41 protein-coding genes, 4 tRNA genes, 1 pseudogene and 1 riboswitch (1 of these 47 running past the window's edge) are annotated in these 57,671 nt (G+C 62.9%); of the genes and pseudogenes, 33 read left to right on the forward strand and 13 right to left on the reverse strand.

The features are described 5' to 3' along the window. Positions 1 to 95: 95 nt before the first annotated feature. The 3 genes from KIH75_RS04460 to KIH75_RS04470 all read right to left on the reverse strand — a co-directional run bounded on the left by KIH75_RS04460 (position 96) and on the right by KIH75_RS04470 (position 394). Positions 96 to 171 (reverse strand) — tRNA-Gly (locus KIH75_RS04460). Positions 172 to 204: 33 nt separating this feature from the next. After that, positions 205 to 277, reverse strand: a tRNA-Val gene (locus tag KIH75_RS04465). 45 nt (positions 278 to 322) lie between these two features. Continuing rightward, positions 323 to 394: transfer RNA gene (locus tag KIH75_RS04470), tRNA-Val, on the reverse strand. Between the two features lie 776 nt (positions 395 to 1,170). Here KIH75_RS04470 and KIH75_RS04475 point away from each other — a divergent pair. From KIH75_RS04475 to fmt, 9 genes are all read left to right on the forward strand, one after another. After that, entirely contained in the window at positions 1,171 to 2,673 is a 1,503-nt protein-coding gene (locus KIH75_RS04475; RefSeq protein WP_219055587.1) for a DUF3375 domain-containing protein, read from the forward strand. A gap of 146 nt (positions 2,674 to 2,819) precedes the next feature. Next, a complete protein-coding gene (locus tag KIH75_RS04480; RefSeq protein WP_236028048.1) occupies positions 2,820 to 3,869 on the forward strand; it encodes a DUF4194 domain-containing protein in 1,050 nt (349 codons plus the stop codon). Then, positions 3,869 to 7,387 carry an ATP-binding protein gene (locus tag KIH75_RS04485; RefSeq protein ID WP_219055588.1) on the forward strand — a complete coding sequence of 1,173 codons (3,519 nt, stop codon included), beginning with the start codon at positions 3,869 to 3,871 and terminating at the stop codon, positions 7,385 to 7,387. Before KIH75_RS04480 ends, KIH75_RS04485 begins: the two co-directional genes overlap by 1 nt. A 380-nt stretch (positions 7,388 to 7,767) precedes the next feature. Next, a complete protein-coding gene (locus KIH75_RS04490; protein WP_219055589.1) occupies positions 7,768 to 7,989 on the forward strand; it encodes a hypothetical protein in 222 nt (73 codons plus the stop codon). Between the two features lie 136 nt (positions 7,990 to 8,125). Continuing rightward, positions 8,126 to 8,410: a DNA-directed RNA polymerase subunit omega gene (rpoZ, locus tag KIH75_RS04495; protein ID WP_219055590.1), complete on the forward strand. Its 285-nt coding sequence runs from the start codon at positions 8,126 to 8,128 to the stop codon at positions 8,408 to 8,410. A gap of 179 nt (positions 8,411 to 8,589) precedes the next feature. Beyond that, a riboswitch (SAM riboswitch) is annotated at positions 8,590 to 8,648 on the forward strand. Beyond that, complete coding sequence (gene metK / locus KIH75_RS04500) at positions 8,644 to 9,861, forward strand: methionine adenosyltransferase (protein WP_219055591.1); 1,218 nt, start codon at positions 8,644 to 8,646, stop codon at positions 9,859 to 9,861. It overlaps the preceding riboswitch by 5 nt. A 302-nt stretch (positions 9,862 to 10,163) precedes the next feature. Then, entirely contained in the window at positions 10,164 to 12,602 is a 2,439-nt protein-coding gene (locus KIH75_RS04505; protein WP_219055592.1) for a primosomal protein N' family DNA-binding protein, read from the forward strand. 143 nt (positions 12,603 to 12,745) lie between these two features. Beyond that, the gene (locus KIH75_RS04510; RefSeq protein ID WP_219055593.1) at positions 12,746 to 13,450 is read left to right on the forward strand and encodes an HAD family hydrolase; all 705 of its coding nucleotides are present in this window, start codon (positions 12,746 to 12,748) and stop codon (positions 13,448 to 13,450) included. A 653-nt stretch (positions 13,451 to 14,103) separates the two neighbouring features. Next, positions 14,104 to 15,072, forward strand: coding sequence for a methionyl-tRNA formyltransferase (gene fmt / locus KIH75_RS04515; protein ID WP_219055594.1), 969 nt, complete (start codon positions 14,104 to 14,106; stop codon positions 15,070 to 15,072). 47 nt (positions 15,073 to 15,119) lie between these two features. Here fmt and serB read toward each other — a convergent pair whose 3' ends face one another. Beyond that, complete coding sequence (gene serB, locus KIH75_RS04520; protein ID WP_219055595.1) at positions 15,120 to 15,800, reverse strand: phosphoserine phosphatase SerB; 681 nt, start codon at positions 15,798 to 15,800, stop codon at positions 15,120 to 15,122. A 231-nt stretch (positions 15,801 to 16,031) separates the two neighbouring features. Between serB and arc the strand changes: the two genes are divergently transcribed. The 5 genes from arc to pafA all read left to right on the forward strand — a co-directional run bounded on the left by arc (position 16,032) and on the right by pafA (position 21,920). After that, positions 16,032 to 17,609, forward strand: a complete 1,578-nt coding sequence (gene arc / locus KIH75_RS04525; RefSeq protein WP_219055596.1) for a proteasome ATPase — start codon at positions 16,032 to 16,034, stop codon at positions 17,607 to 17,609. Positions 17,610 to 17,678: 69 nt separating this feature from the next. Beyond that, positions 17,679 to 19,322 (forward strand): depupylase/deamidase Dop, encoded by a 1,644-nt coding sequence (gene dop, locus KIH75_RS04530; RefSeq protein ID WP_219055597.1) that lies wholly within the window; start codon positions 17,679 to 17,681, stop codon positions 19,320 to 19,322. A gap of 10 nt (positions 19,323 to 19,332) precedes the next feature. Beyond that, positions 19,333 to 20,178 carry an inositol monophosphatase family protein gene (locus KIH75_RS04535; protein WP_219055598.1) on the forward strand — a complete coding sequence of 282 codons (846 nt, stop codon included), beginning with the start codon at positions 19,333 to 19,335 and terminating at the stop codon, positions 20,176 to 20,178. 63 nt (positions 20,179 to 20,241) lie between these two features. After that, a complete protein-coding gene (locus KIH75_RS04540) occupies positions 20,242 to 20,436 on the forward strand; it encodes a ubiquitin-like protein Pup (RefSeq protein ID WP_219055599.1) in 195 nt (64 codons plus the stop codon). After that, positions 20,436 to 21,920 (forward strand): Pup--protein ligase, encoded by a 1,485-nt coding sequence (pafA, locus tag KIH75_RS04545; protein ID WP_219055600.1) that lies wholly within the window; start codon positions 20,436 to 20,438, stop codon positions 21,918 to 21,920. Before KIH75_RS04540 ends, pafA begins: the two co-directional genes overlap by 1 nt. Positions 21,921 to 22,024: 104 nt before the next feature. Here the strand turns inward: pafA and KIH75_RS04550 are convergent, their stop codons facing one another. The 3 genes from KIH75_RS04550 to purB all read right to left on the reverse strand — a co-directional run bounded on the left by KIH75_RS04550 (position 22,025) and on the right by purB (position 26,561). Then, positions 22,025 to 22,309, reverse strand: coding sequence for an HU family DNA-binding protein (locus KIH75_RS04550; RefSeq protein ID WP_003825746.1), 285 nt, complete (start codon positions 22,307 to 22,309; stop codon positions 22,025 to 22,027). Between the two features lie 230 nt (positions 22,310 to 22,539). Beyond that, on the reverse strand, positions 22,540 to 24,942 hold the full coding sequence (locus tag KIH75_RS04555; RefSeq protein ID WP_420829174.1) for a lysylphosphatidylglycerol synthase transmembrane domain-containing protein: 2,403 nt from the start codon (positions 24,940 to 24,942) through the stop codon (positions 22,540 to 22,542). 182 nt (positions 24,943 to 25,124) lie between these two features. Then, positions 25,125 to 26,561, reverse strand: coding sequence for an adenylosuccinate lyase (gene purB, locus KIH75_RS04560; protein WP_219055602.1), 1,437 nt, complete (start codon positions 26,559 to 26,561; stop codon positions 25,125 to 25,127). Positions 26,562 to 26,662: 101 nt separating this feature from the next. Between purB and KIH75_RS04565 the strand changes: the two are divergent. The 8 genes and pseudogenes from KIH75_RS04565 to pepN form a co-directional block, all read left to right on the forward strand. Then, a pseudogene (locus KIH75_RS04565) lies at positions 26,663 to 27,130 on the forward strand (very short patch repair endonuclease); the annotation flags it as partial. Between the two features lie 400 nt (positions 27,131 to 27,530). Further along, positions 27,531 to 28,235: a GNAT family N-acetyltransferase gene (locus KIH75_RS04570; RefSeq protein ID WP_219055603.1), complete on the forward strand. Its 705-nt coding sequence runs from the start codon at positions 27,531 to 27,533 to the stop codon at positions 28,233 to 28,235. After that, entirely contained in the window at positions 28,235 to 29,656 is a 1,422-nt protein-coding gene (locus KIH75_RS04575) for an MFS transporter (protein ID WP_338024288.1), read from the forward strand. Before KIH75_RS04570 ends, KIH75_RS04575 begins: the two co-directional genes overlap by 1 nt. Before the next feature lie 74 nt (positions 29,657 to 29,730). Beyond that, on the forward strand, positions 29,731 to 30,486 hold the full coding sequence (gene dapB, locus KIH75_RS04580; RefSeq protein WP_219055604.1) for a 4-hydroxy-tetrahydrodipicolinate reductase: 756 nt from the start codon (positions 29,731 to 29,733) through the stop codon (positions 30,484 to 30,486). Positions 30,487 to 30,587: 101 nt separating this feature from the next. Then, on the forward strand, positions 30,588 to 30,839 hold the full coding sequence (locus KIH75_RS04585; protein WP_219055605.1) for a hypothetical protein: 252 nt from the start codon (positions 30,588 to 30,590) through the stop codon (positions 30,837 to 30,839). A 344-nt stretch (positions 30,840 to 31,183) separates the two neighbouring features. Continuing rightward, on the forward strand, positions 31,184 to 32,089 hold the full coding sequence (dapA, locus tag KIH75_RS04590; protein ID WP_219055606.1) for a 4-hydroxy-tetrahydrodipicolinate synthase: 906 nt from the start codon (positions 31,184 to 31,186) through the stop codon (positions 32,087 to 32,089). A gap of 99 nt (positions 32,090 to 32,188) precedes the next feature. Next, positions 32,189 to 34,063 (forward strand): ribonuclease J, encoded by a 1,875-nt coding sequence (locus KIH75_RS04595; protein ID WP_219055607.1) that lies wholly within the window; start codon positions 32,189 to 32,191, stop codon positions 34,061 to 34,063. 287 nt (positions 34,064 to 34,350) lie between these two features. Continuing rightward, complete coding sequence (gene pepN / locus KIH75_RS04600) at positions 34,351 to 36,960, forward strand: aminopeptidase N (RefSeq protein ID WP_219055608.1); 2,610 nt, start codon at positions 34,351 to 34,353, stop codon at positions 36,958 to 36,960. Between the two features lie 362 nt (positions 36,961 to 37,322). Here pepN and KIH75_RS04605 read toward each other — a convergent pair whose 3' ends face one another. Continuing rightward, positions 37,323 to 38,936, reverse strand: a complete 1,614-nt coding sequence (locus tag KIH75_RS04605) for an alpha-amylase family glycosyl hydrolase (RefSeq protein ID WP_420829175.1) — start codon at positions 38,934 to 38,936, stop codon at positions 37,323 to 37,325. Between the two features lie 206 nt (positions 38,937 to 39,142). Between KIH75_RS04605 and KIH75_RS04610 the strand changes: the two genes are divergently transcribed. From KIH75_RS04610 to KIH75_RS04635, 6 genes are all read left to right on the forward strand, one after another. Continuing rightward, positions 39,143 to 40,393 (forward strand): extracellular solute-binding protein, encoded by a 1,251-nt coding sequence (locus KIH75_RS04610; protein ID WP_219055610.1) that lies wholly within the window; start codon positions 39,143 to 39,145, stop codon positions 40,391 to 40,393. A 287-nt stretch (positions 40,394 to 40,680) separates the two neighbouring features. Continuing rightward, on the forward strand, positions 40,681 to 42,057 hold the full coding sequence (locus tag KIH75_RS04615) for a carbohydrate ABC transporter permease (RefSeq protein WP_219055627.1): 1,377 nt from the start codon (positions 40,681 to 40,683) through the stop codon (positions 42,055 to 42,057). After that, positions 42,054 to 42,953, forward strand: coding sequence for a sugar ABC transporter permease (locus KIH75_RS04620; protein ID WP_219055611.1), 900 nt, complete (start codon positions 42,054 to 42,056; stop codon positions 42,951 to 42,953). The genes KIH75_RS04615 and KIH75_RS04620 overlap by 4 nt, the downstream gene beginning before the upstream one ends. Before the next feature lie 5 nt (positions 42,954 to 42,958). Continuing rightward, positions 42,959 to 45,010 (forward strand): type I pullulanase, encoded by a 2,052-nt coding sequence (gene pulA, locus KIH75_RS04625; protein ID WP_219055612.1) that lies wholly within the window; start codon positions 42,959 to 42,961, stop codon positions 45,008 to 45,010. A gap of 2 nt (positions 45,011 to 45,012) precedes the next feature. Then, positions 45,013 to 45,750, forward strand: a complete 738-nt coding sequence (locus KIH75_RS04630; protein ID WP_219055613.1) for an HAD family hydrolase — start codon at positions 45,013 to 45,015, stop codon at positions 45,748 to 45,750. Between the two features lie 142 nt (positions 45,751 to 45,892). After that, positions 45,893 to 46,666, forward strand: a complete 774-nt coding sequence (locus KIH75_RS04635; RefSeq protein WP_219055614.1) for a TraX family protein — start codon at positions 45,893 to 45,895, stop codon at positions 46,664 to 46,666. Positions 46,667 to 46,823: 157 nt separating this feature from the next. Here the strand turns inward: KIH75_RS04635 and gadC are convergent, their stop codons facing one another. Both gadC and gad read right to left on the reverse strand, forming a co-directional pair. Further along, positions 46,824 to 48,251 (reverse strand): glutamate/gamma-aminobutyrate antiporter GadC, encoded by a 1,428-nt coding sequence (gene gadC, locus KIH75_RS04640; RefSeq protein WP_219055615.1) that lies wholly within the window; start codon positions 48,249 to 48,251, stop codon positions 46,824 to 46,826. A 345-nt stretch (positions 48,252 to 48,596) separates the two neighbouring features. Beyond that, a complete protein-coding gene (gad, locus tag KIH75_RS04645; RefSeq protein WP_219055616.1) occupies positions 48,597 to 50,048 on the reverse strand; it encodes a glutamate decarboxylase in 1,452 nt (483 codons plus the stop codon). 321 nt (positions 50,049 to 50,369) lie between these two features. On the opposite strand from gad, the gene glmM reads away from it, so the two are divergent. The 4 genes from glmM to KIH75_RS04665 all read left to right on the forward strand — a co-directional run bounded on the left by glmM (position 50,370) and on the right by KIH75_RS04665 (position 55,226). After that, positions 50,370 to 51,755 carry a phosphoglucosamine mutase gene (gene glmM / locus KIH75_RS04650; RefSeq protein WP_219055617.1) on the forward strand — a complete coding sequence of 462 codons (1,386 nt, stop codon included), beginning with the start codon at positions 50,370 to 50,372 and terminating at the stop codon, positions 51,753 to 51,755. A gap of 46 nt (positions 51,756 to 51,801) precedes the next feature. After that, positions 51,802 to 52,455, forward strand: coding sequence for a peptide deformylase (locus KIH75_RS04655; RefSeq protein WP_219055618.1), 654 nt, complete (start codon positions 51,802 to 51,804; stop codon positions 52,453 to 52,455). Between the two features lie 16 nt (positions 52,456 to 52,471). Further along, the gene (locus KIH75_RS04660; RefSeq protein ID WP_219055619.1) at positions 52,472 to 53,890 is read left to right on the forward strand and encodes a 3'-5' exonuclease family protein; all 1,419 of its coding nucleotides are present in this window, start codon (positions 52,472 to 52,474) and stop codon (positions 53,888 to 53,890) included. Positions 53,891 to 53,975: 85 nt separating this feature from the next. Beyond that, positions 53,976 to 55,226 (forward strand): glycosyltransferase, encoded by a 1,251-nt coding sequence (locus KIH75_RS04665; protein WP_219055620.1) that lies wholly within the window; start codon positions 53,976 to 53,978, stop codon positions 55,224 to 55,226. Here the strand turns inward: KIH75_RS04665 and KIH75_RS04670 are convergent. The 3 genes from KIH75_RS04670 to KIH75_RS04680 all read right to left on the reverse strand — a co-directional run bounded on the left by KIH75_RS04670 (position 55,210) and on the right by KIH75_RS04680 (position 56,662). Then, a complete protein-coding gene (locus tag KIH75_RS04670; protein ID WP_219055621.1) occupies positions 55,210 to 56,235 on the reverse strand; it encodes a threonine aldolase family protein in 1,026 nt (341 codons plus the stop codon). The genes KIH75_RS04665 and KIH75_RS04670 overlap by 17 nt on opposite strands. A 130-nt stretch (positions 56,236 to 56,365) precedes the next feature. Next, positions 56,366 to 56,441: transfer RNA gene (locus tag KIH75_RS04675), tRNA-His, on the reverse strand. A 44-nt stretch (positions 56,442 to 56,485) separates the two neighbouring features. Further along, on the reverse strand, positions 56,486 to 56,662 hold the full coding sequence (locus tag KIH75_RS04680) for a hypothetical protein (protein ID WP_219055622.1): 177 nt from the start codon (positions 56,660 to 56,662) through the stop codon (positions 56,486 to 56,488). A gap of 950 nt (positions 56,663 to 57,612) precedes the next feature. Here KIH75_RS04680 and KIH75_RS04685 point away from each other — a divergent pair. Then, positions 57,613 to 57,671: the 5' portion of a D-hexose-6-phosphate mutarotase gene (locus KIH75_RS04685; RefSeq protein ID WP_219055623.1), read on the forward strand. 805 nt of this gene lie beyond the right edge of the window; only the first 59 of its 864 coding nucleotides appear in the window; it begins with the start codon at positions 57,613 to 57,615; its stop codon lies off the right edge, out of view.

Below are 57,671 nucleotides of genomic sequence, written 5' to 3' on the forward strand. Positions count from 1 at the left end.
CCGGGAGGGGAGGGGGCGGAGGGGAAGATAGAGAATCCGAACGGCAAACGGTCGGATATACAAGAAAAGCTCCCGTACGGGAGCTTTTCTCAATCTGGAGCGGACAACGGGACTCGAACCCGCGGTCTCAACCTTGGCAAGGTTGCGCTTTACCAACTAAGCTATGTCCGCAAAGAATTCCTGCCGTGAGAAGCAAGAATTCAGTGGGTGATGTAGGAATCGAACCTACGACCCCTTCCGTGTGAAGGAAGTGCGCTAGCCGCTGCGCCAATCACCCGCAAGATGTTCCGCTCACTTTCGTGAGCTTCTCATCCGCTTCGCGTGGGCGATACAAGATTCGAACTTGTGACCCCTTCCGTGTCAGGGAAGTGCGCTACCTCTGCGCCAACCGCCCGAAGCGAGTGTCAGCCTACGCCACTTTCGGCGGCAACGCCAAATCGTCGGCGTGTCGCCTGTGGTGCGCGTGTGCCGGAGGAAGTCGAAAAGTGCCGGACCCGCACCGAAAAGTGCCGGACCCACGCCGAACGGAGTGCCGGACCCAAGCCAGGCAAAGCAGCCGTCAAACAAACTACCCAACACAAACGTCGCCCACAAAACAAAGAGTGGACCACCGGTTCGGAGGTCCACCCGTTGTCAGGAGATGCATCGGAGTAACCGATGGTCGGAGCGAACAGCCAAGCCGTACCTGTGAAAGGAAAATCGCTCCGACGCGTTGAAGTATAGGTTACAAATCCGCAAGCATGGGTCCGAAAAGACGTTTTTGGCCGGTTTTTCAGCGTTTGGTAAACAAACGTGTACGCAGGGCGGTGGGAGAGCGCGGCAGAAGAGCGCGGTGGGAGATGACAGTGGGGTGGGAGAGTGCGGCATCGGAATCTGGGTAGACGCCGGTCGCATTGCCCAACGTACGCCCCAACGCATGCCAGTCCATCGTCCCACTGCGCGTAGGCGCACATCGCCCAACGTGCGTCAACCTACGTCGCCCAACGTGCGTCAACCTACGTCGCCCAACGTGCGCTAACCTACGTCGCCCAACGTACGCCAACCCACATCACCCCAACGCACGCCGCCAGCCCAAACGCGTAGTGAGGGGCGGAATGTACAATAGACAGTCGGGCTGAAAGCCGTTGAATATTGACGACAGGAGGGATGTTGGGCGACATTCGATCTGAGATGGAGCGTCTTCGTCCGGTGTATGAAACCGGCGTGCTGCGACTGCTGATGCGCAACAATTCGCAACTGTACGTGGCGCTGCTCCGTTCCTCGTTCGAACCGTTGACCGGCGAGTTGCCGAGGGAAGTGCTCGAAGAACATTTCACCCGCGAACTGTCCAAACTCGTGGAAACCGGCGAATACACGCTCAAAGACGATCAGACTCCGGCCGAAGCGGCCCGTCGCATCCTCGTCGAACTGTCGCGCGAAGGCGACGGCGACTACGCATGGCTGGCCAACTCCCTCGACGTGGCATCCCACCGCTACCTGTACCGTCTCACCGCCCGCGCCCATCGCGCGATCGAAGCCCTGTCCCGTCTTGAAGACACCGCCCAAACCCTGTCCGGCGCACAAGCCAACAGCATCATCATGGAAATCGAGCACGCGCGCATGCAGCTCACCGCCGACCCGCATGAACGCATCAAACTGCTCAACCGTGAGATCGAGGAACGCCAGAAGGAAATCGAACGGCTCGAACACAGCGAAACCGTCGAACAACTGTCATCCAAACAGGTTGAAGACATCATCAACGTGGTGCACAACACCCTGCGCGGCGTCCCCATCGACCTGCGCGAACTCGTGCTCGCCGAACGAGACAACGGCGACGCGCTGCGCCGTCGTATGCAGGCCGGCGCAATGTCCGTCGAACAGATTCTCACCGCCTATCACGAGGAATACCGCAGATCCTTCCGCGAATCCGACAGCGGCAGGCGTTTCGAAGACGCCTTCCAGATCATCGTCACCGAGGAAGGCCGCCAGGAAATCGACGAAGCCGTGCGCGACATCGCCAGAAACCCGTATCTCACCGGCGAACCGGGGCTGCTGCTCAACCAGGTCCGAGCCGAACTCGAACGCATCTACGAAGGCATCGAAGACGTGCGCCGCCAAATGCGCGCATCCGACGAAGCCGTAAGCCGACTGGTCCGCCAGCAGACCGACACGCGCTATCGCACCATGCTTGCCAAACTCAACCGCCTGTTCGCCAAAACCAGCGCCGAAGCGAAAGCGGTGCCGGGCAACTCCTCCCGGCCGTACCGCACCGACACGGGCACGGCGCAGTTCGCGGTACTGCCCACCAGGCCGGCGAAACCGATGATCCACGCGGCCCCGCCGAGCCTTAGCGAACGGGAAAGCATCCCTTCCGTGGAATCGCCGGACCTGAAGGCCATGATCGAAGTTGGCGGGCCGCGCCTACGGCACATGATGGCACTGATCCGCCAAACGCCGTGCACGCTCGACGACGGGCGCGTGGACCTGGCCGCCAGCTTCAACCGTCTGCCCGAACGGGAACGCCGCGAAAGCGAACTCGTCGGCTTCCTCAGCGCCTTGCATGCGCAGGGCGGTTCGCAATACGTGCAATGGAACTGCGTGACCTTGGACGGTAGGCCGCGCGTGTGGCGCACCAAGCCGATCGTGACGAGCATGCAGGCCCTCGACGACATCGTGGGGGAGGAGCGAGCATGAGCGGCATAAGTGATGTGAACGACCATGCCGCCGGTATCGATCGGGACAATCAAAACGGCCAAAACAGTCAAAACGGTCAACATAGCCCAAACAGCTCAAATAGCCAAAACAGTCGGAATATAGTGACGGAACGGGACGGGAACGGTATGGAACAGGAAACGAGTGATGTGATGGCGGCTGCGAGCGCGAACGCCGCCGAGGCCGTCGCAACGGCCGGTACGCCGGACGATCTGGATGCGCCGGCCGAGGCCGTCGCCAATCCGTTCGCGCTGTTCAACGGCGATACGGGCGATATGACGGTTGAGGCGCGTATGGCCGCGATCGCGCTTAAACGCGACCGGTATATCAGCGACGACATGTATTGGCTGGTGCACGACGACGGCACCATTCGTGACGCCGTCACGCGCTCGCTGAACAACGATCTGCTTGAGCTTAAGGAGAACCGCAAGTATCGCATCATGTATGCGGCTCCTGTCAATGGCACGGAGGCGGGCATCCGTTCGTTGAAGACGCGTGCGAGCTTGAGCCGTGAGGAGGCGGCGATGCTGGCCTTCCTGCGCATCCGCGTGCTCGAATACGAGAACACGCGTGTCAGTCCGGAAGGTTGGATCATTAGCCATGATGAGATTCGCGCGGCGCTTACCACGGGTGCGGGGTATCTGGCGTCCAGCAACGATGAGGAGACTGCCGCGAAGAAGATCCGTTCCACGATTTCGCGCATGATGACCTACGGGTATCTTGAGCAGAGCGATGCGGACGACATGTATCTCATCACGCCGCTGGTGCCGGTGGTGTTGGACGGCGATGTGGCCGATCAGTGGCTGGGGGTCTCGCCGGATGACGTGGATGATGCGGATATTGCGGATGATGCGGATATTGCGGACGGCGTGAGCGGGCCTGAGATGGCCGCGGCTTATGGGGATGACGTGCTCGGTGGACCTGCCGGGGGATCGGAAGGCGATTCCGCCGATTCCGGTGATTCCAATGATTCCGGCGAACAGGATGCGTTGGATTTCGGTGAGCAGGACATGCTGGATTTCGGCGAATCGGCCGAATCAACCGTTCCGGTCGAACCGGCAGGCCCGGCCGAACCAACCGAATCGGCTGAACCGGCAGTTCCAGCCGAACCGAGTGAACCCATCCAAACCGCCCAACTGACCCAACCGACCATCGACGAGAACGAGGAGGACCTGTGATGTCCGACAACGATATGCACATCATCGCCGACCGGTGGATGATGGAAAGCCGCCAGGTCATCAACTGGGGCTCCTACGAGGGCTATCACGAGTTCAAGCCGTCCATGAGCGACAAACTGCCCGTCACCCTGCTCGCAGGCGCCAGCGAATCCGGCAAATCCACGCTGGTCGACGCGCAGATCTCCCTGCTGTACCCGACCGGCACGCCCTACAACAAAGCCTCCAATTCAGGCCGTTCCGAACGCAACGACTACACGTACCTGCGCGGCATGATCGGCTCCAGCGACGGCGAAAACGGCGAAACACCAATCTACCTGCGCGGCCGCGACGCCAACGACGCGCCGCAAGCCGTATGGGGCGCCATCGTCGACACCTACCTGAACCGCACCACCGGAGCCGTGCTCTCCTGCGGCAAATTCCTCTACCTCGCATCCGGCGACGGGCGCAGCGAAGTACGCAGGCAGTACATCGCCTGGGATCAGAAAATCGACCCGCGCGCGATGGACCGATTCCGCGACACGCCATTCACCGCCACCATGCTGAAGAAAACGTACCCGGACTGCGACTCCTTCCTCAACGCGGAAGCCTTCCACGCATACATCTGGCGCGAAATGGGCCTGAGCCCCGAAGCATGCCGACTCCTGCACAAAATCCAGTCCGCCGACGCGCCGTCCAAACTCGACGACATCTTCAAGCAGGGCGTGCTCGGCGTACCCGAAGCGCTCGAACTCGCACGCACCACCATCGACGACTACCAGCGCTACGACGAGAACTTCCGCAGCATGGAGGAAAAAGCCAAGCGCATCGCCAAACTGCAGGACATCCAGAACCTGTACGGCGAATACGCCGAAGCATTGCAGGCCAGGCGCGAATTCGACGCGGTGAACCCCGACAGCGAACAAGGCGGCGCCGCGCTCGAAGCGTGGGCGCGATCCCGCATGGCCAGCGAAGTGCGTGCCGGCCTGCCCATCGCGCAGCGCGAATGCGAGGAACAGGAACGCGCCCTCGCGGCGGCAAGCCGCGAAAGCGAAACCCTCCAAGCCGAACTCGACGAAGTCAAAGCGAAAATCAGCGGACTCGACGACGGCACCCTGCAACGCCTCGAAAGCGAACTCGAACGCGCCCGCCGTGACGCGGAAGAAGCCCGCAAACAGCGCACCAGCGTGCAAAACCGCTTCCAGCAGGCCGGCGACACCATGCCCGTCGACGAGGAACAGTGGTACGCCAAGCGTGCGGCCATCAACAACGCCATCGAATCCTACGACATCGATAAGGCGCAGCGCGAAAACCAGCGCGACGAAATCTACGACGAAGTGCGCGACTGCCGCAAGGAACGCGAAAGCCTGCAAGCCGACCTGAACCGTCAGCGCAACCAGAAAACCCGCATCACCCAAGCCATGGACGAGGCGCGCAACATGCTCGCCGAAGCCGTCGGACTCGACCCCAAGCATCTGCCCTACGTGGCCGAACTCATGGACGTGCGCGAGGATTCCGAAGCATGGCGCGTGGCGATGAACGTCACCTACGCGCCGATCGCGCAAACCATCCTGGTCGACAAGCGCTACGAGCAAGGCTTCGCCAAGAAAGTCAGCGCCATCGACCCGCGCCTCATGATCCGTCGCACCTGGCAGTTCGTAGACACCAATGCCTCTTACGACACGGCGAGCGAAAAAGGCTGGATGTCCTCCAAACTGCGCTTCAAAGCAGGGTCCCCGTTCACCGGATGGCTGCGGGAACAGGTCGCGTCGGAACGCTTCGACGCGAAATGCGTCACCACGATCGACGACGACAACCGCGACGAACGCCAAGTGCAGACGGACGGCCAGCTGAAATCCGGCGCGCACGGCTTCCACGGCATCAAGAACACGCATATGATCATCGGCTTCGTCAACGAACGGTACCTGACCGAACTGCAGCGCAAGCTCGAACAGGCCATCGAAAAACTGGCCGAAGCGACGATCCGCCACGAGCGTGCGAAACGCCAGGTGGACCTGCTGCGCGACCAGAAGGAACTGGCGAATCTCGTTTCCGACATGGAATGGAGCAAAGTCGACGTGGTCGGCGCAGAGCGTGCCGTCGAAGACCTCAAAGCACGCATCGAGGAAATCCGCAGCAACCCCGAACTCGCCGAACTCACCGCCAAGCGCGAAGGCCTGTACGCCCAGCTCGGCCAAGCCAACATGGCCAAAGCCAAGGCGCAGCTCGCACGCGACGGTGCGGCGAAAACCGTGCGTGAGGAACGCGAATGGCTCGACACGTACGGCAGCGGCGAATTCGACGATTCGCTCATCCCGGGCAGCCTGTCCAACCAGCTCGCCGACATCTATGAGGCCGCATACGGCGTGTCCACCAGCGAAAACCGCGCGGCGCTCATCGTATCCGGCGCGTTCGGCGGTGGAAGCGGAACATACGCGGACCGCATCCTGCGCAGCATCGGCAACGCGATCCGCAAACGCATCGTCTCACTCGACGATCAGGCTGGCGTGATGCGAGCCAACGTCGAAACGCGTATGTCGGACTATCTGGAGGTGTACGCGCCCGACGACAATACGGTCGTCGCAAGCGTGGCGGAATACCGGTTCTTCGTCGAAGAGCTGCGAAGCCTCGACATGCTCAGCACGCGCAAGGCCACGGACGAGGAATACGCGAACAGCCTCGACAAGCTGCGCATGAGCTTCATGCAGATCGCACGCGCCGTCGAGACCGACGCGAAACGCATCGACGAACAGCTCGACCGCATCAACGCGATGCTCGAAGGCCAGCAGTTCGGCCCGCGCCACGGCAGCCTGTCGATCGATGTGGACGTGCGCAGGCCGGACCACGAGTTCGTGGGCGTGATGCGTAACACGATCGACGACCTGACCGACTGGAAGCAGAGCGATCAGAACGATCCTGCGGCCACACGCAAAATGTTCGCCAAATGCCGCACGTTCATCGAACGGCTGCAGCAGGAGCTCGGCCAGGTGCGCGACACGAACGGCATCAAAAGCTACGGTGCGAAAAACCTCGACCCGCGTTGCCGCTGCTCGTTCTACGCGATCGTCAAGCATGAGGACGGGCCGGACGAGCGCATCACCTCGACCGGTGGCCGTTCCGGCGGCGCACTGCAGGAGCTGACTTCGTTCATCTATGGTGCTGCGCTGATTTACCTGCTCGGCGGCGACGTGACCGGGCAACCGACCTACACCACGCTGTTCCTCGACGAGGCGCTGATCAAGGCCGACGGCCGGTACACGCAGCGTGCGCTGAGCGTGCTGCCGAAGCTCGGCTTCCAGGTGATCGTGTCCGCGCCGGAAAGCAAAACCGCGGAGATCCTCGAAGTGGCGACCAAAGCGTACGTGGCGTACAAGGACGCGGCGGATGGGCACTCCTACCTGCAGGAGATCACCTCCGACGAGATCGACCGCCTCGAATCCGAGATCGCGGCTGATTTGGATGCGGCGGCGGCCGGATCGGGCGATGCGGGCGATGCGGAGGCCGGTGCGGCGGATGCCGTGGACGAGGCACCTGCCGAGTAAGCGACGTTTGCGGCAACTCGGATGGCGGTATCTCGCTTATTTGTGGCGGATTTGGGCCTTCCACGGCAGCTAGGTGGCTTATGTATGGCACCTGAACCGGGATATGGCGAGTATGCGGCGCGGAATTCCAACGCTTGTACTCGCGGTTCCGGGCTTGGAGTGCCATAGATAAGCCACCTGGTAAAAAGAGAACCCCCGAATCCGCCACAAATAAGCGAAGTACCCGTTCCGCAGCCGCCCAGCCGCCCAAGCAACCCCGAAAGACCAAGCGAGTACCCAGAAGGCGTCGCCGCAGCTCCGGTCAAGGCGCCGCCGGGGCGGGTATGTGGACTACGATGGCGGGGGATTGCCGATTCGCGACGAAATCGAAGGAGTAGGGCATGAAATTGGATAAGTACGCGGTGTTCTGCATGTTCGGCATGATACTGGCGGTGTGCTCGCTGGTGTTCGGCATCATGGGCAAGGCGATTGTGGCGGGATCGTTCGGCTTGGCGACCGGCGGCGTCTGCTTCGGCATGCTGCTGCTCACCAAGATGCCCGATGAATCCGCGGTCTCCGGCAACGCCGACACCGACGCTGACGCGGATACGGACGAGCGCTGAGCCGCTCCGTTCGGCGCCACGCCGCCCGCAGACAACGGAACCGTAGGAAGCATCCGGAGCGCATTCCGTCATAGTCTTCGCCCAAGGCTATACTTGGCGCGGTTAAGATAGTTTTCCATGTTTGGAGATAACGCATATGGCATTCGGCACTGAGCCCACCCCCACCGGACTGGCGACTCCGTCTATCGACGATTTGATGAAGCACGCCGATTCCAAGTACGCACTGGCGATTTTCGCTGCGAAGCGCGCACGTCAGATCAACTCCTACTTCACCCAGCTCAACGAGGGACTGCTGCAGAACGTCGGCCCGCTGGTTGAGTACCAGAGCCAGGACAAGCCGCTGTCCATCGCCTTCCGTGAGATCGACGAGGGACTGCTGGAAGAGACTCTTGGCGAAGATGATCTGAGCGAAGGCAACTGATCGTCTCCCTGTGTCAGAAACGTTAGGGTCTGCGCTGGTTTCCATGCCGGCGCAGACCCTTTGCTATAGTCGGCAGGGCGGCATGCCGATGCAGGCGTCTCCCATGTGCTCCCCAACCGGTTCCATGACGGGCGTTCCTGCTGATTCATGCCCGAAAACAACATCAGCAAACAACCAAACGTATCATTGTGCCTCGCCCGAGAGCGGGGCGATAAGTCCGAAAGAGGGATGATATGACTGAAAAGCGGCTTATTTCCGCCGAATCCGTAACCGAGGGCCACCCCGATAAGGTGTGCGACCAGATTTCCGACGCCATTCTCGACGATCTGCTGAGGCAGGATCCGTCGTCCCATGTAGCGGCCGAAGTGAGCGCCGCGACCGGCACGTTCATGGTGTTCGGCGAGGTGAGTTCCGAAGGGTATGTAGACGTTCAGGCCAAGGTGCGCGAAACGCTGCGCCGCATCGGCTACACCAGCTCCCAGGTCGGTCTTGACGCCGATTCCTGCGGCGTGCTGGTCGCGCTTGTCGAGCAGAGCTCCGAAATCAACCAGGGGGTGGCGCGTCTGAGCGCCGAGCAGGAGTCCGCAGCCAGCCGTGAGGAACGTTACGAGGCGCAGGGTGCCGGCGATCAGGGCGTGATGTTCGGCTATGCCACCGACGAAACCGATGTGTACATGCCGTTGCCGATCTACTTGGCGCATCGTCTCGCCTACCGCCTGGCCCAGGTTCGTCACGAGGGCATCGTCCCGCATCTGCGCCCGGATGGCAAGACCCAGGTCACCATCGAATACGATGACGAGAACCGCCCGGTGCGCGTGGACACCGTGCTGATTTCCACGCAGCATGACCCCGAAGTCACCCAGGCATGGCTCGCCGACCAGCTCAAGCAGCATGTGATCGACCCGGTGCTCGCCGACGTGCTGGGCGACACGGTCCGCCACGACGATTACCGCGAGCTTGTGAACCCGACCGGTTCCTTCGTGCTCGGCGGGCCCGCCGCGGACGCGGGCCTGACCGGCCGCAAGATCATCGTCGACACTTACGGTGGTGCGGCCCACCACGGCGGTGGCGCGTTCAGCGGCAAGGACCCGTCCAAGGTGGATCGTTCCGCCGCCTACGCGACCCGTTGGGTGGCCAAGAACATCGTTGCCGCGGGTTTGGCGCACCGCGTGGAAGTGCAGGTCGCGTACGCCATTGGCGTGGCCGACCCGGTGAGCGTGAACGTGGAGACCTTCGGCACCGAAATCGGCGTGACGCGCGACCAGATCGCCGCCGCAGTGCGCACGGTGTTCGATCTGCGTCCGGCCGCGATCATCGACGAACTCGACCTCAAGCGCCCGATTTACGAGAAGACCGCGGCATACGGCCACTTCGGCCGCATCGACGTCGAATTCCCGTGGGAGCGTCTCAACAAGGTCGACGAGTTGAAGGCCGCCATCGCGCAGGGCTGAAGCGTAGGACTGGAAGCGCTGGATTGAAGGCGCGGAGCTGAAAACCGGTACGGCTCGGGAATGAGTTTGGGCTGAGTCGAACCCAGCCCGGGTTGACCCTAGCCCGGTTTGAACTCAGCCTGAGCTGAACCCAGCCCGAATCCGGTTCAAATCCGAGTTCAATCCAGCCTTAGGTTCGGTTCAAACCCGAGCCAAACGCACCCGGATGAAACACGCCGCCGTGCAACCGCAATCCGGTTGCGCGGCGGCGTTTCCATAGGTACGCCCCGCAGCTTCGCCGCAATCGCACTTATAGTGGAACCATGAGTTACGAGGATGCGGAGCAGTTGGCGCTCGACGGGTTGGCCCCGCGCAAGCGCCGCTCTCGCGCGTCCAGACACACCAAGGCCAGCGTCGACCCGATCGTGCGCGTGGTGCTGGATATTCAGGCCGCGCATTTGGGTCAGACCTTCGACTATCTCATCGACGAGAAGGATTCCGAACATGCCATGCCGGGCGCGATGGTGCGCGTACGATTCGGCGGGCAGCGCGTCAACGGCATCATCTGGGAGAGAACATCCGTCAGCGAAGTGCCCGCCGCCTCGCTGCGTTACGTGGAACGCGTGTTCGTCGGGGGAGTGCGCGTGTCCGAAGCGCTGCGGCGCGACATCACCGCCATCGCCGAAGCCTACGGCGGCACCCGCGCCAACATCCTGCGCCTCGCGATTCCGCCCCGCGTGGCGAAAGTCGAACAGGAGCAGCGGCTCACGGCATCGTTCGGACGTGCCGGCATCACGGCTCCGCAGCTGAACGAGGCGGCAAACAGGGCCTTCGAAACGATGGCCGGTTCATATGACGCCGGCGTGCGCGACCTACGCGCGGCATTGCATGGCAACGCGTTCCGGGCGTTCATCGTCGACCCGCTGCCGGGCATCGCCTCGGCCGCACAGGCGTTGGCCTGGATGGCCATGGAATCGCTGGCCGCAGGGCATACCTCGGTGACGGTACTGCCGGACGCGCGTGAAACCGATATCATGATGCGCGAATTGGAAACGTTCGGCCTGCGACGTTTCGCTCAGAACGGTTCGGAAACCGGCGGATGGACCGGCGACGTCGCGGTGCTCACCGCCGCGCTGCCGCCCGCCGACCGCTACCGCGCATGGCTCGCCATCGCCACGGGCAGCGTGAAATGCGTGATCGGCACCCGCGCCGCCATGTACGCGCCGGTGGAAGGGCCGGCATTGTTCGCGATCATGGACGACGCCGCCTACCAGCAGGCCGACGGCATGACCCCTTACGCCCAAGGCCGAGGCGTGATGCGCCTGCGCGCTCGACTGCACGGCGGCACGTTCGTGGCGCTCGCCAACGCGCGCAGCCCGCTGAGCCAGTGGGAGCTGGATTGCGGCGGAACCGGTCGGAGCGCCGGCGGCCGTGGCATTGACGTGAACAGTGCGGTGAGCGGCCCCAGCGTGGCGATCCGCCCCCTGCCCAGCGTGCTCAAGGACGCCACCCCTTGGGTGCGATGGCTGAACCGCGACGAACTTGCGCGCCTTGCGGATCCGTCGATCGGCGCGCGTGTGCCGCACACCGCGGTCAACAATATCCGCCAGGCGCTGCGCTCCGGCCCGGTCCTGTTCTCCATCCCCGCCGATGGCGTGGCCGAAGCGTTGAGCTGCGCGAACCCGAAATGCCTGAGGCAGGCCAGATGCGCACGTTGCACGGGGCCGTTGCAACGGGTGCGCGGTTCCGGCGCAGGAACTGGTTCCGGCGCCGACACGCCGCGATGCCGGTGGTGCGGTTTCGCCGCCACGAACTGGCGATGCCGATACTGCCGTTGCGATCGGTTGCGCGTCGTGCATGTCGGCGCGGCCGGCACCGCCGACGAGCTGCGCGGCCTGTTCCGCGGCGTACCGGTCATGCTGTCCAGCCCGAGCCAGCCGAACGGGCCGATCGAGGTCATCGACAACAGGCCGGTCATCGTGATCGCGACGCCGGGCGCCGAACCGCGCATCCGCATATCCGGCGGCAAGGTGAGTAAATCGGGCGGTGTGAACGGCGGTGGCATGAACGGCGGTGGCACATGCTACGGCGCATACGTATCCGTAGCCATCCTCGACGCGTGGAACAGCCTGTACAAGCCGGGCCTCGACGCGCGTGTGGACACGCTCGCCTCGTGGATGCGGGTGGCTTCGCTATGCGCGCCACGCACGCGCGGCGGCCAGGTATTGTTGCTCGGCGAAACGTACCCCGCCATCGCACAGTCGCTGATGCTCTGGGATTCCTCCATCCTCGCCAGACAAGAGTTGGCCGAGCGCCTCGGCACGGGCATGCCGCCCGCTGCGGCGGTCGCCTGCGTGTGGGGACGCGCGGGAACCGTGCGCGTCGCCTTGGAGCATATCGGCGTGATCGGCGGCGACATGGCGGTATGCCCGGCTCCGCGCGCCGCACAGGCCGGGTTCGATCAGGGCATGATGGCCGCCGCGAGTGGCGGGGAAACACCGCAAAGCCGGCCTGATGACGGCATGGTGAATTTCGGCACGGAATGGCCGGGATTGCTCGGCCCCGTCCCGATCGCGCAGCCGCGCACGTTGAACGCGCGCGAGCTGGAGGCGACCGCCGACCGTGTCAAAGCCGTGGTGCGTGTGCCGTACGCGCGGCGTGAGGAGTTGGCGAAACGGCTGAAGCACGAGGTCGCCCGCCATGTCGCCTCGCGTGAATTCGGCGAACTGCGATTCCAACTCGATCCGAAGGATCTCATCTGAGCATCCGTCGCCGCCACGTGTGATACGCGCCACAGCCGCGTAACGCCGCATCATGCGGCATAATGAATGCGGAAAAAACAGTCGGCCGCATAGTCGCATGCGGTGTGCGGCCGCCAACGACGACGCAAGGCAAGGAGCGGACTATGAAAGGTTGGCCTGGAGAGCCGGACATGGAATACGACGTGCTTATGGCGCAAAGCGAAGCCGCCGCGAACGCGGGCAAGCCGATCACCGACGTCATCTTCGACTTCGGCAACGTGCTGCTGTACTGGGAGCCCTCCGCGGTGCTCATCCCGCGGTACAGTGCGGAAACTATCGAACAGTTCCTCGACAACGACATTTCCGGCTTCTATGACGCCAACGACCGCATGGATGCCGGCGCCACGCCCGAGGAAGGCATCGCATGGATGCGCGAAACGCACGGCGACAAGTGGGCGGATATTCTCGCGTACTACCTTGAGAATTTCGAGGATTCCCTCACCGGCGTGGTGCCGGGCGCTCGCGTGCTCATCAACGACCTCAAGGCAGCTGGCCTCGGCGTGTGGGGCCTGTCGAACTGGGAGAAGGAGCTGTACCCGATCGCCGAACGCGCCACGCCGATCCTGCGTCAGCTGGATGGCAAGGTGGTGTCCGGGTATGTGAGGCTGCGCAAGCCCGACCGCGCGATCTACGAGAAGGCGTTGGAGGAGTTCGGCATCGGCGCCGAAGGGGCGGTGTTCGTGGATGACAAGGCGATGAACATCGTGGGCGCGAACAATGCCGGCATTCGCGGCGTCCGATTCCGCGACCCGGTGAAGCTGCGTGAGCTGCTCATCGCCAACGGCGTGGCCATTCCCGACGTTCAGTGAGGGCCGAACTGGTTCCAGCCGGCTTGTTGACGGCTTGCGGAGGCGCCGGCGGCCTTTGGCAGCCGCGCCGGCTGCCGTGACGGCCATTACGCCGGCATCTGTGTCGCCCGCAACTGCCGGTTGCATGGTTCCGATGCGCTACTTCGCTTATCGATGGCGGATTTCGGGGTCATGATTTTGCTAGGTGGCTTATCTATGGCACCTCAACGGGGAAACCCGGAGTATAAGCGGCGGAATTCCAAGGATGATACTTGCGATTTCGCCGTATGAGTGCCATATATAAGCCACCTGGTTATTTCAACATTCCGGAATCTGCCACAAATAGGCGAAGTAGCGCGTAAACAGGGGCGGAAATGGCGAAGGCGACGGCACATGCCGAGCCACGCACCCCAAGAAGGCAATGAACCGCCCGGAAACCGGCCTGCCGGTGAAACACCGGGAATGCCGGAAAGCCCGAGAAGCTACCGGGGTCGACGCCGGGCCAATATACTCGTGTATGGAAGCGCGAACCGGCGTGCCGCGTCGGCGAACCGCATATGTTCAAGGAAGCGTATACAAGTTCAAGGAAACGTATACAAGGAAGCATCGGTGAGACGGCATGAGTCGGATGGGATCCGCATCCGCATGACCGTTACCGGAACAAGGAGAGCGATATGACGTTGAGATTGCTGTTTGCCGGCACGCCCGAAGTGGCCGTACCCTCACTGCGCGCCTTCGCGGCCGACCCCAGGTTCGAGGTGGTCGGCGTACTCACCCGTCCGGACGCGCCGGTGGGCCGCGGCCGCAAACTCGCGCCCAGCCCGGTGAAGGCCGCGGCCATGGAACTCGGCATCCCCGTATTCACCAGCAAGCCGCGCGACCCGGAGTTCTTCAACACCCTCGCCGAGCTCAACGCCGACATCGCCGCGGTCATCGCCTACGGCAATATCCTGCCCGTCGCGGTGCTCGACGCGGTGCCGATGGGCTGGTACAACCTGCATTTCTCCAACCTGCCGAAATGGCGTGGCGCGGCTCCGGTGCAGCGTGCCATCTGGGCGGGCGACGCCACCACCGGCGCCGACGTGTTCAAGGTGGGCGAGGGGCTTGATGACGGCCCGGTGGTCGCATCCATGACCGTCGAACTGACCGGTCGCGAAACCTCCGGCGAACTGTTGGAACGGTTGGCGGACGAGGGGGCGCCGATGTATGTGGACGCGCTGGCCCAGGTGGGTGACGGCACCGCGACGTTCACGCCCCAGGCTCACGAGCAGGCCGAATACGCGCATAAGATCAGCGTTGAGGACGCGCATATCGTGGTCGGCGATGCGGTCGAGGCGATTGACCGCCAGATTCGCGCGTGCACGCCGAATCCGGGAGCGTGGGCCAAACTGCATGCCGCGGGCGATGCGGGGGAGTCGATCACCCTGCATGTGCTGCGCGCATGCCCGGCGGATATGGAGCGCCCGAACGTGCCGTCGGATCTGAAGCCGGGCGAGCTGCGTGCCGGTAAGAAGAACGTGTGGATGGGAACCGGCAGCACGCCGTTGGAGCTGCTGGAAGTCAAGGCGCAGGGCAAGAAGGCCATGCGTGCCGCGGATTGGGCGCGTGGCGCCCGACTTTCCGAAACCGCCTACCTCGACTGAACCCGTAGGGGAGAGGGCTGGCCTGAAACACCCGTTCGGGCCAGCCGTCAGTGCAGAAAATCAAGCACCAAGCGCAGGTCGCGCGTCGTGATCGCCGCGGGAGCGGCCTCGCGCGTCTTCGGTTTCGCGCAGAACGCGATGCCGAGCCCCGCTTCAAGAATCATGGGAATGTCGTTCGCGCCGTCGCCCATGGCCACGGTCTGGCTCATCGGCAGTCCAAGCTCATCCGCCCAGGCGTGCAGCGAATCCAGTTTCACCTGCTTGGTCACGATTTCGCCCAGCACTTTGCCGGTGAGCACGCCGTCGCGCGATTCCAGCCGGTTGGCCAGTCGGTAGTCGATGTGCGCGTCATCCGCCAAACGGTCCACGATTTCGTGGAATCCGCCCGACACCACGCCGACCTTCCACCCGTGCGCGTGCAGCGTGTCGATCAGCTCGTGCGCGCCGTTCGTGAAGTGAATGCGCCGGTACACCTCGTCGAATACGGAGACCGGCAGCCCTTCCAGCAGGGCCACGCGTGCGCGCAACGCCTCGCGGAAGTCGAGTTCGCCGCGCATCGCTTGTTCGGTCACGCGCGCGATTCGCTCACCGCAACCGGCGGCTGCTCCCAGCTCGTCGATCACTTCCTCGTCGATGAGCGTGGAATCGACATCCATCACCAGAAGACCGGGCTGGTCGAGGGTCGGCTTGGCGGATGCGGTGCTGGTGGGCGAAGCGGGTGAAATCATGCTTTCGATTGTGGGAAAACGCTGGGACAAACGCTGGGGCAGACGGCGAGGCAAACGCTGGAACAGACGGTGAGGCGAAAGCTGGAACAAACGCTGGAACAAACGCCGCCGACCAGGCCGGTGAAGCCGTAGGGTGGTAGCAGGTAATGGCGGTATGCTCGACGAACGGTGTTGGCGAACGTTGCTGGCGAACGGTGTCGGCGGGCGCGACAACACGGAAAGGACGCACTCATGGACGATCACGGGCAGGGCGACTTCAATGCCGAGGAATCCGCTCAGGCGCTCGCGCAGGCGAACGACCAGCTGAAGGCCAAGAACCATGCGCTGGCCGAGGCGTTGACCCGCGCGGGCAAGGAGCTGAACAAGGCCCGCGCCCAGCTGGCCCAGCTGGCCCAGCCGCCCATGACCTTCGCCACCATGGTGCGCGTCGAATCGTCCCGCACCGACGAATACGGCGTACAGCACGCCTCGGCCGAGGTGATCGCCGGCACTCGGCGTATGATTGTGCCGGTCGCCGCCAACTTCAACGTCGCCCGCTTGGCCGCGGGCAATACGGTGCTGCTTAACGAATCGATGGTGTTGGTCGACCAGCGTGCCGCCGACGACGTGGGTACGGTGCGCACCATCGCGCAGGTGCTCGACGACGGCCGTCTGCTGGTGCGCGACGCCAGCGGTGCCTTGACCGCGGTGCGCCGCTCGTCCGAATTGGCGCTCGCCAAACCGTCCAACGGGCAACGCGTGCTCGTGGAACCGTCCGCCCGTCTGGCCATCGGCGTGCTGCCGCAGGAGGACGATCTCGACCTGGTGCTTGAGGAGATTCCCGATGTCACCTTCGATGACATCGGCGGTCTCGACGCCCAGATCGAACGTATCCGCGACGCCGTCCAACTGCCGTTCCTGCATCGCGAACTGTTCGAACGTTACAATCTGCGCGCCCCGAAGGGCGTGCTGCTGTACGGCCCTCCGGGCAACGGCAAAACCCTGATCGCCAAGGCCGTGGCACATGCCCTCGCCGCGGAATCCGGCGTGGGTGGCGGCGTGTTCCTCTCCGTGAAGGGCCCGGAACTGCTCAACAAGTATGTGGGCGAGTCGGAGCGTTTGATCCGCCTGATCTTCGCCAGGGCCCGCGAGCGCGCGGCGGATGGCCGTCCGGTGGTGGTGTTCATCGATGAGATGGATTCGTTGCTGCGTACGCGCGGTTCGGGTGTGTCTTCGGATGTGGAGACCACGATCGTGCCGCAGTTCCTCACCGAGCTTGATGGTGTGGAATCGTTGGATAATGTGATGGTGATCGGTGCGTCCAATCGTGTGGACATGATCGATCCGGCGGTGTTGCGTGCTGGCCGTCTTGATGTGAAGATCCGCATCGATAGGCCGTCCGTCGAATCCGCGACGGCGATTGTGCGGCATTATCTCACCGACGATCTGCCGTTGCAGCAGGGGATGGATGCTTCCGCGCTCGCGGTGGTGCTGGTGCGTGACATCATGGCCAGGTCGTCGCGGCGTGAGCTTGCCCAGGTGCGTGATGCGGGTGGGCGTTGGCGTGGGTTGTTCCTTGCCGATGTGGTTTCGGGCGCGAGTTTGAAGAATATCGTTGATCGTGCCAAGACGCGTGCGGTCAAGGCTTCGATCGAGACGGGCGCTCAGGTCGCGTTGAATGCGGATCTGCTTGCCGCGGCGGTGGATGATGAGTTCCGTGAGACGCGTGATGCGTTGCTTGATGCGGATCCTGAGCAGTGGAGTCGTGTCAACGGGTTTGAAACGGGGAGCATCACCGCCATCAGGCAGGTTTCGGACGAGGTGGCATAGGCTGGGTCTGGGTCTGGGTCTGGGTCTAGGTCATAGCCCGAGTTGGTTGGACAGGATGGAAGGAAGATCATGAGCGTGTTGCGTGTGATGGGCACGGAAACCGAATACGCCGTCTCGCAGGAGGGTACGGCGCATTATCAGCCGGTGCAGCTGTCGTTCGACGTGGTGGGTGCGGCGGCGGATGCGCGTACGAGGCGTATCCGCTGGGATTATCGGCAGGAGGATCCGGTGAACGATGCCCGTGGCACGCGTTTGGACCGTGCCGCCGCCCGGCCGGATATGCTCACCGATTCCCCGCAGCTCAATATCGTCAACGTCATCGCCCCCAATGGCGGGCGTATCTATGTCGACCACGCGCACCCCGAATATTCCGCGCCGGAAACCGTCGACCCGTTCCAGGCCGTCGCCTACGACCATGCGGGCGACCGTCTCATGCTGGCCGCCGCGCGGCAGGCCAGCCATGTCACCGGCCATACCATCGCGCTGCATCGCAACAATGTGGACGGCAAGGGCGCCAGCTGGGGCACGCATGAGAACTACATGATGCTGCGGAGTGTGCCGTTCGACGACGTGGCCGGTCTGATGACCGCGCATTTCATCTCACGTCAGATCTGGGCCGGTTCGGGGCGTGTCGGCATCGGCGAGCGCAGCGAGGAGCCGGGCTATCAGCTCAGCCAGCGTGCCGATTACATTCATGCCAAGATCGGTTTGCAGACCACGTTCGACCGTCCGATCATCAATACGCGCGACGAGTCGCATGCCATGGGCGAGTATCGGCGTTTGCATGTGATCGTGGGCGACGCGAACCGTATGGACGTGCCGCAGGTGTTGAAGCTTGGTGTGACGAGCATGCTGTTGTGGATGTTGGAACATGCCGGTGAAGCCGGTTTCGACGTGCATGCGCTGATCGAGGGGCTGCGTTTGGCCGATCCGGTCGAGGCCATGCATACGGTTTCGCATGATCTTGGTCTTGGGGCCGAACTGCCGTTGGAGCATGGCGGGAGCATCACCGCCTGGCAGATGCAGGTGCGGTTGCGTGGCGCGGTGTATGCGGTCGCGTCGATCGTGCTCGGCACGGACACTACGGGCGAACCGGCGTGGGAGGATCGTCAGACGCGCAATGTGATGGCCATGTGGGGGCAGGCGCTCGCCGATACTGCGGCGATCCGCCACGCGTCCGACGATGAGCGTCTTGCCATGCGTGCCGAGGCGGGGCGTGTGGAGTGGCTGTTCAAATGGCAGTTGTTGGAGCGTATGCGTCGCAGGCTTGGCGGAGTCGACTGGTCGGATCCGCGTCTGGCGGCCATTGATCTGCGGTGGGCGGCGCTTGATCCGGCACGGTCCGTGTACGCCAAGGTCGAGTCGAAGACCGAGCGCGTGGTGGGCGATCAGGATCTTGACCATGCCGTGGGCGCCGCGCCGGAGGAGACGCGCGCCTGGTTGCGTGCGGAGTTGGTGAGGCGTTTCCCGGAGCAGATCGTGGCGGCCAGCTGGTCGCATATCACGGCGCGTAGGCCGGAGGTGTTGCGTGACGGGCTTGACGCCGTGTACGGCAATGCGTCCGCGGATCGTGTGCGTGAGGTCGGCGGGAATGCGCTGGTCGGTCTTGATATGTCCGATCCGCTCGCTTTCGGCGCGGCGCGTACCCGTGAGGCGTTGGATCATGCGCAAAGCGCGGCGCAGGCTCTGGGCGCAATCTCCGGGCGTAGTTAGAATGTGCACTATGACACAAGAGAATCTACGCGAACTGGCGATGAAGGTCGTTGAAACGGCCAAGGCGGCGGGCGTTCACGCTCTGCAGGATCAGTTGAACTCACATGGCAGTGTGGTCACACGAGGCGAAAGCGGTCAGCGTTTCGCCGGCGAAGTGGATAACAGGCTGCTGCGATACGTGTCGGGCCGTCTTGCGGATATCAATCATTACGATGGCTTCTGGCAGACGCGTCCGGCGGAATGCCGGCCGGGCCAGCGCTACTGGTGTGTGGGCAAGCTGGACGGCGCCATCAATTATGTGCGCAACATGAGCGAATGGGCGGTCACCATCTCCCTGTTCGAATTCAATTGGGAATGCTCCGCGCAGCCGATTCTCGGCGTCGTGCACGCCCCGGCGCTGGGCGAAACCTATGTGGCGGTGCGTGGCGGCGGCGCGGTGCGCATCCGCAATACGCCGCTCGGTGAGAAGCGCGAGAAGGTCGTGCCTTCCGTCACTCCGAATCTGGAAGGCTCCGTGGTGAGCTTCGGCATGTCCTATGTTCCCGGCGAATCCGATCGTGCGCTGGCCGCCGTGTCGGCGCTGGCCGGGCATCATCCCGCCGACGTCAAGCGTGTCGGCCCCGCTTCGCTTGACCTGTGCAAGGTCGCGGACGGCACGTATGACGCGTATTTCGAGCCAGAATTGCACGAGTGGGACGTGCCGGCGATCTCCGCGGCCGCCGTGGTGGTCTGGGAGGCGCAGGGCGCGTTGCACCGTTGGGACGGCAATGGCATCCACTGGCGTCAGAACAACGATATCGTGTGCACCAACGGGCTGATCGACCGCGAACTCAAGCCGATCCTTTCCCAATACTGATACCGGTCCATCCGGCTTATCCGGTTCATCCGAACTTCGAGAACATCAAGGAAGTGACCAATCATGCCACAGCAGTTCCAGCAGACGCAGCATGAGGAGCAGCAGTCGGGCGGCGAGGACGAGGTGCTCGCCTCCGGCGCAGCACAGCAGGAGGAGGATTTCGACGTCCTCGATTCCGTGCTCGACGACATCGAATCCACGTTGGAGACCAGCGCCGAGGATTACGTGTCGAGCTTCGTGCAAAAAGGCGGCGAGTGATGCCCCAGCTGCGTGACAGCAGCACCCGCGCCATGCATGAACACACCGGCGTGCGCGACGGGTTCGAACGTATTTTCGGCATCGAAACCGAATACGGCGTTTCCGTCACGGGCGCCGACAAGGCCGTGGACGCCGGTCAGGTGGCCATGACGATGTTCCGGCCGATCGTGTCGCGGTCGCGTTCCACCAACACGTATCTGAACAACGGTTCGCGCCTGTACTTGGATGTCGGCTCGCACCCCGAGTACGCCACCGCCGAAGCGGTGGACCCCTTGGACGCGCTCGATCAGGATCTCGCAGGCGAGCGCATCATGCGCCGTCTCGCCCTGGACGCGCAGGATCGCTTGCGTGCCAGCCATGGTGAGACGGCCGCGATCCACGTGTTCAAGAACAACGTCGATTCCGCGGGGCACGCGTTCGGCTGCCATGAGAATTATCTCGTGCGCCGTTTCGTGGGGCTTGAGCGCATCGAGGAGCAGCTGCTGCCGTTCCTCATCACCCGTCAGTTGTATACGGGCGCGGGCCGGTTCGCCGAGTCGGGTTTCCAGATCACGCAACGTGCCGATTTCCTTGACGAGGCCGTTTCATCCGCCACCACGCGTGCGCGTCCCATGATCAACACCCGTGATGAGGCGCATGCCGACCCCGAATCCTACCGGCGTCTGCATGTGATCATCGGTGATTCCAATCGTTCGCAATGGTCCACGTGGGTCAAGCTCGCCACCACGCATCTTGTGCTGTGCGTGATCGAGGATGCCGTGCGCCGTGGCGTGCCGTCCGGTTTCGAAGGGCTTGCATTGGTCGACCCGGCCGAGGCGAACCGTACCGTGAGCCGTTTCCTGGACGATCCGGAGGCCGGTTTGGCCGTCAAGGATGCGGATGGTGAGGCGAGTGGCCGTACGTTTACGGCCATGCAGATCCAGCGCCGGTATTTCGATGTGGTCGAGGCGTTCGTGCACGAGCATCGCGATGCGATCGCCGCGGGTTTGCCGCGCACGTCGCCCGAGGCGATTCTCGACGCGTGGCGTTGGGCGTTGGATGCGTTGGAGCGTGGGGATGTGGCCGCGCTTGCGGAACGTGTGGATTGGGCCGTGAAATACCGGCTGGCCGAGGCCGTGCGCCGTCGCAAGCCGCAGGTTTCCCGCACCGCGCTGGAACGGTTGGAACTCGAATACCATGATGTGGCCAACGGCCGCCTGTACGGTTCGCTGGTCGCGCACGGCCAGTTGCATCAGATCGCCGACGCGGAGGCCGCCGACAAGGCGATCGACACGCCGCCGCAGGGTACGCGCGCCGTGCTGCGCGGGCGCTTCGTGCGTGCCGCCGGTGAGGCGAACGCGCAATACTCCTGCGATTGGACCACGTTCACGCTGACCGGTCCGGCGCGGCGCGAGGCGGTGCTGCTCGACCCGTTCAGCGCGACCCCGACCGCGGAATTCACCGCGCTCATGGACGCGTTGCGCGGCGGGACGCGCGAGGCGTAGCGGGAAGCGTAGGGCGATACCGCGCAACGGTACGCGATACCGGGAGATGATATAGAAAAACCCCGTCCGACATCGGGCGGGGTTTTCGGATCAATGGCGTGAGATCACTTCTCGGTGACAGCCTTCTTCAGCAGGGAGCCAGCGGAGATGCGCACACCGTAGGTGGCGGGGATCTCGATGGTTTCGCCGGTGCGCGGGTTGCGGCCGGTACGGGCGGCGCGCTTGACGCGCTCAGCGGAGAACAGACCGGTCAGCTTCAGGCCTTCGCCGGACTTCATAGCCTCGACGAACACGTCCTGGAAAGCGTTGACGGCAGCTTCAGCCTGAGCCTTGGTCAGGTTGGACTTCTGAGCAATCTTCGAGACGAGATCAGACTTGTTGTATGCCATAAGTGTCCTTCTTTATCCGGGGATGACTCCGCCAGGAGTGCATCCGTTTGTGACATGTAAGATATTAGCGCACGAACCCGCCAAATACCGCATTATGACAACGTTTTTCCGTGTTTTTCTCCCGTTTTGGGCAAAAATGTGATGCTTGTGTGAATGAGTTCGCATGATCGGGCCGTTTCGCTTCGACGGCCGCGATGATTCGGCCATCATGGGCACCCGTCATGGGAGGCCTAGATGAGATCGTGCTTGTCCAGCCACTTCATCGCCAGGGCGCCCAGCGGAATACGCAGCCAGTAGAACACCACACGGTGCAGCAGCGTGGCGGACAGGGCGACGCCCTGCGGGACGCCGACCGCCACGAACGCGAAGGTGAGCGCCGCCTCCACGCCGCCCAAGCCGCCCGGTGTGGGAACCGCGGAGCCGAGCGCGTAGGCGAGCATGAACACGAAGATCGTCTCGATGGGGTTCATGTGCACGCCGAAGGCGAGCAGCGCCGCCCAGAACGCCAGACCGGTGGCGATGTTCTGCAACAGACCACCGCAGAGGCTGACCGCCAGCTCGGTGGGCTGATTGAACACGCTGACGAGCTGCGTGAAATACTTTTTCGCCACGGGCGCAAAACGCTGCGTCACCATATGCCGCAGCGGCGGGACCATCATGGCGATGGCCAGCACCGCACCGACCGCGCCAAGCGCGATCACCAACGTGTTCGTGGGAATGCTGCCGGACAGCGTGTGCTTGCCGGTGAACAGGCCAATGAGGACCAACAGCGCGAAAAACGTCAGATAGTAGACGACCAGCACCGCGCTCATAATCGCGGTGGCGACGGCGTTACGATAGCCGGACTTGCGCAGGAACTGCAGGTTCACGAAGGCCGGGCCCACGCCTGCCGGCATCGACACGGTCGCGAAACCGCCGGCCACCTGGCTCATGAACACGCCGATCGGGCGGCGCTTGCCTTTCTCAATCAGCGCGCCGAGCGACAGGGAAGATCCCATCCAACTGAGCAGTCCGAACGCGAGGCAGATCGCAGCCATCATGGGGTTCGCGTTGCGCAGCGCGGCGATGATCTCCTCGGGCTTGAGCTGGGTGAACACCACGACCACGGCGACGATGACCAGCAGCATGGCCAGCATGGACCGCCAGGAGAAGCGGGCGAGCGCCACCGGTTCGGGCGCATCGTTCTGCTCGTCGTCGGCCATGGCGCCGATGCGGGTCTGCAGGGTTTTGAGCAGCTGCCTGTCCCAGGATTCCAATGCGCGCGTGGGGGAGGGGATGGCGACCTTCTGCAGGAACGGCGCGATGTCGAACAGCGTTTCCTCACCCCAGACCTCGCGTGCTGCGGCGAGCGCGTCATCCACGCCGATGAGCGCGGCGAACAGGGCGAGCAGCTGCACTTTGTCGAGTGCGATGTTGGTGCCGGCCGAACCGCTGTCGCCGTTATGCCAACCGGCGATGACGGGGATGCCGCCGTCCATGCGGGCGAGGGTATCGGGGGTGATGCAGCGGTGCGTGTAGCCTCGGCGGTTCGCCACGTCGAGGAAGCGCATGTATTCGATGGCGTCGTCGTAGGTGAGCAGGTTCAGGTTCGCGGGCCGTTCGCCGGTGTGCGCGTCGAGCACGAGGATCGCGGATTCCTCCGTGTCGGCCACGCCGTACGGCGCCATGGCGGGCAGTCCGGCCGCGCGCAATCCCAGCAGCATGGCGAAATGGTGTTGCACGGCGTCGCGCACGTTGCGGTCGCGGCGGATGGAGATGCCGGTGAATCGCAGCCAGCTCCACAGCTGTTTGAGGTACCCTGCGGTGTGCGTCTGCGCGTCGAGTACGGAGACCACGTACCGTTTGCCGGCCGTGGTGCGCATGTCGTAGATGCGCGAGCCCTCCACCAGATCATCGTCCAGGGAGGCGTTGAGGGCGCGCACGCGCGAATGCGGTTCCTGCTCGCGCGTGAGGCTCGCGACGTCGAGGCCGATATTGCGCAGCACGTTCGCCAGGTCCTTGCCCCATACGCCGGTGTTGCGCGTGCCCACGATGAATCGGATGATCATGCCGAGCGCCCTGCCCATGGAGAACGAGACGAGCATGCCGGACACGGAATGCCAGGAGAGGATGACCATGAGCGCGGCGGTGGCGTACAGGATGTTCCACCCCCATTTGACCGACGAGCGTATGCGTCTCGGTCCGGCGGCGGTCAGGAAGGCCGCCATGGCCGCGTAGATGCCGGGCAACAGGCCGGAATCCAGCATGGTGGTCGCGGAGATCAACGCCAACGCGAGGGTTCGGTCGCCCAGGCCGCACAGCAGCGTGGAGAACCCCCAGGAGGCGAGATAGCCGATGAGCATGCTGACTATGGCGGTCACCGTGGTGAGCCATTCGCGGGCGAACAGCAGTTGCAGGCTCACCATCACGACGATGATGACCGTGGCGAGCTTCTGCAATACGGATGCGGGGATGTCGGCGAGCCAGTTGATGGCCTGCGCGGCGGTGTGGGCGTCGGATTCGACGCCGCTGGTGATGCCGCCCATGTATACGGCGAACACCATCACTATGACCGCGCCTACGAGTGAAAGCGCCGCGCGGGTGAGATCGCCGAAGTCGCGCGTGCGCCGTGGGGCGACGTCGTCAATATGCATATCCGTCCTATCCGTCATGCGTTGCGGGCCGGGCTGTCTGCCTGGCTGTCTGCCGGGTTATCCGTTGGGTTACTCGTCGGCCAGCAGCGAAGCTGCATTGCCCATGATGCCCGTGAATGTGGATTGCCGATGCCGGCGGCGGCCCAAGGTCGTCACCGGCATCGGCAATCGGAGCGTGTGGTTCAGCGGTCGAAGGCGACCAGCTTGCCGGCCCAGCCGGTGTAGGTCGCGGGGGTCAGCGCCTTGAGGCGTGCCGCGGTCTCATCGTCGAAGGACTGCTGGTCGATGAACTGTTCGACGGCCTCCTTGCTGATCTCGTGGCCGCGCATCAGCTCCTTGACCTTCTCGTACGGCTTCTCCATGCCAGGCAGGCCCTTGAGCTCGCAGGCGCGCATCGCGGTTTGGATCGGCTCGCCGAGCACCTCCCAGTTGGTGTCGAGCTCATGCTCGATGGCGTAATCGTTCGGGTGGATGGACTTCAGACCGCCCATCAGGTTGTACAGGGCCAGCTGGCTGTAGCCGAGCGCGGAACCGATGTTGCGCTGCGTGGTGGAGTCGGTCAGATCGCGCTGCCAACGGGATTCCACCAGCGTGGCGGACAGGGTGTCGAGCAGGGAGCAGGAGATCTCGAAGTTCGCTTCGGCGTTCTCGAAGCGGATCGGGTTCACCTTATGCGGCATGGTGGAGGAGCCGGTCGCGCCCTTCACCGGGATCTGTGCGAACACGCCGCGGGAGATGTACATCCACACGTCCACGCACAGGTTGTGCATGATGCGGTTCGCGTGGGAGACGGTGGAATACAGTTCGGCCTGCCAGTCGTGGCTTTCGATCTGCGTGGTCAGCGGGTTCCAGGTCAGGCCCATGCGGTTCTCGACGAACTCGCGGGAGACGGCGATCCAGTCGACGTCCGGGCAGGAGGCCAGATGGGCGCCGAACGTGCCGGTCGCGCCGTTGATCTTGCCCAGGTACTCCTGCTGCTCGATGTGCTTGAGCTGGCGGTTCAGACGGTACACGTACACGGCGAGTTCCTTGCCGAGCGTGGTCGGGGTGGCGGGCTGGCCATGGGTCAGGGAAAGCAGCGCCTTGTCCTTGTACTCTTCGGCCTTGCCGGCGAGATGGTCGATGATCTCCTTGAACGCGGGGGTCCACACGTGCTCCATGGCGTTCTTCACGCAACGGGCGGTGGAGAGGTTGTTGATGTCTTCGGAGGTGCAGGCGAAATGCACCAGGGTCTTGAGACGGTCGTTGATGTTGGTGAGCTCGGCGGGGGCTTCGTCGATGAAGTCGTCGATGTAGTATTCCACGGCCTTCACGTCGTGGTGGGTGACCGCCTCATGCGCGGCGTGACGGGCGATGCCTTCGGCGCCGAAGTTCTCGGGGATGGCGCGCAGATACGCCTGCTCGGCTTCGGTGAACGGGTTGACGCCGTCGACGACGGGGCGGTTGCCGTTGCCTTCGAAACCGTTGGCCAGAAGGATCATCCATTCCACTTCCACGCGCATGCGTTCGCGGTTCAGTGCGGGTTCGCTCAGGTATTCGACCAGAGGGGCGGTGGCGTTACGGTAACGGCCATCGAGGGGGGTGAGTGCGACTGCGGGAGAGATATCAGTAAGATTCATGCCTTTCAGGGTACTTGGTGGCGTGGAGCTGTGCGGCGTATGGCGTTACACTCGTGTGCGTGGCAAACGAGAACGAAGCGGATGCGAAGACGGGCGGACCGGTGAAACCGGCGAAACGGGGGAAAGGCGCGAAACGCGCGACAACCGGCGATGCAAGCAAATACGAGCGCGGCACGCGCAGCTACACCATGTCGCGCATCCGAGGCAAGGACACCAAGATCGAAGTGCTCGTACGGAGCTACCTGTTCCGCCGCGGCCTGCGATTCCGCAAGAACGACAAACGCTACCCCGGGCATCCGGATATCGTACTGCCCAAATACCACGTCATCGTATTCGTCAACGGCTGCTTCTGGCACATGCACGAGCGTTGCGGCAAACATTCGATGCCCAAATCCAACGTGGAATTCTGGAACGCGAAACTGCTGCGCAACCGCGAACGTGACCGTGACCAGCATCGCATACTGCTCGACGACGGCTGGCGCGTCATCGACGTATGGGAATGCGAACTCGCCAAACCGGTGCGCGAGGAACGGCTCGAACGGCTGTACACGCAAATCGTCGACTCCGACGAACCGCATATCGACGAGACCGGCGACGGGCGATGGGTGTGGGACGGCGAAGAGAACAATGAGGGGAACGGCGAGGAGAACGGCGAAGAGAACGGCGGGAAAAACGCCGAATAAGCCGGGCGGATTACGCCGTCGGCATGGTATCGACACGTACCGTTAGTATCGGTTAGGCCTATTCGAGCCGAATCGTGAGCTCGAAGGCCTGACAAGACAAGATCCTTGCCGAGTAGAGCTACGGGATTCCTCAACGCTTGCAGCGATACCGTCGCGCCGAAACGGGCGGCGGGCCGGCCCCAGGGAGTAAACGCACCGAAGGCCACGTTGCGAGGAAGCCGCTACCCTCGCGCAGCATGTGTGGGCGGGCGCACGTGCCGGATGCGACACGACTAAGGAGCAGATCATGGCTGCGAAGAACGCAACCAACCCCGCCGGCGGGCAAACCGGCATCAACCCGAATTCCATCATCTACCGTCCCATCACCTGGGATGACCTGGATGCCGTGACCGAACTGTTCGACCGCACCTGGCCGCAGGACGGGGCGCTCGCGGGCACCGAGTACTCGACGCTGATATCCAGGTATTTCGTGCTGCACTACCTGCAGCCGACCACGTTCGCGAACGCCGCGTTCACCACGGACGGCGTGCTCGCGGGCGTCACGTTCATCCGCGTCGCCGGTGAACGCCCCCAGCTCGACGAAATCGACGTCGCCGGGGACATGACCGAAACCGAGCGTCTGATCCGCGCCGATGCCGAAGCATCGAAGCGGCTCGACCAGCTCAACAACGCCTTCGCCCTGGAACTGGAACTGGAACGCGAAGGCCATGCCAACGAAACCACGCTGGGCGAACTGGAACTGTTCGTCGTCAACCCGGACGTGCGCGGGTGCGGCGTCGGCGGCGGATTATGGAACCGTATGCAGCGGTATTTGGCGGCATGGGACGTGGACGCGTTCTACCTGCATACCGATTCCGACTGCGACGTGAGTTTCTACGACCACAAGGGGCTGGAACGCATCGCGGAACGTCCCGCCGGCACACCGGTGGCCGAAGGGCACGAACCGTTGTTCGACGACATGTTCATCTACCGCGGGCAGGTGCGGATCTGATGATGCGCGACAGCAAAACCCAGCGGCAATCCGATATCGAGATCGAAGGCGTCGCGGGCGCCGTCGAAACCGTCGAAACTGTCGATGCCGTCGAAACCGAAACCGCCGAAACCAAGCGTTCGCCGTACGCGGTGCTGTTCTCCATCCCCGGCACGAAAGCGTTCTGCGCATCCGGCGCGCTCGCGCGTCTGCCCATGTCGATGATGGGCTTGGGCATCATCCTCGCCCTCAACCACCTGTACGACAATTGGACGATTGCCGGCACCATGAGCGCCGCCTATGTGCTCGCCACCGCAGTGGTCACCCCGCTATACGCGCGCCTGTTCGACCGTTTCGGGCAGCGACGCATCGGCAGGATGCTGCTCGCCGTACAGATCGTCGCCATGCTCGCCTTCGCCTTCGCAGCGCTCACACGCGTGCCGATTCCGCTGCTGTTCCTGCTGGCCATCGTGATGGGCCTGACCCAGTTCGCGTTCGGCGCGCTCGTGCGCACCCGTTGGGCGTATGTGCTCGAACGCACCGGCAACAGCGGCATGCTCAACACCGCGTACGCGCTGGAATCCGCCATCGATGAGATCGTGTTCATCTTCGGCCCGATCCTCGCCGCGTTCCTCGCGGCATCCGTGCATCCGGTGTCGCAGCTGTTCGTGCCCACATGCGCGGCCGCGATCGGCGGTACGATCTTCTTCGCCCTGCGTGACACGCAGCCGCCGGTGATGCGGCCTGTCGAGGTCGTCGCCGCCAGCGCGGGCGACGAGTCGGTGCGTGCCGCGAACGCGACCGGAACGGCAAGCGGAAACGCCGTGCGGCTCAGCCTCAGCCAGCTGAAGAACGGCCGCGCCAAGAGCAAGCGCAACGTGCTCACCTATGCCGGCGTGATCCCGCTGCTGCTCGTGTTCGTCACCTTCAATATGAGCTTCACCGCGTTCGACACCTCCATGACCGCCGTGATGAAGGCGTTGCACCTCGACTCCGTGCTCGGCGTGCAGCTCGCCATGATCGCCGTCGGCTCATGCATCGGCGCGCTCATCTTCGGCTCGCGCGAACTCAAAGGCTCGCGTTGGCGCCATATGGTGATGTTCCTCACGCTCATGACCGTGGGCTTCGTGGTCATCCACGCCTGCATGGGCAACCTGATCGTCATGGGACTGGTGGAGATCCTCACCGGCCTGACCATTTCGCCGGTGTTTGCCTCCGGCAATCTGGTGATGAAGGAGACCGTGCCCGAGGAATCCCTCACCGAAGGCCTGTCCTGGGTGAGCACGGCCGGCACGGTGGGCGCGTCGTTCGGTTCCATGATCACCGGCATCGTGCTCGACCATGCCACGCCGAACACCAGTCTGATGATGCCGTGGATCTTCGTGCTGTGCTCGATTCCGTTCGCGTTGCTCGGCTGGGCCATCGTCCGCAAACGCGGCTAGGCTCGGGCGTATGGATTGCGGCGGGGTCTCCGTTCGGAAGGCCCCCGCCCTCGTATATGCGAAGGAGGATACGCATGGTCAAGGTTTCGGTTGTTGGCGCCAAGGGACGTATGGGATCGCACGTGGTCGCGGCGGTGGACGGCGCGGCTGATATGCAGCTCGCGCTCACGCTCGATGCGGGCGACGATCTCACCCGCATCGACCAGTCCAACACCGACGTGGTCGTGGAGTTCACCGTCCCGTCCGTCAGCCTGGGTAATGTGCTCACCCTGATTGCGCAGGGCGTGGACGTCGTGGTCGGCACCACCGGCTGGACCGACGAGAAGCTCGCCCAGGTGCGCGAGGCCATCGCGAACGGCCCGCGCCCCGACAGCCAGAAGGTGTTCATCGCGCCGAACTTCGCCATTTCCGCGGTCCTCGCCGACTATTTCGCCACCAAGGCCGCCCGCTACTTCGAATCCGCCGAAGTCATCGAACTGCACCACCCGAACAAGGTGGATGCCCCCTCCGGCACCGCCATCCACACCGCGCACGGCATCGCGCAGGCACGTAAGGAGGCTGGTCTCGGCGAGGTGCCGGACAACACCGAAACCGACGGCGGCTCCCGCGGTCAGGTGGTCGACGGCATCCATGTGCACGCCGTCCGTCTGCGCGGCCTGAACGCCCACGAGGAGGTGCTGTTCGGCAATGCCGGGGAACAGCTGACGATCCGCGCCGACAGCTTCGACCGCGGCTCGTTCATGCCGGGCGTCCTGCTGGCCGTGCGCAAGCTCGCCGGTGACGCTCCCGCAGGTCTGACCATCGGCCTCGACAACTTCCTCGACCTGTAAGCCCGGCGGCCGGCAACCCGAACAGGTAGGCCGGCAGCAGTCGGCAGCCAGGTAACGAACCCCCGCCTCCCACGGCCAAGACGGCCGCGGGAGGCTTTGTCATGCCCGGCGATGCGCTGTTCCGTTGCGTTCCCTTTGCCGCTTTACCGGAATCGGACAAAAATGGGCCGATTTTGTCTGATTTCGGTGGAGAGGAGGGGAGGCTTCGCATGTCTCGTACCGGAACCCTCATACCGGAATCGGACAAAAATGGGCTTATTTTGTCTGATTTCGGTGTCGCTCGGGCTATCTCGTGCCGGAACCCTCATACCGAAATCGGACAAAAATGGGCCGATTTTGTCGGAAAATGGTGATGGGGGCTTGTCTGGGTGTCTCTTGTTTTGCCGGGTGTTTACCGGAATCGGACGGATTCGGCTTGTTTTTGTCGGAAAGTGGTGATGGGGTTCTGTCGGGTTGTCTCCGGTTGTTCCCCTTCTTTACCGGAATCGGACAAAGATGGGCCGATTTTGTCGGAAAGTGGTAGTGGGAGTTTGCCAGAAAGTGGTGGCGGGGTGTTGCCGGGTTGTTTTCCGCTTTACCGGTGTCGGACGGGCTTGGGCATGCGAGGCGAGTGGCGAATATGGGATGACGGTTGAAATGTGAAACGGACGGCGGAATGGATGCCGTGGAGTCCGTGGCGGGAAGTACCGTGGCAAATATGAGTGAGAGTGACATGCACCTTTTGAACCCGGCCCCGTTCGGACGTATCCTTCCCGCGATGATCACCCCGATGAAGCCCAACGGCGACGTCGATTTCGAAGCGGCCCAGAAACTCGCCAAGCAGCTCGTGGCCGACGGTGCCGACGGTCTGGTGGTCAACGGCACCACCGGCGAATCGCCTGTCACTCACATGGATGAAAAGGTGGATCTCGTCCGCGCGGTCAAGGAAGTCGTGGATGTGCCGGTGATCTCCGGCGCAGGCTCCAACGACACCGCGCACACCGTTCGCATGGTCGAACAAACCCAGGAGGCGGGCGCCGACGCGGTGCTCGTGGTCATGCCGTACTACTCCCGTCCGAGCCAGGACGGCGTCGTCGGCCACTACAAGGCCGTCGATGAGAGCACGGATAAGCCGATCATCGTCTACGATGTTCCCTCCCGCACCGGTCTGAAAGTCAAGGTCGAAACATACGACCGTCTCGCCGAGCTGGAGCATGTCGTGGCCGTCAAGGACGCCACCGGCGATCTGGCCGCGGCGGTCGAGAAGCAGCAGCGCACCGGTCTCGCCTGGTATTCCGGCGACGACGGTCTGTTCCTGCCGTTCCTCTCCATCGGCGCGGTGGGCATCATCTCCGTGATCGCGCATGTCGCAGCCGGCCCGATGGCCGAACTGGTCGAGGCTTTCGACCGCGGCGACATCCACGAGGCGCAGCGTCTGGCCAACCGCCTCGCGCCGCTCGTCCACGCCATGAACGGCGACGGATACCAGGCCGTGATGGCCAAGGCGTCGCTGAAGGTGCGCGGGGTGCTGGACAGCACCACCATGCGTCTGCCGAATATCGGCCCGGATGCCGCGCAACTCGATAAGGCGAAAGCCGGCATGCAGGCCGCCGGATTGCTGTGAGGCAATCACCGGGTTCCGCCGTGCGCAGCCGGACGATTCCACATGTCGCTCCTGTAAGAGTACGGGAGCAAACCAATGAATAAGGAATAGCCCCTCAGTATGGCACAAGAAAAGAAAGCAACGAAAAGCACGCGTCGCCGTGGTTCGGCAGCGCGCAAGAACAACAACGCACAGTCCGCGAAGGGCTCGTCCCGTCGCGAAGGCGGCTCCAGAGGCCGCGCGCGCAACAACGGCCAGCAGGCCACCGCACCCCAGCAGGATGCCGTGCTGATCGCCCCGCCGAAGTACCGCAAGGGTTCGATGCGCATCACGCCGCTCGGCGGTCTCGGCGAGATCGGCCGCAACATGAACGTGGTCGAATACAACGGCCACCTGCTGCTCATCGACTGCGGCGTGCTCTTCCCGGAGGAGGAACAGCCGGGCGTCGACCTGATCCTGCCTGATTTCAGCTACATCAAGGATCGTCTCGACAAGGTCGAGGCGCTGGTGCTCACCCACGGGCATGAGGATCACATCGGCGGCGTGCCGTATCTGCTCCGTCTCCGTCCGGACATCCCGCTGATCGGTTCCAAGCTCACCCTTGCCTTCGCCGAAGCGAAGTGCAAGGAGCATCACATCAACCCGACGAAGGTCGAGGTCACCGGCCGCGACAAGCTCAAGGCCGGCCCGTTCGACCTTGAATTCATCAACGTCACGCACTCCATTCCGGACGCCCTCGCCGTCTACGTCAAGACCCCGGCGGGCTCCCTGATCGATACCGGCGACATCAAGCTCGACCAGCTGCCGCTCGACCACCGCATCACCGATCTGGTCGAATTCGGCAAGATCGGCGAAAAGGGCGTGGATCTGCTGATGATGGATTCCACCAACGCCGAAGTGCCCGGCTTCGTCAAGCCCGAAACCTCCATCGGCCCGGCGCTCGACCAGGCGTTCGCCCAGGCCACCCGCAAGATCATCGTCGCCAGCTTCTCCAGCCATGTGCACCGCGTGCAGCAGGTCGTGGACGCCGCCCACAAGTACGGCCGCAAGGTCGTGTTCGTCGGCCGTTCGATGGTTCGCAACATGTCCATCGCCGCCGATTTGGGCTATCTGCACATCCCCGAAGACACCGTGGTGGATCTCAAGCAGGCCAACGACATCCAGGACGACAAGCTCGTCTACATGTGCACCGGTTCGCAGGGCGAGCCGATGGCGGCTCTCGGCCGTATCGCCGACGGCAACCACCGCGACATCCATATCAACGAGTTCGATACCGTCATCCTCGCCAGCTCCCTGATCCCGGGCAACGAGCACGGCGTGTACAAGGTCATCAACAAGCTCGTGCAGCTTGGCGCGAAGGTCGTCAACCGCGACAACGCCGCAGTGCACGTGTCCGGCCACTGCAACGAGGGCGAGCTGCTGTACATGTACAACATCGTCAAGCCCAAGTGCGCCATGCCGATCCACGGCGAGAACCGCCACCTGGTCGCCAACGGCCTGATCGCCGTCAAGACCGGCGTCGACCCGCAGAACGTGGTGCTTGCCGAGGACGGCGACGTGGTCGACCTTTACCACGGCAAGGCCGCGGTCGTCGGTTCCGTGCCGTGCGGCTACGTGTACGTCGACGGCGATTCGGTCGGCGAGCTGACCGATGAGGAGCTGGAGAAGCGCCGTATTCTCGGCACCGAAGGCTTCGTCTCGTCGTTCGTCGTGGTCGACACCGACAACCGCGAGGTCGTTTCCGGCCCGAAGATCTACCTGAACGCCGTGGCCGAGGACGAAAGCGAATTCGACAAGGTTCGCCATCAGATCGTCCAGCAGCTGAACGACGCGATGATGACCGGCACGAAGGACACGCACAAGCTGCAGCAGATCATGCGCCGCACCTTGGGCAGCTGGGTTGCACGCCAGCTGCATCGTAAGCCGATGATCGTGCCCGTCGTGGCCGATATCGCCACCGACGTGGACGAGTCCATGCTGGTCGGACGCGACTGAGCCGGACGGCATGATGCCGGACCGCTGAAGACATAACGTCTGAAGGCACGACGGCCAAGCTTCCCGACGCCCCGGGAGCGGATCATACGATTCGCCCCGGGGCGTCGCGCGTTATAGGCGCCGCGGCCTTTCGCCCCGACGGGGGATAGCGCAAGACATGGGGTCTACGTAAGCTATACAGCAGCACGGCAATGAGGACGGCATGATCGAAGGGTTCGGTCATGCCGTTTCGTTTTGCCGGACAGACGCCGATAAACAAGAGATAGCAAGAACATCGAAGGAGTCGCATGCCCGGATCCAATCTCACCCGTATCGAGGCCGAAGAACGCAAGGCCATCGTGGAGGCGCCCATCCACTATTACGTCGATCTCGACCTCACCGTCGGAGGTGAGACCTTCGGCAGCGCGACCCGCATCAGCTTCGGTGCCAGCGAAGGCGCATCCACCTTCCTCGATCTCGTCGCGGATAAGGTCGAATCCGTGGAACTCAACGGCGTGGCGCTCGACCCGAACGAGGTGTTCGCCGACAACCGCATCGAACTGACCGGCCTCAAGGCGAACAACGAGGTCACGGTCAAGGCGCTGTGCCGCTACTCCAACACCGGCGAAGGCCTGCACCGTTCCGTCGACCCCTCCGACGGCAACATCTACCTGTACTCCCAGTTCGAAGTGCCGGACGCTCGCCGTGTGTACGCGGTGTTCGACCAGCCCGACCTGAAGGCCATCTTCGACTTCGACGTGCTTGCGCCGGAATCCTGGATCGTCACCTCCAACATGCCGGTGCACACGGTCGAGGCGACCGACCGCACCACGCAGGACGGCACCATGGGCGACCATGCGAACGAGGGCACGAAGCATTGGAGCTTCGAAAGCACCCCGGTCATGAGCTCCTACCTGACCGCCATCTGCGCCGGCCCGTACGCCGAATGGCACACCGAATACAGCAATGTGGACGGCCGCATCGTGCCGATGGCCATGTACTGCCGCCAGGCGCTGGCCGATGCCTTCGCGAAGGACGTCGACTACCTGTTCGACATCACCAAGAAGGGCTTCGCCTTCTACGCCAAGACCTGGGGCGTGCCGTACCCGTACGCCAAGTACGACCAGATCTACGTGCCGGAATACAACGCGGGCGCCATGGAGAACATCGGCATGGTCACCATCCGTGACCAGTACGTGTTCGAATCCAAGGTGACCGACGCCTACGCGGAACGTCGCGTGGTCACCGTGCTGCACGAGCTCGCCCACATGTGGTTCGGCGACTACGTGACCATGAAGTGGTGGAATGACCTGTGGCTCAACGAATCCTTCGCCGAGTTCACGTCCACGCTCGCCACCGCCGAAGCCACCGAATGGAAGGACGCCTGGGCCACCTTCAGCTCCGGCGAGAAGAGCTGGGCGCTGCGTCAGGACCAGCTGAGCACCACGCACCCGATCGTCGCCCCGATCAACGACCTCAACGACACCTACGTCAATTTCGACGGCATCACCTACGCGAAGGGCGCCTCCGTACTCAAGCAGCTTGTGTTCTACGTGGGCCGCGAACGTTTCTTCGAAGGCATCAACAGCTACCTCAACAAGCACGCGTACTCCAACGCCACGCTCAACGATCTGCTCGACGAGCTGGAGATCACCTCCGGGCGCGACCTGAAGTCGTGGAGCGCGCAGTGGCTCGAACAGTCCGGCATCAACACCATCGCCACCGAAGTGGAGGAGAACGAGGACGGTACCATCAAGCGTCTCGCGCTCCGCCAGAGTGCCCCGGCCGAGCATCCGGTGCTGCGTGCCCATCGTCTGGCCGTCGGTTTCTACAATGAGGACCCGCAGACCGGCAAAATCGTGCGTACGGATCGTTTCGAACTCGACGTGGACGGCGAACTGACCGTCGTCGAGGAGGCCGCGGGCAAGACCCGTCCGTCGCTGATCCTGGTGAATGACGACGACCTGACCTACACGAAGCTGCGCTTCGACGACAAGAGCCTGAAGTTCGCCGCCGACAACCTGTACCGCTTCGACGATGCGCTGGCACGTTCCGTGATCTGGCTTGCCTTCTGGGATATGACCCGTGACGGCGACCTGCCGGCGAAGCAGTTCATCGACACCTCGCTGGCCGCCCTCGCCACCGAACGCGAATCCACCACGTTCCGTTACGCGCTGGCGCAGATCAGCACCACGGCATGGCATTACACCGCCGAAGCCGACCGCGCCGACGTGGTCAAGCATGTCGCGGCCGAACTGTTCAAGCTGGCCAACGCCGCCCAGGCTGGTTCCGACGAGCAGTTCCAGCTCATCACCGCCTATCTCGGCTACGGCGAGCCGGGCGATGAGGCGTTCGCCGCCAACGCGAAGGGTCTGCTCGACGGTTCCGTCGCTCTTGAGGGTCTTGAGATCGACAACAACTTCCGTTGGACGATCATCAACGCGCTGAGCACGGTCAACGAGATCGACCAGGCGGGCATCGACGCCGAACTCGCCAAGCGCGAAACCACCGAGAACCGCGAATTCGCGCTCGGCGCACGCGCAGTGGCGGGTACCGCCGAAGCGAAGGCCTGGGCCTGGGATGAGGCGCTGCACAACGAGGCGCTGACCAACATGCAGCTGGAGGCCGTGGCCCGCGGCTTCGCCTCCACGCCGCGCGCGGATCTGGCCGAGCCGTATGCCGAGAAGTACTTCGACACCGCCGACTGGATCTGGAGCAATAAGACCTTCCACATGGCCGAAGCGCTGCTGGAGGGCCTGTACCCGGCATACGCCGATCCGGCCAAGCTGGTGGAGCTGGGCGACGCATGGCTCACCTCCCATGAGGATGCCGACAACGCCTTGAAGCGCATCATCCGCGGCAATGTCGAATCCTCGCACCGCACCCTCAAGGTGCGCAGGTACAACGAAAGCCTGTGATCGCAAGGTAGTGCCGCCGGAATGCCCGCCATCCGTATGGCGGCCGTGAGGTAGCCGGACGGCACGGCGAATGCGAAAGGGGCGTCGGCCGATCTTCCTTCCGAAGGTCGGGCGGCGCCCCTTTGCGATGCCATGCGGCGGTGGGGGAGTGCGGCTTCCTGTTCCTTATATTCCTTATATATAGGTATGCGCAATATATAGGTATGTACAGGTTTTGCAGTGTGCCGTTTGATGATGATTGGTTCACGGTCGGTCACTAGAAATTCCTCGGTGGTTCGCGGCGAAGTGACTTCCTTCGCGCCCGCCAAGGCAAACGCCCCGTTCCATGCATGGAAACGGGGCGTTCGTTCAGCGGTATCCGATCACTTCACGATGATGAACGATTGCGCGGGCAGGATGAGTTCGCCGTTGCCGATCGTGGGGGAGCCGATGGCGAACAGGACGTCGCCGGCCAAGCCGTCGACGGCCACGTGTTCGGTGCCGCGGCCGGGGTTGACGGCGACTACCAGACGTTCGCCTTCGGCGGTTCGGGCGAAGGCGAACGCACGCCCGTCGCCTTGGACCACATCGAACGCCGACGCTCCGTGCAGCGCATTCTCCCCGGCGCGCAGCGCGAGCACCGACTGGATGACATGCCACAGGGAATCCTCGTTAGCCATGGCATCCTCGGCGGTCGGCGCGTCCGCGGCCTGATCGACCGGCAGATACAGCGCGTCGGCGTTGGCTTCGGAGAAACCGAGATTCGCGTCATGGTTCCACTGCATGGGCGTGCGGCTGCCGGTGCGGTTGTAGCCGCCCTCCTTGGAACGCATCGGCAGGTAGCGCATGCCGATCTCGTCGCCGTAGTAGATGAACGGTGCGCCCGGCAGTGTGAGCAGCGTGGCGTAGGCGAGCTTGCGTTCGCGGTCGGTCAGACGCTGCGCGGTGCGCAACGTGTCATGGTTGCAGGTGATGAGGTTGAACAGGCCGTGATAACGTTCCGCATCGCGCACGCGGGGCAGGTATTCGCCAAGGAATTCGCTGACCGGCGTTCCGCTGTCGGCGTTGAAATAGCTGGCATCGTTATCATGCGACAGCGGGGTGTCGGTGTTGCGCAGCAGCATGTTATAGCCGTTCGGATTGCCGTCCCAACGCCAGTCGAGGTAGAAGTCCATGTCGAAGCCGGCTTTGAGCGATTCGTCGGGCCTGCCCCATTCGGAGACAAACGCCGCCTCGGGGAATTCGGGGCGGATGCGGGAGAAGATGTATTGCCAGGTCCTGATGGTGAACGGCTTGCCGTCATCGTCCTGCTTGACCAGGCTGTCGGCCATGTCCACGCGGAAACCGTCGGCGCCGCGGGAGAGCCAGAAGCGCATCACGTCGATCATCGCGTCGCAGGTGGCGGTGGCGTCCGGGCCGAGCGCAGGTTTCTGCCAGGCGCGGCGGGGGTGCGCGAACCCGTAGTTCAGTGCGGGCTGGCACTTGAAGAAGTTGAGGATATAGGTGCCGTCACGTTCCGCTTCGCCGCCGATGAACGGCAGGCCGTCGCCGTTGGAGATCCAGGTGTCGGTCCATATATACCGTTCGGAAACGTTGTCATCACCGACGGTGCGATCGCTTTCATCCGGCTGCGCGCTGGCATTGAACCAAGGGTGCTCCTCGCTGGTATGGCCCGGCACGAGGTCGAGCAGCACGTGCATGCCGAGCCGGTGCGCCTCGTCGAAGAGTCTGACAAGGTCATCATTGGTGCCGTAGCGGGGGGCGACTTTGGTGTAGTCGCGCACGTCATAACCCGCATCCTTGAAGGGGGAATCGAAGCAGGGATTGATCCACAGGGCCGTACATCCCAGATTGTGGATATAGTCAAGGCGTTGAATGATGCCGTTGATGTCACCGATGCCATCGGCGTTGCTGTCTTGGAAGCTTTGGGGGTAAATCTCGTAGAATACCGCGGTTTCAAGCCATTCTGGGCGGTGGGTGCATACGTTATCTTGCATTTGTTTCCTCATAAAACCTAGTTAACGAATGGTTATTTGCGACACATTTTACCGTTGGCGTGGCATCGTTTGCAAAACAGTGGTATATTGCTAACTGAAGATGCAAAGCAAAGTTTCTGCAAACGTTTTGCGTGGGTGACGGAGCCGAGCATCAACACAGGTGATTGCGTTCTCGAACGGGGGGACGCATAAAGAAAGGAAGATCGATGAAGATCAATTGGACCAAGGCAATCGGTTTGACTGCGGCTGCTGCCATGCTGCTGCCTCTCGCGGCTTGCGGTTCCAGCAACGACAACGCCACGAAGTCCACCGGCTCCACCGAGGAAGTCACCCTGAGCGTGTGGGCTCCGCAGGAGGACCAGGCCAAGGACAACAACTGGCTCGACAAGACCGAGAAGGCTTTCGAGAAGGCCCACCCCGAATACAAGATCACGTGGAAGAACGACGTCGTCTCCGAAGCTGACGCCGCCGACACCGTGGAGAAGGATCCGTCCGCCGCCGCCGATGTCTACATGTTCGCCAACGATCAGCTCGGCCGCCTGGTCGACGCCGGCGCCATCGGCGAAGTCGGCACCAACGAGCTCAAGCAGGTGAAGGAACAGAACACCGACGCCCTGATCGACTCCGTCTCCAACGACGGCAAGGTCTACGGCGTGCCGTACACCACCAACACCTGGTTCATGTACTACGACAAGTCCGCGTTCTCCGCCGACGACATCAAGAGCCTCGACTCCATGCTCGCCAAGGCCAAGGTCGCCTTCCCGATGACCAACGGCTGGTACCTGCAGGCCCTGCTGACCAAGTCCGCCGATCTGACCTTCTTCGGTGACGGCACCGACGCCTCCAAGGGCATCACCGTCGACAAGGACAAGCTGACCGCCGCCACCAAGTACCTGGTGAGCGTCGCCAACAACCCGAACTTCGTGCTCGACAACGAGAACTCCGGCCTCTCCGACCTGCAGGCCGGCAACGTCAAGGCCTACTTCTCCGGCTCCTGGGATGCCGCGAACGTGAAGGAAGCCCTGGGCGACAACTACGGCGCAGCCGCTCTGCCGACCTACACCGTGGACGGCAAGTCCTACCAGATGCAGGCCTTCGCCGGCTCCAAGGCCGCCGCCTACAACCCGAACGCCAAGAACCAGAAGGCCGCCGCCCAGTTCGCCGCGTACCTCGGCTCCTCCGATGCTCAGAAGTCCCACTACGATATGCGTGAAGTCATCCCGTCCGACAAGACCCTGACCGCTTCCGACGAGTTCAAGGACAACGAGCTGGTCAAGGCCCAGTCCACCGTCGCCGACGAGCAGTCCCTCATCCAGCCGACCATCTCCGCGATGAACAGCTGGTGGGATTCCGCCGAGGCTTACGGCGAGTCCATCACCAACAAGGTGACCACCGCCGACAACGCCGCTGAGAAGGCCGCCGCTTGGGCTGACCAGCTCGCCGCGATGAACAAGTGATTCGGTTCATACCAACAGACAACTGAATACAGGATTCCCTCCAAGAATCCATTCCCCGTGCGGTCATGGTGCAGCCTGCGCCGTGACCGCACGGACACACAATTCTCATAGACCCGCTCCCGCACGCCGCTTCGACACGATGCGGCGGCTCCCTTACTGCGGTGGGCGGGTTTATTACTGAGCACGCCCGAAGCATAGAAGCCTTGGGCCAGGGGATCATCCCCGTAATCATTCGTACATTGAGAGAGGCGATTTGAATGACAGCAGCGACTCTTTCCCCCAGAGAGATGAAGCGCCGCCGCAAAATGGGCGCGGACTACGTTCCGCCGTCGCCCTACACGGTGAAGGCCGCGCTCACTGAGGGCGACATTTTCACCAAACTGTCCGCCGTTATCTTCGGTCTGGGCAATATCGTGCGCAAGCAGTACGTCAAGGGCATCGCGTTCCTTGTGGCTGAGATCGCGTTCTTCGTGTTCCTGTTCACCAACGGCATCGGCTACCTGTCCAAGCTGCCGACGCTGGGTACGCAGAAGCAGGGCAAGGTCCTCGTCGACGGCTACTGGGTGTACACCGAGGGCGACCGCTCCGTCGTCATCCTGTTGTACGGCGTGTGCACCATTGTTCTGATCATCCTGTTCCTGTACCTGTGGCGCCTGTCCGTCAAGACCGCGTACAAGGCCGAATGCCTGGCCAAGAAGAACGGCAGCGCCCCGACCTTCATGGATGACTGGCGCACCCTGTTCGACGCCAAGGCGCACCAGCTGCTGATGTTCCTGCCGACCCTCGGCATCCTCGTCTTCACCGTGCTGCCGCTGATCTTCATGATCTCCATGGCGTTCACCAGCTACGACCACCGCAACCTCGTGCTGTTCCACTGGGTCGGCCTTGAGAACTTCAAGCAGCTGTTCTCCAGCGACGTGAGCAACACCGTCAGCGCCTCCATGTTCATGCAGGTGCTCGTCTGGACCCTGGTCTGGGCCTTCTTCGCCACCTTCCTGAACTTCTTCCTCGGCCTGTTCCTGGCCATGGTCATCAACCGTAAGACCACCAAGTTCAAGAACTTCTGGCGCAGCATCTTCTCCATGTCCATCGCCGTGCCGCAGTTCGTGTCCCTGCTGGTCATGCGTTCCATGCTCCAGCCGAACGGCGCCATCAACCAGCTGCTCATGCAGTGGGGTTGGATCGACGGCCCGCTGCCGTTCCTGACCAACGCCACTTGGGCACGCGTCACCGTGATCATCGTGAACCTGTGGGTCGGCATCCCGTACACCATCATGCAGGTCACCGGTATTCTGCAGAACATCCCGGTCGACCAGTACGAGGCCGCCAAGCTGGACGGCGCGAACTGGTGGCAGATCTTCACCAAGATCACCATGCCGTACATCATCTTCGTGCTCACTCCGTACCTGATCACCACCTTCACCGGCAACGTGAACAACTTCAACGTGATCTACCTGCTTACCGGTGGCGCCCCGACGCCTGTCGGCGCATCCGCAGGTAAGACCGATCTGCTGATCACCTGGCTGTACAAGCTTACGGTCGACAAGTCGGATTACAACCTCGGTGCAGTGATCGGCATCATGACCTTCATCGTGTTGGCCGTGGTCTCCCTGATCACCTACCGTAACTCCGGCTCCTACAAGAATGAGGAGGCATTCCGATGAGTTCCAAGCACGCAGTGGCTGAACCCGAGCGTCGTGGCCTGTTGCACGACCAGAAGAAGCGTCGCATTCTCGGCGACGTCCTGTCCTACGTCCTGCTTTCCGTCCTCGCGATCATCTGGCTGATCCCGGTGGTCTGGGTGTTCATGGAAAGCTTCAACAAGAACACCAAGCCGTACCCGAAGACCTTCTTCCCGACGCAGTTCACCTTCGACAACTACGTCAAGCTGTTCACGGACACCTCCGTGCTCAACTTTCCGAAGATGTTCACCACCACCTTCATCGTGGCCTGCTTCACCTGCCTGATCTCCGTGGTGTTCGTGCTCTCCGTGGCGTACTGCATGAGCCGTATGCGCTTCCGCACCCGCCGCACCTTCATGAACATCGTCCTGATCCTCGGCATGTTCCCCGGCATCATGGCCGTCACCGCCATCTACTTCATCCTGAAGGCGATGAACCTGACCAACGGCAACGTGACGATCATCGCTCTGATCCTCGTCTACTCCGCCGGCACCGGCGCGGGCTTCTACGTGATGAAGGGCTTCATGGACACCATTCCGACTTCGCTCGACGAGGCCGCTATGATTGATGGTTGTACGCGATTCCAGGTGTTCTACAAGATCATCATCCCGATCTGCAAGCCTATGATCGTCTACCAGGCAATCACCGGCTTCCTGATTCCGTGGCTCGACTTCGTGATGGCCAAGGTCATCTGCCGCACCCAGTCGAACTACACCGTCGCTCTGGGTCTGTGGCTCATGCTGCAGAAGGAATACGTACAGAACTTCTACGCACGATTCGCTGCCGCGGCCGTGGTGATCTCCATCCCGATCGCCATCATGTTCATCGTGATGCAGCGCTTCTACCAGGAGTCGATGTCCGGTTCCGTGAAGGGATAACATCCATGTCGCTCGCTAACGCAACAGAGTCTTATCCGTTGTGTTTGGAGCGTCAATTGGGCGCCACCGTTTCCGACGATGGCGCCCAATTTGCGCTCTGGGCACCTACAGCAAGCCAGGTCACGCTCCGACTGTTCGCGCACGGCACCGATGCCGAGCAGGGCAGCCGCATGTTGGGCGAATACCCGATGCGCCTCGAACAGGACGGCGCATGGACAGTCGCCATCCCCGGCGTGACGCATGGCGTCTACTACGATTACCTCATCGAATTCGCCGACGGCAGCGTGACCCGCAGCGCCGACCCCTGGGCCCGTGCCGCGGGCGCGAACGGTCGACGCAGCATGGTCGTCGATCTGCGCCGTACCGATCCGGAAGGATGGGAGCATGACGCCCGGCCCACGACCCCGATCGACGGGGACGTGATCTGGGAGACGCATGTGGGCGATTTCAGCAACGATCCGAACAGCGGCGTGCTGGCGGAGCACCGGGGCAAATACCTCGCCTTCACCGACACCGGCACCACGCTGGACGGTAAGGGCGGGTTCCCCACCTGCGTCGAATACCTGAAAGCGCTCGGCATCACCGTCGTGCAGCTGCTGCCGTTCTACGACTACGGCTCCGTCGACGAGACACGCACAGGCGGCTACAACTGGGGGTACGATCCGGTCAACTACAACGTGCCCGAAGGTTCGTACGCCACCGACCCGTACAACGGCGAGACGCGCATCCGCGAATGCAAGGCCATGATCCAGGCGCTGCACGCCGCCGGCATCAAGGTCGTGATGGACGTGGTGTACAACCACATGTACACCACGGACAACTGGTTCGAACGCGTGGTGCCCGGGTATTACTGCCGCCGCACCGATGACGGCGAGTTCGCGAACGGTTCCGGCTGCGGCTGCGACATGGCCAGCGAACACGCGATGTTCCGCAGGTTCATGGTCGAATCGGTGACCTACTGGGCGAACGAATACCATCTCGACGGCTTCCGCTTCGACCTCATGGGCCTGATCGACGTGGAAACCATGCGCCAGATCCGCGAATCGCTCGACGCGCTGCCCGACGGGCAGTCGATCCTCATGTACGGCGAACCCTGGGCGGCGGGGGAGAGCGCCCCGCTTCCCGGCACGGTGCTCGCCGACAAGAACGCGCTGGCCGCGATCGACCATCGCATCGGCCACTTCTGCGACACCACGCGCGACGCGATCAAGGGGCATGTGTTCTACCGCGATCAGCCGGGGTATGTGAACGGCGCCGCCCAGCAGAACCGACAGGCCGTATTGAATGCGGCGAACGCCCACCGCACGGCCGCCGTGCGCGAAGGCGAGGCAGGGCAGATCATCCAGTACGTTTCCGCGCACGACGACCTGACCTTGTGGGACAAGCTCAGCATCAGCATGCGCGGCAACGGCGCGAACCATCTGGGAAGCAACGCCATGTACGACGACATCCTCAGCGGCGAACCGGCCGCGAAGGATGTGTTGAGCGCCAACATGCTTTCGGCCGGTCTCATCGCCACATCCGCGGGCTTGCCGTTCATGCTGTCCGGCGAGGAGTTCGCACGCACCAAGTACGGCAATGACAACTCCTTCGAATCCGGTAGCAGGATCAACAGGCTCGACTGGTCCCGTGCCTCGGATATGCGCGGGCTGATCCGCTACTACGCCGACCTCATCGCGCTGCGAGCCTCCTCGCCGGCATGGTTCGACGCCGAACGTGCGATCGTGCCCACGGAAAGCTCCATGGTCGCTTTCCTCGTCGACGATTGCGCGGTACTCGTCAACCCCGATGTGCGCGAACGCACGATGCCGCTGACCGTGATGAACGGTGCCGTGGCGGAACGCGACGGCGAAACCGGGGAATCCGCGGCGCCGAAGGCTTCCGACTGGCGTTGCGCGTTGGATTCCACCAGCGCACGGTACGCCATCGGCGAACGCGGCAACGTTGAACCGGAGGCCTTCACGTCCCCGGTGGCAGCCGGCAAAGGCGACTGCGAACTGGACGGTGCGGGCTTCCACCTGGCACCCCGCTCGCTGTCGATCTGGAGGATGGTGTGAGCATGGCACGCTATGATGCGGTGTTCTTCGACCTGTACGGCACGCTTATCGACATCCGTACCGACGAATGGTCACAGGCGGCTTGGGAGGCGTTGCGCGTCGCGTTGAACGGCGCGGGCGCCGACTATGCGGACGCCGATGAGACGAAACGTCGCTTCGACGAGGAACTGGCCCGGCAGATGGCCGGTCATGAGGATGATCGCTGGTATGAGCCGGAATACATCCCTGTATACCAGCGGATGCTTGCCGCCCATGGCGTGCAGGCAGGCGAATCCGAGGCCCGCGCGGTCGGCTGGTCGTTCCGGCATTCCACGACGAGCCTGTTCCGCCTGTACCCGGGTGCGCTCGACCTGCTCGAAGCGCTGCGCAACGCGGGTATCCGCACCGTTCTGGTCAGCAACGCGCAATCGTCCTTCACCCGCCCGGAACTGGAACTGCTCGGTCTTGACAAGGCGCTCGATCGCATCCTGATCTCCAGCGAGGAGGGGACGCGCAAGCCGGGGGTCGAACTGTTCGAGCTGGCGTTGCGCCGCGAAGGCGTCACCGCCGACCGGGCCGTGATGGTGGGCAACGACACCACCTGCGATATCGCGGGCGCGGCGTCGGCCGGCATCGACGGCATCTACCTGCACACCGAGATCTCACCGGCTTCGGACCCGGACGAATGCGCGCAGGCGCTGCTGTCCTGCAAGGGCGCCGACTACGAAGCGGTGCTGGATTTCATCCTTGGGCGCGACTAGCCGAGTTACCGTAAGGTAATTACAGTAGGTCACATCCGAAAGTCGTAAGGCCGTAAGGCTGGAAGGCTCCACAGCCGCACGGCCATAAAGCCGTAAGGCCATAACCGAACCGGCCCGCATGGGCCGTCAACGAGAGGAACACATGAAGCAGCAAGACACGAAAACCGACAGCACCGAGCTCATCGGTCGTCGCAAGCCGAGACGGCGCGGCCTGACGGTATTCAACCTCAAGGTGATTGGTGCCATCTTCATGTTCCTCTCCGTGGCGAGCGTCACGCTGGTCCCCGCGATGTTCGGCGGCGACATCACCAAGGACATGACGGCGCTGAGCGTCGCCGTGCTCTGCGAGGTCGTTTCGTGGTGCGCCATCCCGATTTACGCTTGGCTGCTGTTCGACGGCTACCGCCACACGCACAACCGTTGGATGTACCTGCTGCAGCTGCTGGTGCTCGCCGTCATCTGCGAAGTGCCGTACGACTGCGTGACCACCGGCAAGACCTTCGACCTGAGCTCGCAGAACCCGGTGTTCGGCCTGGTGATCGCGCTGATCGTGATCGCGGCGCTCGACTGGATCTCGAAGCGTTACGAGGGCGCCGTGCGCTACGTGTTCATGGTGGTTCTGGTGATCGTGGGCCTGCTGTGGAACCTGATGCTGCGTGTGGGCCTGCGCCAGGGCGTCATGAACGTCGGCGCGATCACCCTCGCGTTCGTGATGGTCTTCTACCTGCTGAACAAGCGTGAGAACACTATGATGTTCACGGCTGGCCTGATGGGCGCGGTGTCGCTTATCGCCCCGGCCGTGGGCGTGGCCTTCCTGCACTACCGCCGCGACGAGCTGGGCTACAAGCACGCGTGGACCAAGTGGGTGTTCTACCTGCTGTACCCGGCGATGCTGCTGGTGGGCATGGCGGTGTGACCGCGAGCCCTGCAACGGGAGCGAATGCTCCGGTTCCGCCGGATTGAAACGGATATGCGAAAACGTGCGCTGGGAAACCGGCGCACGTTTTCGTGTAACAGGAGAAAGAAAGAAGAAAGTTGCCGCGCGTCAACGACGCGCGATGATGATCACAGGCTCACCTCGCTTCCTCGGCCCGGCTGGGCGGATTGACCAGAACGCCGGTGGCGTCGCGCTTCTCCTGATCGGAACGCATATCCCAATCGGGGCGGCGCAGCGCATACATGATCAGCGGCGGCACGCCGAGCACCACCACGACCACGGCGACCAGCACCGCATACCCCAGCGTCGACATGCCGGTGAAACCGGCCGGGCGAACGAAGGTGAGCACGAAGGCGGCGGCAGCGGCCACGAATCCGACGCCCGCGATCCAGTTCAGCGCGGGCACGCGGTAGGTGCGCACCACCTCGGGGTGGGAGATGCGCAGGCGGATCGCCGAAGCGAACATCATCATGTACATGATCAGGTACAGCGCGGTGGCCATATCCACCAGCGTGGCGAACGCGGTGTTGCCGTTCGGGATCAACACGAACAGCAGTGCGAGCACGGTGACGATGGCACCCTGCGCCAGCAGAATGCCCTCCTGCACGCCGGCGGCGTTGCGCTTCTGCAGCGCGGGCGGCATCAGACCGGTACGGGCCGCGGCGAGCAGACCGCGCGAAGGACCGGCGATCCAGGTGATCACCGAGGAGAACGCGCCCAGCGCGATGAGCAGGGAGATGACGGGCACACCCCAATCCATGCCGAAGTGGTCGAAGAACTCCTTGAAAGCCAGGTTGATGCCGTCGATCAGACCGAGCTCCCTATGCGGCACGGCGAAGGCGATGGCAAGCGTCGGCAGTACGAGCACGAGCAGGATGAGCACGGTGGACAGCACGGTGGCGCGAGGGAATTCACGGCCCGGATCCTTCATGTCGTTGGCATGCACGGCGTTGACCTCCATGCCGGCGTAGGCGAGCACGTTCGAGACGATCAGCACGATGGACGCGATGCCGGTCCACGGCGGCAGCAGCGCGGACGCCTGCAGGGAGGTGTGCATCGGCTCTCCGGCGAACAGCCAGACGGCGCCGAGGATGATGAGCAGCGCGGCCGGGAACAGCGTGCCGATCAGTCCGGAGATGGAGCCGACTTTGGCGAACAGGTTGCCGCCGCGCAGGGCGACGAGCGTGGACACCCAATACAGCACGATGATCACGACGGCGACGTACACGCCGTTGTTGCCCAGACGGCCGGAGCCGAACACGTAGGAGAGGCTCACCGCGATGAACGAGATCTGGATCGGGTACCACACCACGTTCTGGATCCACTGCAGCCAGATGGCCACGAATCCGGCGCGGTTGCCGAAGGCCTCACGCACCCACACGTAGACGCCGCCCTTCCAGCCGGTCGCCAGTTCGGCGGCGACGAGCGCGGTGGGCACGAGGAAGAACACCGCTGGAATCAGGTATAGCAGCACCGAGGCCAGGCCGTAATCGGCCATGGCCGGCAGGGAACGCAGTGAGGCGACCGCCACCACGGTGAGGATGGCGAGCTGACCGACCGACATCAGGGCGGTGCCTTTGGCGGTGCTCCTAGTCTTCGATTCGGCCTGCGCCGAAGCGCCGGGACGCGCCGCAGCGGTTCCGGAAGGCGAGCGTGGAACCGTCGCGGTCCGATTTGCCCCAGATTCCGGGCGCCCCGCCGCGCTTGTATTGTGCGCAACGATGGCAAGTGGCTTCCTTGTATGCATGCTCATTGCAGCCAGCTTTCATGAACTGTGTTGTTTTCGGGAAAAACGATTGGTTAAACATGTTAAAAACGTCTAATTAATGAAGTGAAAAAGGCGCCCCGGCCGGGTTCCCGCACGAAGAGAGAAAAGAGACGCGGCAACCCGACCGGGGCGTGGACCAGGTCAGTGGTGGAATCCGGAGGCGTGCGCCTCGGACGGCATCGGAGCCTCAAGCGAATCAAGATAACGCACGCAGGCCTTGAGATCGCGCAGGAACGACTCGGCCAGATCATGGCTGAACCCGTTGCGCACCACGATGCGCTGCACGGTCACGTCGGTCAGGTCGACGGGCATCGGATAGGCCGGAACCAGCCAGCCCTTCATGCGCAGACGATCCTGCAGGTCGTACAGGTTCCACTTGCGGTTCGGCTTGTCCTTGAGCATCCATGCGAACACCGGAATGTCGGAACCGTCGTTCCACAGGGTGAAATCGTCCATCTTGGCGATTTCGCCGGACAGGTACTTCGCCACGTCGTGCGAAGCCTGCTGCACGCGGCGGTAGCCCTCGAAACCGAGACGCAGGAACATGTAGTACTGCAGCAGCACCTGTGCGCCGGGGCGGGAGAAGTTCAGCGCGAAGGTCGGCATCTCGCCGCCAAGGTAGCTGACCTTGAACACCAGGCTCTCCGGCAGGTCGGCGGTGGAACGCCATACGACCCAGCCGAGACCCGGGTAGACCAGGCCGTACTTGTGGCCGGACGTGCTGATGGACACCACGCGCTTGACGCGGAAATCCCACGCGAGATCGGGCTGGATGAACGGCGCGATCATGCCGCCGGACGCCGCGTCCACATGGATGTGGACGTCCAGTCCGGTCTTCTCCTGGATGCGGTCGAGCGCGTCGGAGATCTGCTGCACCGGCTCGTACATGCCCGTATAGGTCACACCCATGATGGCGACCACGCCGATGGTGTTCTCGTCGACATAACGTTCCAGATCATGGCCGTCCAGCACCTTATGATCCTCGGAGATCGGCGCGAAACGCGGTTCGACGTCGAAATAGTTGCAGAACTTCTCCCAGCAGACCTGCACGGCGCTGCTCATGACCAGATTCGGCTTGTCGGTGGGCAGGCCGGCGGCCTTGCGGGCCCTGACCCAGCGGCGCTTGAGCGCGAGGCCGCCCAGCATGCACGCCTCGGAGGAGCCGATGGTGGACGTGCCGATCGCATGATCGGAATCGGGATTGTTCCACAGGTCGGCCAGCATATGCCAGCAACGGTTCTCGATCTCCGCGGTCTTCGGGTATTCGTCCTTGTCGATCATGTTCTTGTCGGCCGCCTCCATGTAGATGCGGTTGGCGTAGTCGTCCATCCAGGTGCTGACGAAGGTGGCCAGGTTCAGGCGGGCGTTGCCGTCGAGCATGGCGTCGTCGTGGACCACCTGATAGGCGGTTTCCGGCAGGCTTCCCTCATGCGGGATGCGGTTCTTCGGGAACGCCTTGGCTTCCTTCGGGCGCGAGAAGATCGGATTGATCTCGACGCCGTCGAAGGGAGCCACGTCGTCGCTGCCGTCGCCTTCGCCGCCGCAGCAGCCGCAAGCCGAATCGTTCATGGTGTTGGAATGCATATCTGACATCGCAACTTCCTTTTCATTGGGCCGAACGTAATCTGCGTTCGTGCCTAACAAGATAGACACGGGCCGCTCGGCACCGCACGTGCAAAGCGGCCAAGTTCGCTACGTGGGTACGGGTTTTGCGCTGCGGCCCATCGGTGTTATTCGCGCGCGTATACATTTAAGGTGCGCAAGGTGCGGGTGCCGGGTGTGACGGCGCCGCGCGCGTCCATATTCCGATTGTGAAAATGAACCGGAAAAGCGCTGCGTATGGCAAGGCGGTGAACACCGTTGAGTACGATAGAGCGCGGAAAGAAAATTTCAGATAGCAAGGACTGAATACTCATGCCGAACATGTTTGGAACCGATGGCGTTCGAGGATTGGCGAATAGGGACTTGACCGCGCAGCTGGCGTTGGATCTGGGCGATGCCGCCGTACGCGTGCTGGGGGATAACAGCGATAGGGGAGACCAACCGGAAGGCCGCCGCCGCGCGTTGGTCGGCAGGGACACCCGAGTCTCCGGCGATTTCCTCGCGTCCGCACTGTCCGCGGGCATGAGCGCCGGCGGCTTCGACGTGATCGACGCAGGCATCATCCCGACCCCGGGCGTCGCGTTCCTGACCTCCGTGCTCAACGTCGAAATGGGCGCGGTGATCTCCGCATCCCACAACCCCATGCCCGACAACGGCATCAAATTCTTCGCCCGCGGCGGCTTCAAGCTGCCCGACAGCAAGGAAGACGAGATCGAAGCCGTGCTCGGCAAGGATTGGGAGCGTCCGACCGGTGCCGGCGTGGGCCGTGTGAGCCACGACACCGTGACCGCCACCAACCTGTACATCGACCATCTCGTCTCGTCGATCGCCCCGATCCAGCCCGACAAGTCGCAACCCACCCCGCTGAAGGGCCTGAAGGTCGTGGCCGACTGCGCCAACGGCGCCACCTCCGTCGTCGCCCCCGAAGCGCTGCGCCGCGCCGGCGCCGACGTCATCGTGATCAACGCGTCCCCGGACGGCTACAACATCAACAAGAACGCCGGCTCCACGCACCCCGAGCAGCTGCAGGCCATCGTCAAGGCATCCGACGCCAACCTGGGTGTGGCGTTCGACGGCGACGCCGACCGCTGCTTGGCCGTGGACGAGGACGGCAACATGGTGAACGGCGACCAGATCATGGGCATCCTGGCCCGTGCGAAGAAGCGTGAAGGCAAGCTCGCCCACGATACGCTGGTCGTCACCGTGATGAGCAATCTTGGCCTGAAGCTCGCGTTGAAGGATATGGGCATCGCCACCGTGCAGACCAACGTGGGTGACCGTTACGTGCTCGAGGAGATGCTCAAGGGCGGCTACACGCTGGGCGGCGAACAGTCCGGCCACGTCATCAACCGTGAATTCGCCACCACCGGCGACGGCACGCTCACCGCGCTCACCCTGTGCAACGAGGTCGTGAAGTCCGGCAAGAGCCTCAAGGAGCTCGCCGCCGACTTCCCGCAGTTGCCCCAGACCCTGGTCAACGTGCCCAATGTCGACAAACTCGCGGCGAAGACCAACCCGGTGGTGCAGGAGGCCGTGCGCAAGGAAGAGGCCATGCTCGGCGAAACCGGCCGCGTGCTGCTGCGCCCCTCCGGCACCGAGCCGCTGGTGCGCGTGATGGCCGAGGCCGCCACCCAGCAGCAGGCGGACGAGGTGTGCGAGCGTCTCGCGAAGGTCGTCGCCGACGAACTCGCCCTGTAAACGCCGGTCGGACCGGCCGAATCTTTTGATCGTATGAAGGAGATCCATGTTCGGTAAGAACAGCAAAGTCGACCTCGAACTCAACCGTGATGTCGAACAGCTCATCAAAACCGGCGGCAAGGAGCATATCCTGCCCATCGTCCAGGCCGGCGAGCCGGTGTTGAGACAGCAGACCGCCGCCTACACCGGGCAGCTGTCCAAGCACACGCTGGCCAAGCTCATCGAGGCGATGCGCATCACCATGCTCGAAGCGCCCGGCGTGGGTTTGGCTGCCACGCAGATCGGTCTCGGTCTTGCTCTGGCCGTGCTGGAGGACCATGTGCGTGATGACGAGGACGATCCGCGTGAGATCGGCGAACTGCCGTTCCATGTGATCATCAACCCCTCCTACACGCCGGTCGGCACCGAGACGCGCAGCTTCTACGAGGGCTGCCTGAGCTTCGACGGCTATCAGGCGGTGCGCAAGCGTTGGCTCGACATCGACGCCGAATGGGATGACGAGAACGGCGAGCATCATAAGGCGCGCATGCATGGCTGGCCGGCGCGTATCTTCCAGCATGAGACCGATCATCTCAGCGGTGAACTGTACATCGACAAGGCGGAGATCCGTTCGCTGACCACCTACGAGAACCTGGAGGATTTCTGGTGTGAGGACCCCGTTCCCACCGAAGCCGCCAAGGAACTCGGGTTCGAACTGTAAAGCGGCGGGGCATGGTATGAGTTGGCGGAACGAGGCCAAAAACGATATCGGGCAGTGGAGTCAGATCATGCCCAAGGATGCGGATGGCGCGGTCATCGATTGGGCGTGGATCGGTTCGCTCGACCTTGATGCGGGCATCGGGTGCTTCGATGAGGGAGAGGAGACCACGGCGAGCCCGCAGCGCATCCATGACGCGCTGAAGGCCGACTATGCCACGCGCGACCGGCTCGAACCGGTCATCGCGCAATGCAATACCGCGTTCATGACCGATTTCGACCGTATCATCGCGTCCTACCGGCTTCCGCGCGCCCTTGCCTACGCCAACCGGCGTCTGAACGACGAGATCGATACGTTGCTGCGTGCCGGCGAATCCCAGGGGCTGTGGAAGGTTTCCAGGAAAAGGCAGGGGCGTGGCACCGCGGTGGTATTGGGTGCGCCCGAACCCGGCGCCCACATTCCGCAAGGTGTTGACATCACCGATATCCGCGACCGTACCGCCGACATCCTCAACGAACGCGCCGAACGGCGTAAGGCCGAACGCGCCCAACGCCAAGGCGCGTCGTCGCTGATGGCGCAGGCGAGCCTGTCCGGCATTGCGGACGGCGATGCCGCGACCGGTGCCGCGAAGGAGCCCGCGCCGCGTAAATCCACGGGCGATTGGCGCAACGTCTATCTTCCCGGGCGTGATGTCGACACGGTGATGGGCATCGATATCGAAACCACCGGCACCGACCCGGCCCGCACGTACATCATCGACGTGGGTTTCGAATACATGAACATGGCGTCGCCACGCCCTGACGGCGCGAACGGCGGCAGCAACGGTGGTAACGGTGGTAATGACGGCGGTGATTACGCGTACGAGCAGTCGGATTACGTCGCCGGCGACGCCTACGGCCAGTCAAGGCTGAGCTTCGGCGTCACCGAACGCAACGCGCGAATCGGCAACCCCTTCATCGCCAAGCTCACCGGCATCGACGTGAGCGGGCGCGGGCCCGAAAACGGCTACCGGCTGTTCGACGAATGGCAGGCCGCGCAAGCCGGGCTCTTGCAACGCTTGATGCAACAGCCGTATGTGGCGCACAACGCCACCTTCGAACATGGCTTCTTCATGCTGAACGTGGCCGGGTACGCCGAAGCCTACCGTGCCGGTGGCATCGTGATCATCGACACCATGCCGATGAGCCGGCAGTGGGATCCGGGCTCCGAAGCGACGCCCGACCATCCGTACGGCGACAATACGCTGGACGCCTACGCCAAACGCCAGGGCGCATTGGCCCCGGACCGCAGCGAACGGCATCTCGGCCTTGAAGACGCGCATATCATGCTGGTAGCGATGAAACGGCATCTCGGCTGGTTGCGCGAGCAGGGCAAGGGCCCTTGGGGCGCCGACGGCCGTGCGGGCGTGGGCGGCAAACAGTGCGGAAGACGCAGCTGACCGCCGTTTGGACGGCTTGGACGGCTTGGACAGGGGATGTGCGGGGCGCCGATGATGGCGTCCCGTCGTATATGGAGGTACACCGATGGAACCCGACGCGCGGCAGGAAACACCAGACGAACGACCGCTCACCATCGCCATGGTGGTGGATTCCGTGGGCAATCAGGGCAACGGCACGTCGAATTCGGCGCTGCAATGGGCGCGTGAGCTTGAACGGCAAGGGCATACCGTGCGCCTGGTGGGCGTGGGCGCCCCCGTATACGCCGCGAAGATCCGCCATGTTCCGCTTGTCTCCTGGGTGGCGGCGAAACAGCAGATGCAGTTCGCCGAGCCCGATGATGCCCTGTTCAAGGCCGCTTTCGAAGGCGTGGACGTGGTGCATATCTACATGCCCTTCGCCTTCGGGAGGCGTGCGGCGGCGGTCGCGCGGAGCATGGGCATCCCGGTGACGGCCGGCTACCACGTTCAGCCGGAGAACGTGCTGTACTCCGCCGGACCGCTGCGATTCATCCCAGGCCTGCCGCATCTGATCTACCGGCTGTTCCATTACTGGCTGTACCGGAACATCCGCCACATCCACGTGCCCACCGACATGACCGCGCGGCTGCTGCGAAGCAACGGTTACCATGCGAAACTGCATGTGATCTCGAACGGGTATTCGCCCGAATTCACACCGCGGAGCGCGGATGGCGAGGCTGCGCGGGAATCCGGTTCCGAAGTTGGTTCCGAAACCGGATCCGAAACCGGTTCCGAAACCGGCGAAACGCACGCCACCGGCACCCGGAACACGGGCGAACCGTTCCGCATCATCGCGTCAGGACGATTGACGCACGAAAAGGACCACATCACCCTGATCAAAGCGGTCGCGCTCAGCAGGCACGCCAGCGAAATCGAACTGGTCATCGCCGGCGCCGGACCATTGAAACGCTACTTGCAGACCCAAGCGAACCGCAGATTGGAACGCCCGGCGAGCATCGGCTTCCATCGCAACGCGGACATGCCGGAACTTCTGCGGTCCGGTGACCTGTTCGTACACTGCTCCATAGCGGACATCGAATCCATCAGCGTCATCGAAGCGATGGCATGCGGACTGGTGCCCGTGATCGCGGTATCCGACCTGTCCGCGGCAAGTCATTTCGCGCTGCTCGAACAATCCGAATTCCCCGTACGCAACGCGGCGGCGCTCGCGGCACGCATCGACTGGTGGATCGAGCATCCCGAGGATCGCATCGCATGGAGCGAGCGCTACGCGCGGCATACCAAGGAACAGTATTCCGTGAAATCGAGCGTCAAGGCCTTCGTGGCCATGGAACGCGAGGCTATAGCAGATCGATGAGCTGATCGGTCTCTTCGCGCGTGGTGGCCCAGCTCGTGCAGATGCGCATCACGGTATGCGCGTCGTCGGCCTTCTCCATGAAGCCGAGCAACACATGCTCCTCCAGCCGCGCGCGGGTCGGCTCATCAAGCGTGATGAAGATCTGATTGGTCGGCGCGTCGAAGGTCAGCGTGTAACCCTTCTCGACCAAAGCCTTGCGGATGCGTTCCGCGGCCTCGTTGGCGTTGCGCGCGATGCGGAAGTACAGGTCGTCGGTGAACAGCGCGTCGAACTGCACGCCGAGCAGGAAGCCCTTCGCCAGCAATGCGCCATGCTGCTTGATCATGGTCAGAAGATGCTTCGGTTCCCTGATGTTCGAGAACACCACGGCTTCGCCGAACAGGGCACCGACCTTGGTGCCGCCGATGTAGAACACGTCGGCGATGTCGGCCAGGTCGCGCAGCGTCATGTCGCAGTCGGAGGAGGTGAGCGCGTAGCCGAGGCGCGCGCCGTCCACGAACAGCGGCATGTCGTACTTGTGCGCCACGTCCGCGATGCGCTGCAGGTGCTCCTTGGAATACACGGTTCCGTATTCGCTGGACTGCGACACGTACACGCAGCCGGGGAACACCATGTGCTCGTAGTTGCCGTCCGCGTAGAAGGTGGCGCAGAACTCGTCCAGCTCGTCGGCGTCCATCAGGCCGTTGTGGTGGGGGAGCGTCAATACCTTGTGACCGGAATATTCGATGGCGCCGGCCTCGTGCACGTTCGGATGGCCGGATTCCACGGCGACGACGCCAGCGTACGGCGGTGTGATGGCGTCGATGACCACCTGATTGGTCTGCGTGCCGCCGACCAGGAAGCGGATCTGCGCGTCCGGCTTGCCGCAGGCCCGACGGATGCGATCCTTGGCGCGCTCGCACACCTCATCGCAGCCGTAGCCGGGGTAGGGGGTGTCGCTGATGGCCATCAGGGCGTCGAGCACGGCCGGGTGCGCGGCCTTGGAGTAGTCGTTTTCGAAATGCAGCATCGGTTCTCCTTTGGCTTGAATTTTGGCTTGAATCTGCCGGACATGTTGCGGCCATGTCATGTTGCGGCCATGTCATGTTGCGGTCATGTTTTGGATATAAAAAAAACCCTTCCCGAGGGAAGGGTTTCAGTGGGGTGGATAACGCGGCTCGAACGCGCGACCTTCTGAACCACAATCAGATGCTCTACCAACTGAGCTATATCCACCATGTTCATGTGAACGGCGAACCGTTTCGCACAACGAGTGATTACTATACACGATTTTCGCGCTTCGCATGCATCGGCGTGTTGCGCCGTGTCTTCGCCGGTTTTATTTCGAACGTTCCGGCATTGGTTTCCTTGGTTTCGGGGCGTGTTGCGCGAGGTGCGGCGAAGCGGGCGTTGCGTGATTGTTCCGAACGACTCATGAAGTGCGCATAATGATTCATGGAATGTTCGCTTCCGTTGGTGGTGGTCGGAGAAATGTTCGTTTTTGTTCTTTTTGAATAATGCCGGTGAAGTATTGGAATTATTGGGATTTAAGGTTTTTTTACGTCGTGTCTCATGTTCGATAGGGTGTATACTGTAACTGAAGGCCGGAGTTGCTGACTGGTCGAGAATTCGTCAGATCGCAACGAAGCGCCAGGGCCGTGAGGTACAAGCGCAACGCCTTCAAAATAACTGAAGATTGCAGGATTGAACGACGGCGAGAGAAAGCCGGCAAAGGTGCCGGGGCCGTCGGGAACGAGGTGATTGAACCCCGGCGCATGCAAGGTGGCATGGCGGCCGGGAACAGAGGAGCTGATATTAGAGGAAGCGGCCCCGGCGGAGGTTATCGCCGGGGCCGCTCTTTTTGTGTGCTCCTTTCCCGTCTTCTTGTTTGGCGACATAGTCTGTGAGACTCGGCAATCCCCCGATTGGCAATCCCCCGATCGGACTCTCCAATCGGACTCTCCGATCGAAATCGGACAAAAACAGCCCGATTCTGTCCGATTTTGGTGATGTGGATCGTGAAGTTCGGGGTTTCCCAACCGGAATCGGACAAAGATGCCCCGTTTCTGTCCGATTCCGGTGACGTGTGGTGGAACGTGAAGGGGGTCGGGAATTCCCCGATCAGAATCCCCAATCGGACTTTCCGATCGAAATCGGACAAAAACAGCCCGATTCTGTCCGATTTTGGTGACGTGGATCGTGAAGTTCGGGGTTTCCCAACCGGAATCGGACAAAGATGTCCCGTTTCTGTCTGATTTTGGTGACGTAACGTGGGATGGAGGCGTAGTGGCTTGTCAATCCTGTCTCCATCCGCCTACGCTGACCAATTTTCAGCGTAGTGAGATGGCGATGCGCTCCCATCCAACGGCTTCTGGCGATTCGGTAGCACTGGTCATACAATGTGCATATGTCTAATGAAATGGTGATCAGGAATATCAATGTCGATGCCGCTTCGGCCACGGTCAG

It is taken from the genome of Bifidobacterium pongonis, from assembly GCF_019331805.1.
Taxonomy (GTDB): domain Bacteria; phylum Actinomycetota; class Actinomycetes; order Actinomycetales; family Bifidobacteriaceae; genus Bifidobacterium; species Bifidobacterium pongonis.

Coding starts and splice junctions, on each gene's coding strand:
- KIH75_RS04475 (WP_219055587.1), top strand. CDS start 1,171: ATGGAGCGTCTTCGTCCGGTGTATGAAACCGGCGTGCTGCGACTGCTG.
- KIH75_RS04480 (WP_236028048.1), top strand. CDS start 2,820: ATGGAACAGGAAACGAGTGATGTGATGGCGGCTGCGAGCGCGAACGCC.
- KIH75_RS04485 (WP_219055588.1), top strand. CDS start 3,869: ATGTCCGACAACGATATGCACATCATCGCCGACCGGTGGATGATGGAA.
- KIH75_RS04490 (WP_219055589.1), top strand. CDS start 7,768: ATGAAATTGGATAAGTACGCGGTGTTCTGCATGTTCGGCATGATACTG.
- rpoZ (WP_219055590.1), top strand. CDS start 8,126: ATGGCATTCGGCACTGAGCCCACCCCCACCGGACTGGCGACTCCGTCT.
- metK (WP_219055591.1), top strand. CDS start 8,644: ATGACTGAAAAGCGGCTTATTTCCGCCGAATCCGTAACCGAGGGCCAC.
- KIH75_RS04505 (WP_219055592.1), top strand. CDS start 10,164: ATGAGTTACGAGGATGCGGAGCAGTTGGCGCTCGACGGGTTGGCCCCG.
- KIH75_RS04510 (WP_219055593.1), top strand. CDS start 12,746: ATGAAAGGTTGGCCTGGAGAGCCGGACATGGAATACGACGTGCTTATG.
- fmt (WP_219055594.1), top strand. CDS start 14,104: ATGACGTTGAGATTGCTGTTTGCCGGCACGCCCGAAGTGGCCGTACCC.
- serB (WP_219055595.1), bottom strand. CDS start 15,800: ATGATTTCACCCGCTTCGCCCACCAGCACCGCATCCGCCAAGCCGACC.
- arc (WP_219055596.1), top strand. CDS start 16,032: ATGGACGATCACGGGCAGGGCGACTTCAATGCCGAGGAATCCGCTCAG.
- dop (WP_219055597.1), top strand. CDS start 17,679: ATGAGCGTGTTGCGTGTGATGGGCACGGAAACCGAATACGCCGTCTCG.
- KIH75_RS04535 (WP_219055598.1), top strand. CDS start 19,333: ATGACACAAGAGAATCTACGCGAACTGGCGATGAAGGTCGTTGAAACG.
- KIH75_RS04540 (WP_219055599.1), top strand. CDS start 20,242: ATGCCACAGCAGTTCCAGCAGACGCAGCATGAGGAGCAGCAGTCGGGC.
- pafA (WP_219055600.1), top strand. CDS start 20,436: ATGCCCCAGCTGCGTGACAGCAGCACCCGCGCCATGCATGAACACACC.
- KIH75_RS04550 (WP_003825746.1), bottom strand. CDS start 22,309: ATGGCATACAACAAGTCTGATCTCGTCTCGAAGATTGCTCAGAAGTCC.
- KIH75_RS04555 (WP_420829174.1), bottom strand. CDS start 24,942: ATGCATATTGACGACGTCGCCCCACGGCGCACGCGCGACTTCGGCGAT.
- purB (WP_219055602.1), bottom strand. CDS start 26,561: ATGAATCTTACTGATATCTCTCCCGCAGTCGCACTCACCCCCCTCGAT.
- KIH75_RS04570 (WP_219055603.1), top strand. CDS start 27,531: ATGGCTGCGAAGAACGCAACCAACCCCGCCGGCGGGCAAACCGGCATC.
- KIH75_RS04575 (WP_338024288.1), top strand. CDS start 28,235: ATGATGCGCGACAGCAAAACCCAGCGGCAATCCGATATCGAGATCGAA.
- dapB (WP_219055604.1), top strand. CDS start 29,731: ATGGTCAAGGTTTCGGTTGTTGGCGCCAAGGGACGTATGGGATCGCAC.
- KIH75_RS04585 (WP_219055605.1), top strand. CDS start 30,588: ATGCCCGGCGATGCGCTGTTCCGTTGCGTTCCCTTTGCCGCTTTACCG.
- dapA (WP_219055606.1), top strand. CDS start 31,184: ATGAGTGAGAGTGACATGCACCTTTTGAACCCGGCCCCGTTCGGACGT.
- KIH75_RS04595 (WP_219055607.1), top strand. CDS start 32,189: ATGGCACAAGAAAAGAAAGCAACGAAAAGCACGCGTCGCCGTGGTTCG.
- pepN (WP_219055608.1), top strand. CDS start 34,351: ATGCCCGGATCCAATCTCACCCGTATCGAGGCCGAAGAACGCAAGGCC.
- KIH75_RS04605 (WP_420829175.1), bottom strand. CDS start 38,936: ATGCAAGATAACGTATGCACCCACCGCCCAGAATGGCTTGAAACCGCG.
- KIH75_RS04610 (WP_219055610.1), top strand. CDS start 39,143: ATGAAGATCAATTGGACCAAGGCAATCGGTTTGACTGCGGCTGCTGCC.
- KIH75_RS04615 (WP_219055627.1), top strand. CDS start 40,681: ATGAAGCGCCGCCGCAAAATGGGCGCGGACTACGTTCCGCCGTCGCCC.
- KIH75_RS04620 (WP_219055611.1), top strand. CDS start 42,054: ATGAGTTCCAAGCACGCAGTGGCTGAACCCGAGCGTCGTGGCCTGTTG.
- pulA (WP_219055612.1), top strand. CDS start 42,959: ATGTCGCTCGCTAACGCAACAGAGTCTTATCCGTTGTGTTTGGAGCGT.
- KIH75_RS04630 (WP_219055613.1), top strand. CDS start 45,013: ATGGCACGCTATGATGCGGTGTTCTTCGACCTGTACGGCACGCTTATC.
- KIH75_RS04635 (WP_219055614.1), top strand. CDS start 45,893: ATGAAGCAGCAAGACACGAAAACCGACAGCACCGAGCTCATCGGTCGT.
- gadC (WP_219055615.1), bottom strand. CDS start 48,251: ATGTCGGTCGGTCAGCTCGCCATCCTCACCGTGGTGGCGGTCGCCTCA.
- gad (WP_219055616.1), bottom strand. CDS start 50,048: ATGTCAGATATGCATTCCAACACCATGAACGATTCGGCTTGCGGCTGC.
- glmM (WP_219055617.1), top strand. CDS start 50,370: ATGCCGAACATGTTTGGAACCGATGGCGTTCGAGGATTGGCGAATAGG.
- KIH75_RS04655 (WP_219055618.1), top strand. CDS start 51,802: ATGTTCGGTAAGAACAGCAAAGTCGACCTCGAACTCAACCGTGATGTC.
- KIH75_RS04660 (WP_219055619.1), top strand. CDS start 52,472: ATGAGTTGGCGGAACGAGGCCAAAAACGATATCGGGCAGTGGAGTCAG.
- KIH75_RS04665 (WP_219055620.1), top strand. CDS start 53,976: ATGGAACCCGACGCGCGGCAGGAAACACCAGACGAACGACCGCTCACC.
- KIH75_RS04670 (WP_219055621.1), bottom strand. CDS start 56,235: ATGCTGCATTTCGAAAACGACTACTCCAAGGCCGCGCACCCGGCCGTG.
- KIH75_RS04680 (WP_219055622.1), bottom strand. CDS start 56,662: ATGAATCATTATGCGCACTTCATGAGTCGTTCGGAACAATCACGCAAC.